This is a genomic window from Gemmatimonas sp., assembly GCF_031426495.1.
In the GTDB taxonomy this organism is placed as follows: domain Bacteria; phylum Gemmatimonadota; class Gemmatimonadetes; order Gemmatimonadales; family Gemmatimonadaceae; genus Gemmatimonas.
In genome coordinates, this window is record NZ_JANPLK010000084.1 from 1 (window position 1) to 57,671 (window position 57,671).

Here is a 57,671-nt window from a genome sequence, read left to right on the forward strand (position 1 = left end):
AACGACGCTCCCGCCCGATACTGCACCCACACCACGTTCTTCTCCGCCCTCGATAGCCCCGGTCGACCTCGCTCCACCATCTCGTTGCTCCAGTGAGTGTGTGCAACTACGCCCTGTTGCACTCACTGGTTGAATCCGCCGTTCACTAAGTTCGTTATCGTGGTCCCGTCGGTCGCGATCAAGGAGGGCGTCTACAAGTCGCTGCAGATCACCGAGGCGCACTTCAAGGGACTCTATGCGGGAGTCCCGTTCGACTACTTCTTGTATGACTCTTCGAAGCTGGGCCAGGTGCGCAATTTCGCAACGAGCGCGACCGTCCAGATCATGGTCGTCACCGTGGGAGCAATAAACAAGAAGGACGTCAACAATCTCTACAAGGACAGCGAGAAGACGGGCGGAGAGAAGCCTATCGACTTGATCAAGGCGACGCGGCCCATCGTAATCGTGGACGAGCCCCAAAGCGTGGACGGCGGCTTGCAAGGGAGCGGCAAGCAGGCTCTCGATGCGATGACGCCTCTGTGCACGCTGCGTTACTCGGCGACCCACGTCGACAAACACCACATGGTGTACCAGCTCAACGCGGTTGATGCTCACGCTAAGCGGTTGGTCAAGCAGATTGAGGTAGCGGCGGCGACTCTGGAAGACGCGCACAACAAGCCATTTGTGCGAGTGGTTTCGGTGAGCAACAAGAGAGGCACGATCTCAGCGCGCGTCGAGCTGGACGTACAGACCGCTACGGGGGTGAAGCGGCGCGAGGAGACGGTGCAGGACGGGGACGACTTGCAGCAGACGACCAAGCGCGCTGTCTATGCAGACTGCCGAGTTGGAGAAATTCGCGTCGAACGCGGCAACGAGTACGTGGAGCTGCGAGTGCCGGGCGGGGAACAGTCGTTGAGCCCGGGTCAGGCGTGGGGCGACGTAGACGCCCTCGCCGTTCAGCGTGAGATGATTCGGCGCACGATCCGCGAGCACCTCGACAAGGAGCGGCGCCTTCGACCGCAGGGCATCAAGGTGCTCTCCCTGTTCTTCATCGACGAAGTATCGAAATACCGGCAGTACGATATGGATGGGCGAGCGGTGAAGGGCGAGTACGCGCGCATCTTCGAGGAAGAGTATCGTCGCGCGGCCAAGCTCCCAGCGTACAACACACTGTTCGCCGACGTGGACCATAGTCGCGCCGCCGAAGATGTGCACGACGGATATTTCTCCATCGACAAGAAGGGTGAGCGTTGGAGCGATACCGCCGAGAGCAATCAGACCGGCCGCGACAGCGCGGAGCGGGCGTACAACCTAATCATGAAGGACAAGGAACGGCTGCTCTCGTTTGAAACCCCCCTTAAGTTCATCTTCTCGCACTCTGCACTGAAGGAAGGCTGGGACAACCCCAACGTCTTCCAGATTTGCACGTTGCGCGACATACAGAGCGAGCGTGAGCGTCGACAAACCATTGGCCGTGGGCTCCGCCTTTGTGTGAATCAGGACGGTTCGCGGGTTCGTGGGTTCGAGGTGAATACGCTCACCGTAATTGCCATGGAGAGCTACGAGTCCTTTGCGGAGAACCTGCAAAAGGAGATCGAGCAGGAAACCGGCATCCGCTTCGGCATCGTGGAGCCCCACCAGTTTGCGGCCGTGTCCGTGCGGGGCCCTGATGGTGTGAGCACACCGTTGGGGTTCGAACCATCAAAGGCGCTTTGGGATCACCTCAAGGCTGCCGGGCATATCGACCACAAGGGCAAAGTGCAGGATTCTCTCAAGGTTGCCCTCCTCGATGGCACTCTCGTATTACCTCTGGAGTTCGAAGCACAGCGCGGCCAGATCGCCGAGGTATTGCGAAAGGTGTCCGGACGCCTAGAGATCAAGAACGCCGACGAACGCCGACAGATTCCGCTCCGCAAGGATACGGGCGGCAAGGCGATCTATCTCAGTGAAGAGTTCAAGGCGTTGTGGGATCGAATCAAGCACCAGACGACGTACCGTGTGCAGTTCGACAACGCCAAGCTGGTCGCGGACTGTGTCGAGGCTTTGCAGCGCGCGGAGCCGATCAAGAAGGCGCGGTTGCAGTGGCGCAAGGCGGACGTCTCCATCGGCAAGGCCGGGGTCGAGGCCACGGAGAAGGCGGGTACCTCGACGGTGGTGCTCGATGAGTTGGACGTCGAGCTGCCGGATATCCTGACCGACATGCAGGACCGTACGCAGCTCACGCGCAGATCCATCACCGCGATCCTGATCGGGAGCGGTCGTCTCGACGACTTCAAGCGTAACCCGCAGCAGTTTATCGAGATCGCGTCGGAGACGATCAATCGTTGCAAGCGCATGGCGCTCGTCGATGGCATCAAGTACCAGCGGCTTGGCGAGACCCAGTTCTACGCTCAGGAGCTGTTTCAGCAGGAGGAGCTGACTGGGTACCTGAAGAACATGCTGTCCGGGGCCACCAAGTCCATCTACGAGTCTGTCGTTTGTGACTCCGAGACCGAGCGTTCCTTCGCGGACCAGTTAGAGAAAAACGACGCGATCAAACTGTACGCGAAGCTGCCAGGTTGGTTCAAAGTTCCGACCCCCCTTGGCAGCTACAATCCCGATTGGGCGATTCTCGTGGAGATCGACGGGGAGCAACGGCTGTACTTCGCTGTGGAAACAAAGAGCAGTCTCTTCACGGACGATCTGAGAGACAAGGAGAGCGCGAAGATCGCGTGCGGGCGAGCCCACTTCCGTGCGTTGGCGGTAGGGGAATCACCCGCACGGTACATAGTGGCGCGCAATGTCGATGACGTGTTGGTGGAGGCGGCAGGCTGACGGTATTGCGGGGATAGCTCGGCAAGTAGCACGGAGAGGGGGCAACGCAGCATTGCCTCTTCTCTAGCGAGCGCCCGCTCGAGGCAGGTCGTTTGGGGCGAGCGGGTCTTGGTATTCGCCATCTCGTGGAAAGCGCCGTTCGATTCAGGTGAAGGTGGCGCGGTCGGGCGGGTTCTCCTTATCTCCGCTCGGCCGACTCCCGATCTTGCCTCGCGTGCTGATCCGGTGTTGATCCGGAGCAAGGATCATCTAGAACGAATCAAGCCCCGATACGACCCAAGTCGTTGCAGGGGTTGGCTTTCGTTCAATCGGGGCGACAGGATTTGAACCTACGACCTCCTGCTCCCGAAGCAGTCGCGCCCGTCTGTTTATCCGGGATCACGCCGCCGAATCAAACACCGCGTGGCCGGTCTACCTACTGAAATCGCGTGTGGCGGGAACCTGCGCTACCAGATGATTCCCCCTCCGCCGGAGGCGATGGTTTCTTCAGTGGTAGCAAAGGCATATCCCCCGTTGGCGTATGTGTCTGTGAGTCTGGTGATCGTCTCCACTCCGACGATGTTCAGTACGCAGAAGCTTACCTCAACGCCCTCCGCAGTTTGAGTTACCTCTGGACGCCAGCTTCGAGGAGGCGGGCCACACAACGTCAACTTTGACTGCAATTCGTGTGTGTCGGTGAACTGCACTATGGTGTGCTGTTCGACCTCTGGTGGCCTCCTGCCGATGATCTTCGCCACCCCCCAGCTGATGCCGTGCCAGCTTGCGCCAAACTCACCGATTTCCCGAGCGAGTAGCGACGCGCTCATGTACGAGAACGGCGAACCATCGCTGACGATGGCTTGCATCACGTTGTCGAGCGCTGCGGCTGGCTTTGGTGGACTTAAGAACTCATCGAGTCTTGGACAAGCTTCCGGCAATGGCTGCGCTTCGTCGATCGGCATGGCATAGACGACGCCGTTGCCGTTGAGTCCTTCGCGGAATACGTAGGCGCGCAACGCCAATCCGGATTTCATCCCCAGCGTGTCGAAGGCCGCAAGAAGTTGCATCGGGTCCACCGGGCTGATGGACCAGCCATCTGGACCCGAAGTGTGTGGAACAGCAGCTTGGGCGCGACGGCGAAGTCGGTTGATTTCACCGACAGGAATCGTGGTCGTATTCATCGCCGAGTTGGATTCGTTGCTCTATACACGTCGTAGACGCCTTGCGGAGTTTGTGTCGTTCTCGCTGTCGGGACCAACGAGTGCGCTTGGGAGAGCGCTCAGTGCGTCGCCGATCGCGCCTGCTACGCTGTCTGCCATCGCCTTTCGGGCGTCGTCAGCCAAGTGTGCATAGCGAGCGGTACTCCGAAGATCTTTATGTCCGAGCAGTTTGCCGATGAGGAAGAGCGAATGGCCCTGCGCTGCAGCCGTAGAGGCCACGCTATGGCGAAGATCGTGAAGGCGTACGTCGTCAAGCCTTGCTGCGTGTCGAACTGCGTACCACAGGCGCTGGATCTCTTGCAGAGGCTTTCCCGAGATCTTGCCGGGGAACACGAACGCTGAGCCTTCGAGCCGAGGCTGGGCGGTGATTAGCTCCAGCGCTGCAGCAGAAAGGGAGCGAACACTTCGACCGGCCTTCGTGTCTTCGAGAGTCGCCGTGCTGGTTTCGAAGTTGACCGCATCCCACCGAAGCGTGAGTGCTTCCTTCTCGCGCCAGCCGGAAAGGATCAGAAGGCGCAGTGCGGACACAGCGGACGGGTTTGCGGGTCGTCGTGACTCGGCGGCGAACATTCCCGCGTTGTGGACGCGCTTGCCACTGGTCGGCTTCCGATGCTGTGGCGCCGGTTCGAGGCCCTCGGTTTCTGCCGTGCGGAGGGCTTCGCCGAGTCTGGCTGTTTCCTGCACCGTCAGGAAGCGCTCTCGCACCTTTTCGGGATACCGCTCCGTCCTTCTGGCAGGGTTCTCCCCCCGGAAGACCTCTTGGCGTTCAAGCCAATAGAAAAATGCCTTGAGAAGTTGGACGACTCGATTGGCGTTGGTCGGATTCGCCCGCATCGAGCGATGAAGATCCGTCACATCCTTGCTGGTAACCCGTGCCACTGGGAGATGTCCCAGCGCTGGCAGGATGTGGAGTCGACCGAGAATCTCGTAGTTCGCGAGCGTTCCCGGACGGCGAAGGTCTATCCCGTCTTGCAGATAGGCGGGGAATAGCACGGCCACAGTCTCATCGCGGATGGCCCGCCGATCGTCCGCTGCCATCATCGCTGGGTCTTCGCCATCGGCGATGCGCGCCAAGAGCTCCAGAGCCTTCTTCCGCGCCTCATCGACCGTGAGAGGGCCGAATACCCCGATCGTCAGCCGTCGCCGCGTCTGGTGGAGTCCTGGCGCGTAGTAGGACAGCACGAACGAGCGGGCACCGCTCGGCTTGACCCGCAAGCCGAAGCCCTTCGCCTCGGTGTCCCAGAGGTACTCGTCCTTGGCCGGGTTGGGCTTCAGGGCGTCCACCTTCCGCTTCGTGATCTTGTCGCGCATCCGCGTTGTCCAGTGGAGGGTGTACTGGCTACCCGGACAGGTCAGGTAACCACGGGGTAACCACTCCGGAGGAATCTAGTGGACACGATCGGAACGCGCAGGAATGGTTTCTTCTATGAAACAGCAGGGAAGTGGAATGCCGAGGAATCTGCAGGATACCGTGGCGTCAAGCTTCCCAAGCTGGACGTCGCCGGTTCGAGTCCGGTCGCCCGCTCTGGTATGATGCAAACGGTGGTCTCCCTGTGGAGGCCGCCGTTTTGTGCTTCGGGTGGGATCCGTTCGAGGTCCATCGCTCGACACGTCACTGGTTTAGGTGTGGCACTTTATCACATAAAGGGATCGAGATCTGGCGCGTCGGGGGACATATCCCGTGTATGAGCCGCCCACTGACCCGGCCTGACGCTCTGGCGACGGAACTGAGGAACGCGCGACGCCCGCGAGGCCTTTCCATCGCGACGCTGGCCGTCGAGGCGGGCGTGAGTCCCCGGCTCATCAGCGAGTTCGAGCAGGGCAAGCGGAGCAATGTATCTCTCGAGACGGCGCTGCGGCTGCTTTCGCTCGTGGGGGTGTCACTACGCCTTTCCGATGCGGCTGGGCGAGCCGCCGATCCGCATCGACCGGCTCTCCGGACTTTCGGGCGTCACCTTCGACGAGGCGCGAGAGGGGGCACTGCAGGTGCCACTCGGTGACGTGCTGCCCGTGATCGGTCTCCGCGCGCTGCGCGCGAACAAGCAGGCCAGCGGCCGCCGCCAGGATCGCCATGATCTCGAGCAACTCGGCGGTGTGCTGGATGCCTGGGCGAGTAAGTCCCCGCGTAAAAGGCGTCGATAACCAGCGCGGCGCGGCGGCTGGCTTCTTCGTTTGGTCATACGCGTGTCATCCACATGACTCTCGCGTTGCGCCGGGGAGTCGCACCATTGCTCCGATCCTTCCTGGAGCGATGGCTTAGGCGTTGGCCGGTTTATGTGGGTCGGACACACGACGCCACACCCCCGCCGAACGGTCTGTCGGGATCCTCGCGCACGCGCGACTCGCGTTCTATAATCACGCTGCTCGTCCCACCCTCCCTTCCTCCAGAGGAAAGCCTATGATGCGACCGATCCTCAAACGGTTGCTCCTCGCGGCGTCCATGTCCGTGCTCTCGTCCGCGTTCGCTTCCACGGCCGTGCTGGCGCAGAACACCATCACCCTCGAAGGCGCCGTGCGCGCCGACGGCGCGCCGGTGGTCGGTGCGCAGGTCACGGTGCGCAATGTGGCCACCGCCGAGGTCACCCGCGTGGCCACCAGAGCGTCCGGTGAGTTCCGGGTGCTGGGGCTGTACTCCGGGCAGTACACCGTGAACGTGAAGGCGCTCGGCTTCCGGCAGCGCACGGATACGGTCAGTCTCACGCTCGGTCAGCGCGCGCGGCTCGAATTCACCATGGAGAAGGGCGCCGCGGAACTCGATGCCCAGACCGTGACCGCGGAACGGGTGAAGCAGGTCGAAGTGCAGCGCATGTCGGTGAGCGCGCCGGTCACGAAGGAAGAAATCGAGAACCTGCCGTTCAACGCCCGCGGCATCATGAACCTGGCCGGCATCGCGCCGGGTATCAAAACGTATTCCGCCCAATCGGGACGCTCGCTGCCTTCAGGCGGCGCCGCACCGGACCTTCGTTTTTTCAACGTCTACATGGACGGCGTGGAAATGAAGAGTCTCTTCAACGGCAACATCGTCGGACTCGGTCAGACCGGTTCGCCACTGCCTCAGGAGGGCCTCGACAACTTCCGCGTGTACCTGAATCCGTACGACGCGGAATTCACGCGGGCCGGTTCCTACGTGATCAGCGCCGAAAGCAAGCGCGGCACGAACCAGTGGAAAGGCTCGGCGTTCGGATTCCTGCAGAACAAGTCGATGCTGGCCAAGAATGCGTTTCAGGCCGCGGTGCCGAACTTCGGACGCGATCAGCTGGGCTTCAACATTGCTGGTCCGATCAAGAAGGACAAACTGTTCCTCGCCACGAGCTACGAGCGGACGAACACGGACTTCTATCTCGACGTGAACCCCACCACGGCCGCTGCGAACACCACATTTCCTGCCGCCAAGGGTTCCTTCGCGGCACCCAACACGAATCACACGCTGTTCACACGCCTCACGTACGTGCAAAGCCCGCGTCTCACGTACGACTTCATGGGCTCGTCACGGTTCCTGCGCGGTGAAGGCAACTTCGGCGGCCGCGCGTCACAGGATGCTGGCATCTCGCAGAAGTACGAGATCTATACCGCGCAACTCCGGCAACGATACATCTCCGCCAGCGGCAACCTGGTGAACGAAGCCTCGCTGCAGTTGGTGAACTGGAACCACAACGAAGCGCCGCTCAAGCCGGGCCCGCAGTTCAACTATCCGGGCGTGCAATTCGGAACCTCGGGGTTCCCGCTCATCCTCAAGGAAACCCATTTCCGCTTCGTGAACCGGGCGACATACAACTTGGAGAAGGCCGGCTCGCACATCATCAAGGCGGGTGTGGAGCTCAGTACGGTGGCGGCGCAGCAGAATCAACCGAACAACACGAACGGCACCTTCACGTTCGCGTCGGACGATCCGAATGCGTTACCCACGGCCGCTTCGATCGCCGTAGGTTTCACCGATCCGAACGGCACCTCGGATGCCATTGCCGACGCTACCGCGTATACCACCGGCATTTACATCAATGACGAGTGGCGCCTCAAGCCGAACTTCACGCTGTCGCTGGGACTGCGACACGACGTGGAGTTCAACACGATGAACAACAAATACACCGTCCCATGGGCAAATGACCCGGTGCTCCAGAACATCCCGGAGCTGAAGAATTATCTGAACCGTGGCAATCGCAAGAATCAGCTCGGCAATTTCTCGCCGCGCGTGTCGTTTTCCTGGGATCCGTTCAAGGACAACCGCACCTTCGTGCGCGGTGGCTTCGGCATTATCTACGACCGCGTCACCAGCTTCATGGGGTTCCAGGAGCGGCGTAACTCGACGTGGCGCACCTACACGTTCGCCAACCCCGGTACGCGTGATCCCGCCGTACTGCGTCAGCGCGTCATCGCCGGTGCCTCGGCCGCGGTCGCGCCGATCCTGATGGATGTCGAAATGAAGACGCCCAACTCCAAGCAGATGTCGCTCGGCGTCGGGCACCAGCTCACGCCGACGTTCGGGATCAACGTCGACTACGTGCGCCAGCACATGGACAACCTCTATGTGCAGCGCAACCCGAACTATCTCGATCGCACCGTCACGCCGGCCCGTCGCAAGTTGACGCCAGCGTACGGCGACATCCTGATCTGGGATGACATCGGACAGTCGGATTATTCGTCGGTGCTGCTGCAGGCCACCTACCAGCGCGGCAAGGCGCGCGTGAACCTGGGCTACACGCTGGGCTGGTACCAGGGCGACTTCGACACGGCGGGACTGCCCAACTTCGCCTACAGCTTCCTCTTCAATCGCCAGCGCACCACCGGCGACGAACGGCATCGTGTAGCGCTGTCGCACATCCTGCCGTTGCCGTTCGGCTTCACCTTCTCCGGCGTGACCACGATTGCGAGTCCGCGTCCGTTTGGCTCTACCGACGGACGGGACATCAATCTGGACAACATCCTCACCGACGATTTCATCGGTGGTACGGTGTCCTCCACCGGCAATCGCACCACGCTGCCAGCGAACGACTGGAAGAACTGGTATCGCACCGTCGACATCCGTCTTGCCCGCCCCATTCTGAACTGGAACGGCAAGAAGGTCAGCGTGTCGGCCGAGGCGTTCAATCTGTTCAACTGGAAGAACAACCTGTCGTACGGCGGCATCCGCTATACGGCGGCCGGTGTGGAGCAGACGACGTTCGGTGTTCCGACGGCGGCATTCGCCGCACGGATGGCACAGGTGGGCATGCGGCTCGACTGGTAACGCGGTCGGTTGATTGACCTGCGCGTGATACGGCAGGGCGTGGCGTCGGGAACTTCGACGTCACGCCCTGCTGCTGTTTGGAGGAGCGTTTCGCGCCGTGAGGCGATGTGGGGCCTCAGCGGTACAGGAGGTACGGTTTGGCCAGCGTGGCAAACTTCGCGGCGTCGGCGTTCCACTGGGCAATGAGCGCGTCAACGGTGCCGGCTTCCACGGCTTTCGTGAGTTGATCGGTGCCCGCGAGGCGATCGATCCCCTTGATGCGGCCGGCGGCGTTCACCGTGGGCTCACGCCACATGAACTGGTTCGGGTGTGCAGCGTAAAACGCGCGCAACATGCGGATGCCCAACTCCACCGGCTTCACCGCGTTGCGATCGGTCACGGTCACCTTGATCATGGGAATGGTCTTCCCCCCGAACTTGTAGCCCGGCTCGATGGTGCGCGTGGCCGTGTCGAATCGCACGCCCGGCAGCTTGAGCGTGTTGAGGGTGCGCGCGATCGCCACGTGGTCGGTGAGGTAATCGGCTCCCATCAACGTGAACGGCGCCTCGGTACCACGTCCCTCGGTGGCATTGGTGCCCTCGAAGAACACCGTGCCTGGATACAGCAACTCGGCGTCGAGCGTGCGCAGGTTCGGCGAGGGATTCACTCGCGGAATACCCGTTTCGTCGAACCACATCGCGCGCGTGTAGTTCTTCATGGGAATGACCGTGACCTGCGCGTTGAGCGCCTTGGTGCCCACGAGATAGCGCATCAGTTCGCCCGTGGTCAGGCCATACCGCAGCGCCACGGCGTGCTGGCCCACGAGCGACCGGAATTTCAGATCGAGAATATTCCCTTCGAACCGGTCGGCGCGAATCGGGTTCGGGCGGTCGAGCACGATGATCGGCTTGCCGGCGCTCGCGGCCGTCAGGGCGAGTGTCCACTGATAGGTGTACACGCGCGCGCCCACGTCCTGAATGTCGTACAGCAGGACGTCGATGTCCTTCAGCATGTCGGGCGTGGGCGTTTCCACGGCGCCGTACAACGAGTGCACCGTGACGCCGGTTTTCGCATCCACGCCGCTGCTGATCTTCTCGCCGGCCTTGGCCTCGCCTCGGATGCCATGCTCGGGGCCATACAGCGCGGTGAGCTTCACGCCGGGAGCATTGAATAGCAGGTCAATGGTGCTCGTGCCCTTCCGGTCACGCCCCGAGTGGTTGGTGAGCAGACCGACGCGCTTCCCCTTGATCAGGTGCAGCGAATCGGTGAGTAACACCTCGATGCCGGGAATCACATTGCCCGTGCGGGGCTGCGCGGGGCGGGATTGCGCCCGGAGTGGCGCGAGCGGCAGGAGGGCGAGGGTGAGCGCGCACATCGCGGTGGCGACCATCGCGGCCGGCTGCCGGAGGGTGGAGCGAGTCATGGCAGGTAGGGAGGAAGATGAGGGGCGCGCCGAGTCGCCTCATGGCGGCACTCGACGCACCGGTCCGTCAATGCCTAAAGTATCTCCACGCGGACCTCGCTGCTCGTGCGATGCGCGTCACACGCTGGACGTCGCCGAGTGTAGCTGTCGAGAATTGGCGATTCACTTCCACGCGAACAGTGGATCGCTCACGAATGCTGACCGAAAGGCGGACAGTGACGACGCACTCGACTCCACACGCCAGTCAGTCTCTTTGTTCACGTTGAACCATATGAACGCCCGCAGCTGCGGATACGATGTTGCCATGCTCGAGGCGGCCGCGGTGATCCAAGTGGCCTTTGATCCACCCAGCTCGGATGAGGCGAATTCGCCGATCATGAATGGCTTGCTCGGCGCGAGTGCGGTGAGTCGAGCATAGATCGGCGCAAAGACTTCATCGAACGTCCTCCAACTGCTCCACGTCTGACTCGTGCCCCAGTTGTAGCCGTCGGCGCAGATCCAGTCCACATACGCATCGCCCGGATAGTACTTCTCGGGTTGATTCCAACTCACGTTGGGCACCGACTCGTGGTTCACGCACCACGCCCAACTCACGTTCGTCACGTTCTTGCTTTGGAACCGGCCGCGCACATAGCGCCACATGGCAATGAACTGCTGCGGTGACTGTTCGCTGCTGCCGTTTTGTGCACCGCCCCAACCGTACCAGTCGCCGTTCATCTCATGACCGAGTCGCACCACGATCGGTCGGCCGTCCGCCTTCGCGTCGGTGGCCCAGCTGTCGATGTACGTATTGTACTTGCCCGAGAGGATGTCGGCGTAGGTGATCTGCCCTCGGCGATTCTTCATCTCCCACGTGATCACTGGCGCCGAGGCGCGTTCGTACGCGCTGGTCACCGCGAAGCCTTGGAAATTGCTCGACCAATCAGCGTACCACATCACGTACGCCGAACGACCACCCACCTTGGTGGTCCACGTGTCCCATGCCTTGAGGCCGGGCTTGCCGAGTGGAGAGCTCTCGATAAACACGCCACTTCCGACACTCCCCGTCGCGGCGCTACTTGTGATCGCCGATCGCGGCCGGACATCAGGCGCGGCGATGCGCGCCGGGGACTCGCAGGCGGACAGGCACACGGTGGCAGCAAATGCGAGCAGCGCAGGACGCATGAGTTCCTCGAAAGGCCTTGGGGGAGTCGAAGCGCGAGCGTGAACAGCGCCCGAAATCCGCCGGGTGACGATCGCACCCCCGGCGCTGGAACTCCAGCGTCAGGCACCCGGAGGGAGGCGTCTCTGCCGGAATGTCACATACTGGCGTGACGAGACAGGCCACGAGCGTGACGCGCTGACGATACCGTCGTCGCACGAGTAGGTCCGCCTCCGTCGCCTACTCCCGAGTATATGTCGTCTCCCAATCTTCGCCGCACCGCCCGTCGCGCCAGCGCGACCGATGCCCGCGCCCGCCGTTCGCCTTGGCGTGATCTACTGTCGCCACCGGGAACGGGACCGACGCGCTACTGGCGTATCGGGGCGGTGCTCACAATTCTGATGTTGGCGAGTTCAATCGGCTGGTATCTGACCACCAGTGGTACGGTGCTCCCGCCGATCGTCGGGTACTCCGACGTCGCCCGTGCGATCGCCAACGGCGCCGTGACATCGCTCGACGTCAGCGAGAGTGGACGCCGGCTTACGGTGACGCTGTCCCCCGGTGCCGTGCTCGCGAACGCGCCCGGTGCGACGCAGGTGATGACGCTGGTGCCGACGTCGGTCGCACTCGCGGACTTCGAGCGGTGGAGCAGTGCGGGGATCGCGGTGTCGGTCGGTCCGACCGACGCGCTCTCGTCACCGCAACGATGGAACGTGCTCGTACCCATCGGCATCGTGCTCGTTGCGGCGGGCATCCTGGTTGGGTGGCAGCGCCGCCTGCGCGGCGGCAAGTTCATGGTCGCACCGCCAGCCCGACACCTGACGATGGCGGATGTGGGGGGAGCGCGCGAAGCCCGTGCCGACTTGCAGGACGTGATCGCATTTCTCCGGTCGCCGGAAAAGTTCGAGGCCATGGGTGCGCGCTGTCCGAAGGGCGTCCTGCTCGTCGGCCCGCCGGGAACCGGCAAGACGCTGCTCGCGCGCGTGGTCGCCGGCGAGGCCGGTGTCCCGGTGATCATAGCGGGCGGAGCCGACTTCACGGAGATGTATGTGGGCGTGGGCGCCAGTCGGGTGCGAGCACTCGCCCGTCGTGCCCGCGAGTCCGCGCCGTGCATCATCTTCATCGACGAGTTCGAAGCGCTCGGTGGACGGCGCGGCCGACCGAATCGCAGCGGCGAGGAAGAGAACACGTTGAACGCGCTGCTCGTCGAGATGGATGGCATGGCCGGAAACGAGGGCGTGGTGTGGATGGCCGCCACCAACCGCGAGGACATGCTCGATCCGGCGGTGCGCCGTCCTGGCCGCTTCGATCGGGTCGTCGAGGTCCCCCTCCCGACGCTGGCCGACCGGCTCGAGATTCTGCGTATTCATGCCGAGCGCGCACCACTCAGCCCGAACGTCGACCTGAACGTGATCGCCCGCCTCACGCCCGGGTATTCGGGCGCGGAGTTGGCCAACCTGCTGAACGAGGCGGCGTTGGTGGCCGTCCACGCGGGAGCGTCGATGATCACCGACGCCGACATTGAGCAGGCGCGCGACAAGATCCTGCTAGGTCGGATTCGCGCCGGGGTGGTGATCACGCCCGGTGAGCGGCGCCTGATTGCCCTGCACGAAGCGGGGCATGCGGTAGTAGGCCTGATTGCCTGCCCAGAGGATCGACTACACAAGGTGACCATTCAAGCCCGTGGACGCTCACTTGGCGCCGCGCACTTCTCCCCCGAAGCCGACAAGCATCTCTACTCGCGCCGCTTCCTCGAAGGGGTCATCGCCAAGGCGCTCGGCGGTCGCGCCGCCGAGTTGATCTTCCTCGGTGCGGACGGCGTGACGTCTGGAGCTGCGAGTGACCTGATCCAGGCCACGAGCGTCGCCCGACGTATGGTGGGTGAGATGGGCATGAGCGACCGCGTCGGACTCGTGAGCGCGGATCCCGCGGCGCATGGTGGCGGTGCGCCAAGCGCACAGCTGCAGTCGCGAATCGATGACGCGGTGGCCGATCTCGTGAAGGTGCAGGCCGATCGTGCGGAAGCGCTGGTCCGGAACCATCGGGGTGCGGTGGAGGCGATTGCCGCGGCGTTGCTGGAGCACGAGGTGCTCGATGCCGAGGACGTGATCGCGATCGCGCGTCGGCATGGCGCGCTCGGCGAACGGGCGCTTGTCGCCGCCTGAGTGCTCGGGCACCAGCCCTGCACGCGGAACGGCCCCGAATCTCAGGATTCGGGGCCGTTCGTGTACCACATCACCGGAGTGGTCGCTGCTCAGTTCCCACCCGGGGGCGCGCCAGCCTTCTTGATGCGGTATTCCTTGTGGCCTTCACGCTGCATGCCCTTCATCTCGTCGTAGACGGCCACGGCCTCGGCGTTCTTGCCCGCCTTGATGGCCACCTGGATCTTCTGCACGGTCGCAATGAAATCCTTCATGCCTTTCTGATAACCCGCCTGAAACTTGGCCTGTTCGGCCGCCGGGATCTTGGACTGCTTCTCCGGCTCAAGCGTCAGCGCTCCCTTGGCGTTCGTCTCGATGATGGCGAGCTGCTCGAGGGTGTTCGCATTCTTCGCGGGGTCGTCGATCTGACGGCCGACCGCTTTGAAGGCCGCGTTCATCGCGCTCATCTTCTTGCCGAGAGGCGTCTTTTCTTCGTCCCGTTGGGCGTGGGCCACGCTGGAAATGGCGAAGGCCAGAACGCAGGCGGCACCAAACTGCCGAAGTCGCAGATGCATGTGAGATGGATTACGAAGAGGAGTAAAAAGGCGCAACCGGGGACGCGTGGAAGCGCTTCGATGGAAAGATTACGCGTGGAGCCGACCCTTCGCTGACGTACCGCGAAGGGCGTGTGTTGTTCCCGTGCTCAGGTCCGGGTCCGTCAGCAAACGGATGGTCCATTGCGTACACTTACCACATGGAGTCTGCTGTGCGGGGCGGCACGAGCGCCCCGGTCTGCTCCACCCGCCTTTTCACTGCCGACATGCCCGAGTCCACGCCCGCGCCCGACCGGCGCAACTTCGTCGCCAAGGCCGCCTCGATTATCGTGGGCGGCCTCATTTCCGTGGTAGCGCCCGTCGCCGGGCTGTTCACCCTGTTCGATCCGCTCCGGCGCAAAACCGATGCGCGCGGCCTCGTCCGCGTGGCGTCGCTCGCGTCGCTGGAGACCAACGGCCAGCCGCGCAAGTTCCCCGTGCTCGACACCTTGGTCGATGCGTGGAACAAGACCGAGAACGTGCCCGTGGGGTCGGTCTACCTGCAGCGCACCGGGGACGCCACCGTGCGCGTCCTGAACTCGGTGTGCCCGCATCTCGGATGCTCGGTCGGCTACAACGCCAGCACGCGTGGCTACTTCTGCCCGTGTCACCGCAGCAGCTTCACGCTGGACGGAGCGATTGCCGATCCAAAGAGCCCGAGCCCGCGCGGCATGGATGAACTGGAGGCGGTGGTTCGTGACGGAGAGGTCTGGGTACGGTTTCAGAACTTCCGCAAAGGCTCCCCCGACAAGATCGCCGTCTGATGGCCGAGCAGCCGAATAACGAACGCCCGCGTCTTAGTTCCTGGCTCGACTCGCGCACCGGTTACAAGGGGTTGTTGCACGAAGCGCTCTTCGAGAACGTCCCTGGCGGTGCGCGCTGGCGCTACGTGTGGGGCAGCACGCTGTCGTTTTTCTTCGTGGTGCAGGTCATCACGGGCGTGTTCCTGTGGATGTCCTATAGTCCGAGTTCGCAGACGGCGTGGGAGAGCGTGTACTACATCCAGCACCAGATGCTGGGCGGCTGGTTCCTGCGTGGCTTGCACCACTTTGTTGCGCAGGCGATGACGGTGTTGCTGGTGCTGCACCTCATGCAGGTCATCATCGATGGCGCGTACAAGGCGCCGCGCGAGATGAACTACTGGTTCGGTGTGGTGCTGCTGATTCTGGTGCTGGCGCTGTCGCTCACGGGATACCTGTTGCCGTGGGATCAGAACGGCTACTGGTCGACGGCGGTGTCCACCAACATCGTGGGCATGAGTCCGGGCATCGGCCAGTCGCTGCAAACAGTGGTGGTAGGCGGCGTAACCTACGGACACCTCACGCTCACGCGCTTCTTCGCGCTGCACGCCGGCGTGATCCCGGGGCTCATCATCGTGCTGATCGTGGGGCACGTGTATCTGTTCCGGAAACACGGGCTCACGCCCAAGCAGCCGCTCAAGGGTCCCGATCAGGGCTTCTGGCCCGAGCAGGTGCTGCGTGACGCGGTGGCCTGCCTCGCTGTCCTCGTCGTCGTGCTCTTCTTCGTGGTGCGCGAGCAGGGTGCCCCGCTCGGTGCACCGGCCGATCCGGCCGAGCAATTTTCGGCGGCGCGCCCCGAATGGTACTTCCTGTTCCTGTACCAGTTTCTCAAGTACTTCCCAGGCAACACGGAAATCATCGGCGCCATTGTGCTGCCCACGCTGGCGCTCGTGGTGCTCATGGCGATGCCCTTGCTCGGACGCTGGAAGCTCGGCCACCGCTTCAACGTCGGGTTGATGTTCGCGATGTTGGCCGGTGCGGCGTTGCTCACCTGGCAGTCGATGGCGGCCGATGGGAAGGACGCCGAGTATCAGGTGGCGCAGTCCGTCTCCAAGCGGGATGCCGCACGCGCGGTGGAGTTGGCGAACGCCGGCGTGCCGATCACGGGTGCGCTCACGCTGATGCGCAATGACCCGTACACGCAGGGACCACGCATCTTCTCGCGCAACTGCGCGTCGTGTCATCGCTACGACGGGCACGATGGCATGGGGAACGCGCTGCCGAAGGATTCGATTTCGGCCTCCGACCTGAAGGGGTACGGCTCCCGCGCGTGGGCGCAGGGGTTCCTCAACGCGGACACGATTCTCACGATGCGCTACTGGGGCGGCACGATCCACACCGAAGGCGACATGTCGGGGTGGCTGTCGGATCACATCCCGGAAACGGACGAGGAGATCGCGATGCGCCGCAACGTGGTGCTGGCCCTCTCCGCGCAAGCAGCGCTGCCGTCGCAGGCGGTTCTAGACCGGAAGGACAGCGCACAGATTGCCATCGGTACGGCGTTCATGCGGAACACCAAGAATGGGTGCGCCGAGTGTCACAAGTTTCAGGGTGTCGGCACGGACAGTCCGGAGCTCGATGGATGGGGTTCACGCGAGTGGATGGTCGCGTTCGTGAACGACCCGACGCATCCGCGCTTCTTCGGCCGCGACAACGATCGTATGCCGTCCTACGGCACCGAGAAGAGCCTCAGTCAGCGTGAGATCGAGATGGTGGTGGACTGGATCAGGCGGGAGTGGTACACGCCGAAGACGGCGGTGGCGCGGCGGTAGCGGGCGCGCGTGGTACGCATTCGTTGCTTGGCGCACCGCCGCTGTCCACCCAATCGGCGGTAGGACCACAGGCGACAGCGCACCACCGGCCGAGGCCACGCCGACGGTCGAGGTGGTGCAGCGCGGTCTCGATTCAACACTCGCCGCCGGTCGAACGGCGACGAGGGCCGCTACGAGCTCGGCACTTGCTGCGGCGTACGCGCGCATAGGCGGCGCGTTGGAGATGATCTGACGCACACCGGAGGCGCTGCCGCTGCTGGAAGCGGTACTGGCTGCCGGCGAGAAGCAAGGCAGATTGCGCGGACTGCCCAGTCCGCAACTGTACCTCGGCGAGGCCTACGCGGCTCACGGCGATGCTGCGGGAACTATTCGTACACTTCAATGGGAAGGGACACGCGCGCGAGGCCGCACTGACCAAGGCCAACCAGAACCTCTCCGCAGTAAACGAAGCGCTGCGCACTGCGAGCTGTGGCAGGCGGAGTGGGACGAGTCACACTGATTTGCGGCGTCGTGCCGTACGTCTACGGACCACGTGGGATCTCCATGCGCCGTTGCTTCGCCGTCTGTCCGTTGTCGGTGAGCTTCTTGCCTCCCACCTCTTCGTGAAAGGGCTGCAGTGCGCCTCGGTAGCCAAACACGGCGCATTGCCTGTAGTCCTTGGCCCAAAGGTGCCGGGAAACTTCCGTGGCGAAATTCGGATCGCCCTCGCCGCTATGGCAATTGTAGCACTTGATCTTTCCGCTAAAGGTCGGTCGCAGGCCCGATTCGATCAGTCGATTCACGACCTCCTTGGCCTTCAGCGAGAACTTGACGTCAGGGACGCCAATCAACGCCTTGAGCTTCTTGTTCATTTTCGCAGGATGTAGTGGCTCTCCCGATTCATCGAGGTTGGCGTGATCGAACACCCCCGCGAATCCGGTCAAGCTGTGGCCCCGGATGTACACTTGGCCCGCATCGTTCAGGCCGGCGAGCACAGGGCTGATGAACCCCGGCTTGTAAAAGAGTGAGTGCACTGAGTGCGGTCCCACGTAGCGTTCCTTCCACGCGCGATTCTTGTCGGCGTAGTCGTGCCCGGGCGCATTCGACGACTCGCTTTGCAGGTTGAACGGCACGAACAAGACGCGGATGGACATGGACGCTTTTGCTGTATGGTGAGTGTCGCGGCTGGATAAGTCTGCAGCTGCTGTGGGTTCCGCGCGAGGGGCTGCAGAATGGGCTCAGCTCAGGTGCAAACGACGGGATGCCACCCGTCGCGTTCCGCGGGCGTTCTCCCGGCGATAGGTTCTACCATTCCCCTTTCTGGAGCTGCCACATGTGCCGTTCGCTTTGCCGCGCCGTTGGTCGCTATTCGACGGCCATCGTCGTCGCGATGGTCTCCGCCGCGACCGCATCGCCCGGGCAATCGACTTCAGCGGCGGGCGCTTCGGACACGGTGCTCTCCATCGAAAAGCCGCGCAATCCTTTGCCGGCCGAAGCCGCCAGTGCGAAGGTGTCGCGCTTCTCGTTCATCGCCTATGGCGATACGCGTGGTCGGCGCGACGGCGTGAATGAGCAGTACGAACATGGGCTGGTCGTCGAGTCGATGCTGCGAACCATCAAGAGCATGGAGTCCGGTCCCGAACCGGTTCGCTTCGTCTTGCAGAGCGGTGACGCGGTCGTGAACGGTCGCGATCCGAAGCAATGGAACGTCAGCTTCATCGGTCTGATCAATCGACTTACCACCACCGGCGGCGTGCCCTACTACCTGGCGCCTGGAAATCACGACGTGACATCGGCGGCCGAGCTGAGCGCGCCGGGGCGGCTGGTGGGGCTGCAGAACTATCTGCGGGCCATGGGTCAGCTCATCCCTGCCGACGGTGCGACACGACGCCTCACCGGGTATCCGACCTACGCCTTCGGCTACGGCAATACGTTCGTGATCGCCTTCGACTCCAACATTGCCGAGGATTCGACACAGCTGGCGTGGGTGCGCGCTCAGCTCGAAGGACTTGATCGCAAGCGCTATACGCACGTCGTCGCGTTCTTTCACCACCCTGCGTACTCATCCGGTCCGCATGGTGGGTCGACGATCGAGCGTCCAACGATGGCGGTCCGTGCGCACTACATGCCGCTGTTTCGCAAGCACCATGTGCAATTGTTGTTCACCGGACACGAGCACTTCTTCGAGCATTTCGTCGAGCGGTATCGCGACGTCGCGGGAGTGCCGCGTCGCATCGATCACATCGTGAGCGGCGGTGGTGGCGCCCCGTTGTACACGTATCAGGGTGAACCAGACCTCGGCGCGTATATGCGATCATCCGGTGTGGATTCCGCGCGCGTGACGCACCTGGTGCGGCCGGGTAGCAAGGCGGGGGACAATCCCTATCACTTCACCGTCGTGCACGTGGACGGTGAGCGCGTGTGGTTGGAGGTTGTCGGCGTGGACTGGGGGGCCGGGTACGCGCCGTATCAAGGCAACCGGAGCATCCTGGGGGATACCCTGGGGCGGCGGGACTGAGAAAGGGTCCGAGAAAGAAGGAGGCAGGGGTCACGTTCAAGGGGTCCACGTTCAAGGGGTCAGAGTCGTTGAACGCCAGCGTTCAACGACTCTGACCCCTTGAACGGACCGGCCGACACAGGTCGTGCATGAGTGTGCCATATTGCCCGTCATGCCTGCCGCCTCAGTCGTCGCGCCCGTGAGTGCCACCCCATGAACGACACGCTCGCGCGCCTCTCGGCGGCGCTCGCCGACCGCTACCGCCTCGACCGCGAGCTCGGCGCCGGCGGGATGGCCACCGTGTATCTCGCGCACGACATCAAACACGATCGTGATGTCGCGATCAAAGTGCTGCATCCCGACTTGGGCGCAGCCCTCGGCGCCGACCGGTTCCTGAGCGAGATCCGTACCACGGCGCGCCTGCAGCATCCGCACATTCTCCCGCTGCTCGATAGCGGTGAGGCCGACGGGTTGCTGTACTACGTCATGCCGCTCGTGACCGGCGAAACGTTGCGCGCGCGGTTGGAACGCGAGAAGCAACTACCCATCGCCGACGCCGTGCGCATCGCTCGCGAAGTGGCGAGCGCGCTGGATTACGCGCACCGGCAAAGCGTTATCCATCGTGACATCAAGCCGGAGAACATTCTCCTGCACGATGGCAGCGCACTCGTGGCGGATTTTGGTATCGCACTCGCTGTGCAGACGGCTGGCGGCCAGCGCATGACGCAGACCGGGCTCTCGCTCGGCACGCCGCACTACATGAGTCCCGAGCAAGCGATGGGCGAACGCGCCATCGATGCGCGCAGCGATGTGTACGCGCTGGGCGCGGTGACGTATGAAATGCTGTCGGGTGAGCCACCGTTCACGGGCCCCACCGTCCAAGCCATCGTGGCGAAAGTGATGAGTACGGAGCCGGTGTCCATCGTCTCCCTGCGCAAAGCCGTTCCCGCCCATGTGGCTGGGGCGGTACACGCGGCATTGGAAAAGTTGCCGGCCGATCGCTGTGAAAGTGCAAAGTCGTTCAGTGACATGCTCGCGGATTCCCGCGGAGCTTTCACGGGCCCCACCGCCTTCACCGGCGCCGAGCCCATCTCGCCGCCGCGAGCATCCCGCGTGGCGCTCACCGCAGCCGTGATGGTCGCCGTGGCCAGCCTTGGCCTTGCCGGGTACGCCTGGCAGCGCGCCGGATCGCGGGCCTCTGAGCCCGTGGTACCTCTTTCGCTCGACGTGCCCAATGCGCGGCCCGATCTCGCCCGCTTCGCTGTCTCCGGCGATGGGACCCGATTCGCATTCAGTACCGACGAAGGCCTCGCCTACCGTGGTCCAGGACAGCGCGAATATCGGGTGCTCATCGGTACCGATGCGGGCGAGTCGCCGTCCTTTTCGCCCGACGGCGACTGGATCGTCTACAGCGCCAACGGATTGCTGCGCAAAGTCGCGGTTGCTGGCGGGGCACCGGTGGCGCTGGTCGCCAATGATTCCCTGCGCACCGGTCGCGTGAATTGGGGCGACGATGGCAGCATCGTGTTCGAGACGAACGCGATGCTCGCGGTGCTCCCAGCGAGTGGCACACTGCGCCTGCTACCCAAGGCGACGGACGCCGAGCAACCGCGGCTCACGCCCGATGGGCAGGGCATTCTCTACGTTGACAATCGGCAGCGCGCGAAACTGATGTACTATGACCTCGCGATTGATTCAGCCTTTGTCGTCATGGAGGGTGCCGCCGAAGCACAACTGTTGCCAACGGGACACCTGATTTACGGCTCGACCGTCAGTGGCCTTTACACGGTGCGATTCAACGCCGCGCGTCATGCGATCGACGGAACACCCTCGCCGGTCGTGCTCGACATGCAGGCCAACGGCGGCGTTGCGCCATACGTCGTGACGCGAAGCGGCACGCTGGTCTATCGCGCCGGCGTGGATGCAGAGTCGCGACTGTTGATCCGTCAGCCAACGGGAAGAACGGACACGCTTCCCCTTGCGCCCAAGGTGCTGAGCTATGCGCGGTTCTCGCCTGATGGACGATCGTTGGCGCTCACCATCGGTGCGGCGCGCGGGATAAACCGCCACACGGCGATTTATGACTTCAACGTCGGTACGCTCACCCGTATCACGCAGCAAGGCGGCGCGCACGCACCGATCTGGTCGCCGGACGGCACGCGCATTGCGTTCACCGCGGAGAGCCCGATCACCGACGCCGAGGATCTCTTCGTGCAGCCGGTCGACCAGAGTGCACCGCCGGTCGCCGTGGTGCGCCTGCCGAACGACCAACACGCCAGCGAGTGGCCGGTCGACTCGATGCTTGTCTTCTCGAACAACACCGGTGTGCGAACGCTGGGCGCCGCCCTCAGCGGCGGCAGTGCGGACATCGTCAATCCCAACCGGAAGTCGGCCGCGAAACCGTTTCTCCGCGCGGCGTGGGGTGAGTACGATGCCGCGATTTCTCCCGACGGCAAGTGGGCCGCGTTCACCTCGAGCGAGTCGGGGACGCCTGAGATTCACGTGCGCCCGTTTCCCTCGTCATCAGCAGGAGGGAACTGGAAAATATCGTCGGGCGGCGGACAACGGGCACGATGGTCGGCGGACGGCCGCACGATCTTCTACCAAAGCACCGATGCGACGTCCATCCGCGTCAGCGCCGCCGCGACGTCCATTCGCGCGACCAGGATCAGCGTCGGTCCGTCGATCAGTGTGGGTACGACCGAGACGGTGATGCAGGGGAGAGCGTTCGGCACCGCATGGGATCTGGACCGCGCCACGGGCCGGATCGTCGTCACGGAAACAGTACTCAACGCCGGTGCGCGCATTGTTGTCATGCAGCACTGGCTGGACCAGTTCCGTCGCCAGCAGGCGCGCACGCCGTGAACACTGCCGACACCCTCGCGCGCCTCTCGGCGGCGCTCGCCGACCGCTACCGCGTCGATCGCGAACTCGGCCAAGGCGGTATGGCGACCGTGTATCTCGCGCACGACATCAAACACGATCGTGATGTCGCGATCAAAGTGCTGCATCCCGACTTGGGCGCGGCACTCGGCGGCGACCGGTTCCTTAGCGAGATCCGTACCACGGCGCGCTTGCAGCACCCGCACATTCTGCCACTGCTCGATAGCGGTGACGCCGATGGGCTGCTGTACTACGTGATGCCGCTCGTAACGGGCGAAACGCTGCGCTCGCGATTGGAACGTGAACGCCAGCTCCCGATCAATGATGCCGTGCGCATCGCCCGCGAAGTCGCGAGTGCACTCGACTATGCGCACCGCCAAGGCGTGATCCACCGTGACATCAAGCCGGAGAACATTCTCCTGCACGATGGCAGTGCGCTCGTGGCCGATTTCGGCATCGCCCTCGCGGTGCAATCCGCCGCCGGCCAGCGCATGACGCAGACCGGCTTGAGCCTCGGCACGCCGCAGTACATGAGTCCCGAGCAGGCGATGGGGGAACGCACCATCGATGCGCGCAGCGACATCTACGCGCTTGGTGCCATGACGTACGAAATGCTAGCCGGCGACGCGCCGTTCACCGGCAGTAGCGTGCAAGCAATCGTCGCCAAGGTGCTGAGTGAGAAGCCGACATCATTGCGCACGCTGCGAGACACCGTGCCACACCACGTGGAGCAGGCGGTGTTCACCGCCTTGGCGAAGTTGCCCGCTGACCGCTTCGAGAGCGCCAAGTCCTTCGCTGACGCGCTGCTCACCACCGGAGGTCAGCCGCCGGCAGGCGGTGCCGCTGACCGCGCGCCAGCAACGCGTGCGGCCGGCAGCACCGGTTGGAAGGCCGTGGCGGCGGTGTTGGCCGTGATCGCGGTGGGCGCTTCCGGCTTCGCCGCGTGGACCCTCTCCCGGGCGAGCGCCGAGGTGCGAGATGTGGGCTTGCCACCCACATCGCCGCTGCGCATGGAAGACACGTACCGCAACTTCGCGGTCGCGCACGACGGCACGTTTCTCGTGTACGAGGCAAAGATCGGCGAGTCGTCGCAGCTCTGGTATCGGAGTCTCGCCGGCAACGATGCGCACGTGATCGTCGACACCGACGGTGCGCTGGGCACACCACGCATTGCGCCCGACGACCAGAGCGTCGCGTTCCTGTCGGGTGGCACGATGAAGGTCGTCAACCTCGCCAGCGGTCAGGTCACCGCGGCCGGGAGCGCCACCGATCCGCATGGCGGCAGCTGGCTGGCGAACGGCCGCGTATTCTTTTCGTCAGACGATGGTCGCACCTTGCGCTTCCTCGATCCCGGCACCGGGTCGACGCGCACGGTCCCGATGTCGTACTGCGTCATGCCGGAATTGCTGAACGAATCGGAGGTGCTGTGCGGCGGCGGCGCAAACAAGTTTGCGACCGTGGTTGGACTCTCGCCACCGAACCCGAAGCGTTTCATTCGACGTGCCGGTACCGCGGCAGGCCCCTCCCTCCTCCTTGGCGCGGACTTCCGCATCGTCGACGACCAGTACGTCGTGTATATGGGCCTCGATGGCTCCATCTCCGCCACCAAGTTCACCAACCGTGACTCGCTGATCGTCGGTCGATCCGTCTCGCTCGTTGCACAGGTCCGCCGCACCGCGTACACGGGCGGTGGACAGTTCGATCTCGCGCGCAACGGTGCGTTGGTCTACGTGCCTGGTGTCAACGCCGAGGTGGGCCGCGTCGTGCGTCGACCGCTCGGCAGGTCCGCCGCACCGTTCGCGATGGACCCTGCGGCCTTTCTGCGTTTCACGCCAAGCCCCGACGGGCAACGGATGGCAGCCGTGGTGCAGGGTGTGCAATCACAAGAGCTCAGGCTCTACGACCTGCGCAAGGGCACCCACGAAACGCTCGATCAGGCCCTGTATCTCAGTAGTGCATCCTGGAGTCCGGATGGTCGTCGACTGGTCTATCGCAAGTACGACTTCGATGACCCCGACACTGAATCACTGATGCTGCGTCGCGTGGACTCGCCCGAAGCGCCGCGCGTGCTGCTCACGAGTAAGATCCCGATCGGCATGGTGCCGTCGTCGTATCTCGACGACAAGTTCCTGCTCATTGGTGTCGGAATGACCGGAGGCACCGGCATGATCATTGATCCGACCACTGACCCGGCGCGTGTCGATACGCTGTCACTCCTCTCCAACTTTGTTTCCATCTCACCTGATCGGAAATGGATCGCGTACACGCCGCAGGGAGCGACCGGAGTCAGCGTGCAGCCGTGGCCGGCCATGGACCGCAAGTACACCGTAGACCTGATGGGTCGCGAGCCACTATGGCACGGCGCGAACGAGCTGGTCTACTTCTCGTATGTCGACGACAAGGGCGTGCCGAGCCAGACGTTCAATCGCGTGCGCGTGGATGGTCCTGCCGATTCACCCGTTGGTTCCCGCGAGGTGCTGTTCACCGATCCGCGTTTCGTGGACACGCCGGGGTGGTCGCATGCCCTGATGCCTGGTGGCGATGTCGTCTATTTGCAAGCGACGGCGGAGAATCTGGGCTACTACGTGCGTGTGATTCCCGGCTGGGTCGCGACGATGAAGCGCGCAGTCGATGCGGCCAACAAGTAGGTAGCACCGTCGGCGATTGCGGGTTTCTCTGCCGAAGAGTCGGCGGCAGTCAACGCGCTACGCAGCTTTCGGAGCGCGGACCGAGCTCTCGTTTTCACAGTGCCGAGCGGTAGACCAAGCTGTCCTGCCACGCTTGCATGCGAGGCGCCGCTGAGAAACGACAGTTCGATGACCTCACGCTGCTCAGGTGGCAGTAGTCGCAGCGCACCGTTGAGTCGCGCTTGCAGCTCTTCGTGCAGCATGGTGTCGATCACCGATGCGCCACAGCTATGTGCGGCATCGCCATCGGCCCGTTCGAACGAGGACGCGGTGCTGGCGCGCTCGTGTGCCATGAGGCGACGGGTGCGGCTCCGGATGCAATCCAGCGCGCGACTCCGTGTGATCGTTAACAGCCAGGTTCGAACGGACCCGCGACCGGCGTCGAATGTACCCGCGCTCCGCCAAGCCTGAGTGAAGGCGTCGAGGACGACCTCCTCGGCGTCGGTCTGCTCCCCAACCAGCGTCAGCGCGAGCCCGAAGAGTCGCGGACTGTATTCGTCGTAGAGTCGCGAAATGGCCCGTTCGTCACCGTCCGCCATCCGCCGGACCAGCGCGGCGTCCTCGCACATTGCTGATTCGTACTCCACGCTATTCCTCCTTCCGGCAAGTGCAGGGCTGACACGGGCGTTTCACCGTGTGAGCGGTGCGCCGGGCGCGCTCGTTCCTCACGCCTGACCGGACTGTGGGCTAGTTTTGTCCTGCGGTACATAGTGACTCTCGCTACCTCATTTCCCCGGCATTTTGGCGCGAATCGCACTGCAGCCTGAGCTCGAGAGTCTTCGGAAGGCCGACGAGATCTACGCCGGCGTGGTGCACCTGTCAGGACGTCGCTTCCAGCACGATACCATCCCAGATATGGACGGCTTCGTGCGGGAGGCGGAACTCCTGATGCGTGGGGTGAACAGTGCCGACGTGGTTCTGGGCATCTTCGACCACAGCCGCTACAACCCGGTGCTCGAAGTCGGCGATCGTCACTTCTGGGGTCCACTGCCGGAGGTGAGCCAAGAGGAGCGGATGCGTCTGCTGCTGGCCCTGCTGGACGCGGACTTCGGCGCGTTCCCGTCCGATTCGGTGAAATGGTTTTCGCGGACGCTGGGAGAGCTCACATTCGACGAGCGGCAGAACTTCGAGATTTTCCACTGCGGCATCGCCTACACGCGCAGCGACGGACGACCGATCCGACTCTTCTCGAAGAGCGTGCCGATTCACTACACCGCGGAGCGGCAGTTCACGTTTTCGTTCAACTACGCGCAGAACGTGCACCACCTGCTGAAACCGAGTTTTCGCGACTATTGGATTCGCGTGGCCTACGGCGCGCGCGGCGATATGGTGCAATCCATGCACTCCGCCGAGTCGAAGGATGCCGGTCCGCGCGATCTCCTGTCGTCGCGGGAGAAGCAGATTCTGGTGCAGATTGCCGCCGGCATGGAAACCAAGGACATAGCCGACAAGCTCGGGATCAGCGTCAACACGGTCGGGAATCACCGCAGCAACATGGTACAGCGACTGGGCGCGCGCGACACGACGGCCTTGGTGCAGCTGGCGAAGATGGCCGGCTTGATTTAGGCCGGGCGCCGCCGCCGAGCGAATCGGTGTGCCATGTTGCGCGGTGTTGTCTCCGGCCACGCCGTTCGCGCGAGCGTATCCACTCACGCCCGATCCTCAATGCACGCGACTCTCCTCCTCGGTCCCTACGACCCCGCGTGGCCTTTGCGGTTCGCTGCGGAGGCAGCTCGCCTGCACCCGGCGCTCGGGGCGGCGGCACGGGCCATCGAACATGTGGGCAGCACCGCCGTGCCGGGCCTCGACGGCAAGCCGGTGCTCGATATCGCGATTGCCGTGGCCAACTATGCGGACGCCGATGCTTGTATTGCTCCGATGCAGGCGCTCGGCTACGAGTATCGCGGCCCATATGGGGACGATCCCCGTCGTCGCTACTACGTGCGCGACGATGACGCTGGCGTACGCGTTGTACACGTGCATTTGTACGTGCTACCGGCGACGGCGTGGCAGCAGAAGCTGGCGTTTCGCGACGCGCTGCGGGCCGATCCGGCCCTGGCGGCGGCGTACGCGGCGGAGAAGTACCGCGTGGCCGAGTCGGTTGGTTGGGGCAAAGCTGCGTACTCACTCGCCAAGGGGCCGTTCGTGCAGCGGGTGCTGGCGACGCTGTTCCTGCCGGAGCGCTAGTCCATCGCGCGCTCAGGTCGCGTGAGCCTGTAGCAGCGCATCTTCCCACGCGTAGTCGCGCGCGACACGTGGTTGCTGGGCGTACCACGCGTACGTCTCACGCATGCCGTCCTCGAGCGGGGTGAGTGTGAGACCGAGCTGTTCAGTCACGCGCGTGGAGTTGGCGGTGATGGCCGGGATGTCGAGATACACGCCGAAGTAGTTCGGCGGTTGCATCAGGCTGCCGCCGAGCTGCTGAATGCGCGCGCGAGGTACGTGCACGACCTGCGCCTCAGTTCCAGCCGCGCGCGCGAGGAGGTGCACGAAATCGAGCTGCGTGATGGGCGGAAAGTTGCCCAGATTGTACGCCTGCCCGATGGCCGCATCGTGCGTAGCGGCGAGAATGGCGGTGCGCGCGACGTCGTGGGCGGAGACCCACTGCATCGTGGCTTGTCCGTCGTCGGGGATGATGATGGGACGACCATCGCGCACTCGATCCCAGAAGAACGCTTCCCGGTCGAAGGCGTTGTGCGGACCGTAGATGAACGCCGGGCGCAGCGTCGACACCGGCAGCCCGTCGCTCGATCCCAGCGCGAACAACGCGCGCTCGCTGTTCGCCTTCTGCGCGCCGTACACGTCGGGGTGATCTTCCGGCACCAGCGGTGAGCGTTCGGTGTACGGACCACCGGTGGGATACACAGCCACGCTGGAGGTGAATACGTAGCGGGAGAGGCCTGAAGCCGTGGCGCGCGCCGCCGCGACGACCTGTTCGGGCGTGGTGCCACGCTGCCAGTCGTAGACGTTGTCGTACACGACATCGAACCGCTCACCGGCCAACGCCGACTGCACGGCCACGGCGTCGTTGCGGTCGCACTGGATCGCCGTCACCCGATCGCCGAACGGCGTGGTGGTGCCTCGGTGCATGAGCACCACCGTGTCGCCGCGCGCCAGGAGTTGCTCAACGAGGGCGCGCCCGATGAGCTGGGTTCCGCCGATGACGAGTACGCGTGCCATGGTTGCTCCGCTGTATCTAAAAGTGGTCGGTTATCTGCCGCTGCTTCGCACGGGGGCGCTACTTCGGCACTACTGGAGGTTCGCCCGTCACGCGCCGCGTGTCTTCCTGATGGGTCTCGCTCCGCTCGTCGGCTGGCAGGATCCCGGCATCGTTGAGCATCAATCCAACGGCATCGGGGATCATTGCCGGCCAGAGAACGGTGCCGATGGGACGCACGAACGGGCGCGGCGAGCGGCCCGTGCCGACGTAGCGACGTCGGGCCCACGACTCGTAGACGATCGTAAGCAATCCCCCCGCCACCGCGAACAGCATCCACGTCGCGAGCGCCTCGCGCCACGGCACGTCGATCAGCATCCATACCAGGACGCCGTAGCTCAGGACCATGCCCATGATCCCCATGCCGCGGCGCAGCGCCGCGTTGAGGGCCACGCAGGCCGTCGTCCAGAGCAGGACACCGAAGAGGACGATCGCCCACATCAGGTTCACGTAAAAGAACGTCACCTTGGACAGTGCAGCATATTCGACCGATGCGCAAATACGCCCACCACCTGTTGGGGGAGTCGCTCACATGACCGATCAGATTCACTTCGATGATGGCGCCTCGTACGAGCGATACATGGGCGTGTGGAGTCAACGGGTTGGTGTCGAGTTTCTCCGCTGGCTGGCGCCGGTCCCGGGTCGGCGCTGGCTCGATGTGGGGTGCGGCAATGGCGCCTTCACCGAGCTGCTCGTTTCGCAGTGCGCGCCCTCCGCGTTGCACGGCATCGATCCGTCCGTTGCACAACTCGACTTCGCGCGCGCACGGCCGGCGTTACGTGACGCCGACCTGCGTGAGGGAGATGCGATGGCGCTGCCATACCCGCACAACAGCGTCGATGCCGCGGTGATGCCGTTGGTGATCTTCTTTGTGCCGGACCCGGCTGCGGGTGTTGCCGAGATGGCGCGGGTGGTGGCGCCGGGTGGGCTCGTTGCCGCGTATGCGTGGGACATGTACGGCGGTGGGCTTCCCTACCATGTGCTGCAGCGGGAGATGCGTGCGCTTGGCGTCGTCGTGCCGTCACCGCCCAGTCCCGAGGCCTCGCGACGCGAGATCATGCACGATCTGTGGCGCGGGGCGGCTTTAGTCGAGGTCGAGACGCGCGAGCTCACGGTGGAGCGCCGCTTCGCCTCGTTCGACGAGTATTGGGACATCCTGGCGGGATGGGCCACCTTCGGTCGGATGTTGGACGCGATGGCGCCCGAGACCATTGCGCGACTGCAGGATCGTCTGCGCGAATGCCTCCCCGCCGACGCCGACGGGAGCATCACCTATGCGGCGAGGGCCAACGCCGTGAAGGGCCGGGTGTCGCCGCGCGACGCGTTCACGAGTTGAGCGTGCGACTGACGCCGGCGACACTGCGCGATGCGGTGCGCGACCTCTGTGCCCGTGACGACGCGCTGGCGCGTCTCGTGCTGCAGTACGGGGAGCCGCCGCTGTGGGAGCGCGCCGAGGGATTCGTCACGCTGGTTCGGGTCATTCTCGAGCAGCAGGTGTCACTCGAGTCGGCGGCCACGCTCTTCGCGCGGCTCGATGCGTCGGTGCCCGGCGGCATGCACCCCGAGCCGATCCTGACGCAAGGCGTGGACGGACTCCGTGCGCTCGGCGTGACGCGACAGAAGGCCGCGTACCTCGTGGCGCTCGCGACGCACGTGACCGACGGCCGGCTCGATCTCCAGACGCTCCCGACGCTGCCCGATGACGAAGTGCTCGTCGCGCTCGAGCGCGTGCCGGGGATCGGACCGTGGACGGCCCGGGTGTACCTATTGTTCTCGCTAGGCCGTCCCGACGCCTGGCCGCCGGGGGACTTGGCGTTGCACAAGGCGCTGCAACACGCGTACGATCTCGAGCGTGCACCGTCGAGTCGTGAGGCGTCCGCGTTGGCCGCGATCTGGTCGCCATGGCGCGCGGTGGCCGCGCGCATTCTGTGGCACGCCTATCTCACGCAGCGCGGCCGTTCGGTGCCCTGACACGGCTACGCCGTTTGCGGCGTATGGCGCTACACGCGGCGCAGCTCGGCCATCTGCGCGGCGTGACGGGCATCGTGGTGCGCCGTGAGCTCCACCCACGACCGCAGCGTGAGCGGGCCGAGGAACGGATGTGGAAAGGCCACGCCGTCGAGCACGGCGTCGTCAGCGGCGGTGAAGGCGGCCAGCAACGCCTCGCGGGTGGCCTGCAATTGCGCGATGGCGGCGTCGGCGTCGAGCGCGCCGGTAGGGTGTACGCGCTCAGGGGCTTCCACTTTGGTGGTGCGCTCACGGACCCACCCGATCGTGCGCTCGGTCAGCAATGCGGCCTGCAGTTCCTCGGGCGTGGCGGTGCGCGGCATCTCACCGCCCTTGGCGATCATGCGCGCCACGTTCCCTTCCACGCGGGCGCAGTGTTCGATGATCTGTGCGGCCGACCAGCCGCCTTCACCTTCGCCGGCGGACGTGGCGCGGAGCTCTGGCGGGATCGATTCGAACTGGGCAAACAGGTTGGCGCGCTCGTGGTGCAGGAGCGCCAGCAGGGCGGCGGCGGAGTCGGTGGGCTGAGTCATAGCGCTAACGTATCGCGGGGCGCGCGGGTCCGCACGGGGCGCTCGCGTTCATCTTGCCGAGACCCGTACCGCGCGACAACGTTGAAGCGTTCCCAGTGAGTGTCCCCTTGAATCGGTCTCCCTATGCGATTGTTACTGGTCCCTATTCTGCTGGTCTGTGTCTCTTCGTCGCTGCAGGCGCAGGACAAGAAGCGATGCGCTGACACCCCCGTCGACTCGACGAATCCGGCATCGCCGGTCTATCAGGAATGCCACGTGAAGCGCAAAGCTTCGCTTCGGGGCACACCGCCACGGCCGGATTTTTCGCCAAATCCGGGCGGATCGACGGCCTGCTATCGCGCTGACTTTGCATTCGTGGTCGATACGAGCGGAGCTCCCGAGCTGTCGACCGTGCGCCGGGTGTCGAGCACTGATCCGTCCTTCGCCGAGGCCGTGGAAGCTACGATTCCGCGATTGCGCTACGCACCGGCGCGCCTCGACTCCACATTGGTGCGGCAGGTCGTAAACTTTACCAGTAGCGTGTCGCTGCTTCGTGTCGTCATGGTGTCGTCGTCGCGCGGTGGTTCATTGTCGCCACCGTCAGGCTCGCGCATGCCACGGGCGCCGAAGTGCTGATGACGTACTGAGCTGTCTCCCTCTTTTCACGAGCGTTCCGTTTGCTCCGTACGCCCAAACGCTCGACGACGCACGGCCTGCTGCTCCTGACGGGTACCGTCGCGCTGGGGTTGGCCTCACGACGCTATCCCGCCGTGCTGCCGGAATTTGTGTCGACGTACGCGGGCGACGTGCTGTGGGCGTCGATGGTGTTCTGGCTGCTCACGCTGGTGCGGCCGACTGGCGAGGGGCGGCATCTGGCGGCAATCGCCTTCGCCATCGCGGTCGCGGTGGAAGTCAGCCAGCGCTATCACGCGCCATGGATCGATGCCGTGCGCGCGCTGCCGCTTGGCGCGCTGGCACTGGGGCAGGGCTTTCTCTGGAGCGATGTCGCCTGCTACCTCGTTGGGGTGATTCTGGCGGCGTGGATTGATTGGTCGCTCCGAACCCGACGGCAGAAGCGCGTCCCGATCTCAAGAGAGACGGGACGGTGATTCACTACTGGTTCACGATCGTCAAGATTCTGGCGCTCCGCCACGTGCAACCGAAGGTGGCGCCCGATGCGACTATCCGGCGCACCTTCCGCGTGCGCCTGTTCGATTGCGACGGATTTCGCGTGATGACGGCGTCACGGTACGCGGCGTACATGGACTTCATCCGGTGGGAGATGATCGCCCGCTCACCGATGTATCACGCCATCGTGACACGCGGACTGGCCCCTACGCTCGGCTCGCAGAAGCTGATCTATCGGAAGCCACTCAAGCGGTGGACGCGATTCGAGGTCGAGTTGGAGCTTGCCGGATGGGATGACAAGTGGATCTACCATATCCATCGGTTCGCGCAGCACGGGGAGATCAAGGCCGTTGGTATCACCCGGGCGTTGATCTGGAAGCGCGACGTACCAAGCATGCTCGCCGATGTCCTGCGCGATTCCGGCGTGACGCGACCGGCCATGAATCCGCCCGACTGGGTCTTCGAGCTTTTCGCACAGGACAAGGAGATCATCGATCGGCAACGTGTAGCGGCGAGCGCATAATGATGCACGATGAGGAGTCGAAGCGACTCGCGGCGGCGCGCGATGGCACGCGCCCGTGGAAGCGCTGGGGCCCGTATCTCAGCGAACGGCAGTGGGGCACGGTGCGAGAAGATGCGAGCGCGGGCGGTGACGCGTGGACTCACTTCACGCACGATCAGTCGCGTTCGCGGGCGTATCGCTGGGGCGAGGACGGACTTGGCGGCATCAGCGACGACAAGCAGCAGCTGTGTTTCGCGCTGGCGCTGTGGAATGGCGCCGATCCCATTCTCAAGGAGCGCGCCTTCGGACTGGACAACAGCGAAGGCAATCACGGCGAGGATGTGAAGGAGTACTACTTTTACCTCGATTCCACGCCGACGCACTCGTACATGAAGTATCTGTACAAGTATCCGCAGGCGGCGTACCCGTATCTCGATCTGATCGCCACCAACGCGCGGCGCAGCCGAGAGGAGCCGGAGTACGAACTGCTGGATACCGGCGTGTTCGATGGACAGCGCTACTTCGATGTGTTCGTGGAGTACGCCAAGGGCGATGCCGACGATATCCTGATCGCGATCACCGCCTGCAATCGCGGACCCGACGCGGCGCGCCTGCGGCTCTTGCCCACGCTCTGGTTCCGCAACATCTGGACAGGTGACGCCAGCGCCGCAAAGCCCATGATGCACGCGATGCGAGCAGTGGCCTCACACGGCGGCGCGACCGTACAGGCGACACATCCGGGCTTCGTCGCGCGCGCCATGCCGGAGGCGTACTACCTGTACTGCGACGCCGACGTGCCGCTGCTGTTCACCGAGAACGAGACCAACACGGCGCGACTGTCCGGCCAGCCGAACGCGAGCGCTTGGGTGAAGGACGGCATCAACGACTACGTCGTGCTAGGCAACCGGGATGCCGTACATCCGGCGCAGCGTGGCACGAAAGTATCCGCGCTCTACGAGCTCGACCTCGCGGCCGGCGCCCAGACGACGGTGCGGTTGCGCCTCACGGCGCAGGCTCCGGAGGAATCGCACGCACCATTCGCCGATTTTGACGCGGTGTTTTCGGCGCGCATGCGCGAGGCCGATGCGTTTTACGATGCGATCACGCCGATTGGCGTGCGCATGGACGTCGAGCGCAGCAATGTGATGCGGCAGGCGCTGGCGGGCATGCTGTGGTCGAAGCAATACTACCACTGCGACCTGGAACAGCATCGCACCGGTCATCATGCGAAGAAAAACAGCGCATGGTCGCACATGTACTGCGACGATATCATCTCGATGCCGGACACATGGGAATATCCGTGGTACGCTGCCTGGGATCTGGCCTTTCACGCCATCCCGCTGGCGATCGTCGATATGGATTTCGCGAAGGAGCAGCTCGATCTGCTGCTGCGCAACGACTATCTGCATCCGAACGGCCAGCTGCCAGCGTGCGAGTGGAATTTCAGTGACGTGAATCCGCCGGTGCACGCATGGGCCACGATGCAGCTGTATCTGCTGGAGAAGGAACGCCGCGGTGGCCAGGGTGAGCTGGAGTTCCTGAAGCAATCGTTCGAAAAACTGCTGGTGAACTTCACCTGGTGGATCAACCGGAAGGATCGCGCTGGCGCGAACATCTTCGAAGGTGGCTTCCTCGGCCTCGACAACATCGGTGTGTTCGACCGCTCGTCGCCGTTGCCCACCGGCGGGTACATCGATCAGGCCGACGGCACCGCGTGGATGGTGTTCTACAGTCAGCAAATGCTGCGCATTGCCGTGGAACTGGCGCTGCACGAACCGCGCTATCAGGACTTCGTGGAGAAGTTCTATCAGCACACGCTACGTATCGCGGGCGCGATGGATCGCGTGGGTGAGCATCAGGACGAAATGTGGGACGAGGCCGACGGCTTCTTCTACGACGTGCTGCGCTTGCCCGACGGAGCGGCGATGCGCCTCAAGGTGCGCTCCATCGTGGGGCTCTTGCCGCTGGCGGCGGTGGCGGTGTTCGAGGCCGATTTGTTCGATCGGCTCCCGCGCTTTCGGGAGCAGAGCGCGGCGTTCGCGCGGCGACATCCGCGGCTCATTGCGAACCTGCATCTGCCCGACCGACCCGGGGTGGCCGACCGTCGCATGCTGTCGATCGTCGATGAAACGAAACTGCGTCGCATTCTATCGCGCATGCTCGACGAGCAGGAGTTCTTCTCGCCACACGGCATCAGGGCCCTGTCACGCCATCACCACGAGCATCCGTACACCTTTACGCACGACGGCAAGGAACATCGCGTCGCCTACGTGCCGGGCGACTCCGACAGTGGCATGTTCGGTGGCAATTCCAACTGGCGCGGACCGGTGTGGATGCCGATCAACTATCTGTTATACGGCGCCCTGTTGCGGCTGTACGCGTACTACGGTGACGACTTCACCGTGGAGTGCCCCACCGGGTCAGGCCACCAGATGACGCTGTTGGAGGTGGCGATGGAGCTGGGCGATCGCTTGTGCAGCATCTTCCAGCCCGATGCCGCTGGGGCACGACCCGTGAATGGACGCGATACGGTGTTTCGCGACGATCCGTACTGGCGCGACCTCGTGCAATTCTCCGAGTACTTCCACGGCGACACCGGCGCCGGCGTGGGCGCCAGCCATCAGACTGGATGGACGGGCTGCATCGCACAGATCATTCAAACCAACGGTATGCTGGCGAAGGAACTGCTGCACACCGCAGGAGGTATGACGGCCGCCATCCGCATTCTGCAGACGAGCACCCGCATGCCCCGGCCGTAATTGCGGCGCCGGGCGGATGCGCGTTACGGACGCTTGGCGATCGGACGTCCAGTGCGGATGATCGCTGACGCTTGGTCGGCGGTGCCGGACAGGAGCAGACCGAGGTAGCCCTTCTCGATCCGGTCCCTGATCGTACCGGCGGCGGCCGTCATCATGCTCGGCATTCCCGCCTTCGCTCCAAGGTCACGCGTGCGCTGACACGCCGCCTCGGCGCCCGGCGCATCACCGCCCATGTCGCGGGTGAGACTGCCGATGCCGCACGACAGCAGGCTGTAGCCCTTCACGGCCGCGATGTCGGCAACCTCGGCGATGGCGCCTTTGTCTTCCACCATCAGCATCGCGATCACGGTGCCCTTGGGATTCGCGGGTGACCACACGTTGGCGCCGGCCTCGGTGAAGAACGCGGCGGCGGTGCGTGCCTCAGCCGTGCTGCGCACATGCGGAATTACCACGCCGTCCGCGCCAAGCGCGAGCACTTCCTTCACGCGGGCGCGGGTCAGTTCGACGCCGGCGTCTTCGATGGTAGGAATACGAACGAGCAAGGTGGGACGCGTGGCCGCGCTGCTCAGCTTGATGCCGTTCACCATCGCCCGCACCGCGTTCGCATCGTAGGCCCCTTCGAGATTCAGGAAGAGGTAGTCGAGCAGCGGATTCTCGGCGAGCGCCTTGGCACCGGCTTCGGTATACAGCGGCGGGAGACGGGTGGCGCCGGCGGCTGGTGGGGCCGGTGGCCGCTCACTGGGAACGAACATGCCGAACGCGGCCGCGCCCGACTTCCACAGCGGCAATGCTGCGCCAGCGGCGACAGAGGGCGAGGACTTCGATGCGCTCGCGCAGCCGCCGAGGATCGTGGCCGCGAATGGTAGTGCAACGAGCCAGCCCGTACGACGCATGTGCCGTTCTCCTGAGAGTGAGCGCCGAGGCTGCGGCGCGACAGTCGTGCGAAGCCGTATCATATCGCGCGGACGGTGGACGCGCTCGCCGTCGAGCCACAGTTTCTGTGCCATGGCACACGATCTTCTTCGGCATCTCGCGTCGCTTCGCGCGCACGGGGAGTGGGCGGATACCAAACTCGTTGTCGCCGCTCAGCAGGTGACCGGAGACGCGACGGCGGTGCGGCGTGAACTTTCTCACGTGCGCGGGGCTCAGGAGGTCTGGCTCTCGCGCATCGAGGGGCGAGCGGCGACGATACCGGTGTGGCCGGCGTATTCCGCGGTGGAGATCGAGCGGGCGGGTGCGGTGATCGACGAGCGCATGCGCCGCCTGTTCGACACGCTCACGCCCGAATCGTTGGCGCAGGAGATCGCGTACAGCAACTTGCAGGGCTTGCCATTTCGCACTGAGCTTGGTGAGATCCTGCTACACCTGCTCATGCACGGGCAGTATCATCGCGGCAAAGCGAATGTGGCGCTGCGCGATGTGGGCGCGGCCACGGTCGGGGTGGACTACATCGCGTGGCACCGCGAGTTCGGATCGTCCTTGCGCGAGGTGTAGCGACCCGCATGCAAAACGCGCCGGGCATGACGCCCGGCGCGTTTCCGTGTCGTCCACGGAGGTTCGTAACGACCTGAGGTCGTGATGGCACCTGCAGCCATCTGATTCCGTGTCGGCACCCGATTGACCGGGTATCAATTCCCAGCCAACGGTCCGTCCCACTCTGAGGTGGGATACATGCAGCGGGTCGATGCGCGCGGTGCCATCTCGCTTCGCCTCTGTCACCCCGAGAAATCGGGATCGATCCCCGACCCGCCGAGGCATCGTGGAGGCATCGCCCTCACTCTGCGAGCGTATAGTGCCACCGTTTCGCACGGTGCACTATCGGGCAAAACCTTACGCGAAGCCGCCCCGACCACGGCTGCCAGGGCCATCCTTGAATCAAGCCGACGCGCGCGCCGTACGGAGCGCGCAGGCGCGCGGCTCCGCGCGGGCGACTCACGCATCCCACCAACATGCCGACCGCGTCACTCACAACGTCGATTTCCGACGCTCAGCTCGAAATGCGTCTTGCCTACTTTGGCGGTGCCCCCGGGATGCTGACGTCGGCACTGGTGTGGATGACGGCGGGCTTCGTGGCGCTACGTCAAACACCGGAGCGCGCGGTCTGGGCCCTGTTCATCGGGGGGATGCTGATCCATCCGCTGTCGGTTGTGCTCACAAAGGCATTGGGCCGGAGCGGTACCCACGGCCCGCACAATCCGCTCGGCACGCTGGCGCTGGCGACCACGTTCTGGATGATCCTGTGCCTGCCGCTGGCGTACGGCGTGTCCTTGCATCGCATCGAGTGGTTCTTTCCCGCCATGCTGCTGGTGATCGGAGGGCGATATCTGACGTTCTCCACCGTATTCGGCACGCGGATCTATTGGCTCTGCGGCGGTACGCTGGCGCTCGCCGGCTATGCGGCTGCCGCGGCCAAGGCGTCTCCGGTGATCGGCGCGTTCGCCGGTGCGGCCATCGAGGCGGCCTTTGCTCTGGTGATCTTCGTGCGCGCCCGACGTGCGCCGGGAGTCGCTAAACTGCATGCGTGATCCGGTTCACCTCGCCACCTGACGCTAGCGATCTCCCCGCGCGATTCCCGAGTCCCTTCGATCGGGCGGCCGTCCATCCGCTCGCACGCCGCGCGGCGATGGAGACCATGGACCTGCTCCAGTTGCCCGCAATGGCCCCCTGGCGGCTCGATCAGCCCGGCAACGGCAAAATGTTCGGGGTGCTGGTGGTGGCGGCTTCTGATGGCACGGTGGGCTATTTGCGCGGCTTCTCCGGCATGGTCGCCGGCATGTGGACGATCGAGGGCTGGGCCCCGCCGACGTACGACGAGGCGGCGCGTGATGCGGTCTGGATTCCCGGTGAGGCCGAGCTGTACGACCTGGGTACCGACGACGACGCGCGCACCGCGCGCTCGCGCGAACTGTTGCCCGCGATCCAGGAGACGTATCGATTCACCAACGCGTGGGGTGAGGTGCGCGCGCTGCGCGATCTGTTCGCGCCCAAGGAGCCACCGGGCGGGGCGGGTGATTGTGCGGCGCCAAAGCTGCTGGCACAGGCCTACGCGCAGGGGCTGCGGCCATTGGCGCTGGCCGAGTTCTGGTGGGGCGCACCACCGCGCACCGGCGATCGTCGGGCCGGGTCGTTCTATCCGGCCTGTCAGGGGAAGTGTCCGCCGATTCTGGCGCATATGTTGCGCGGCGTACCGGCCGATCCGCCGCCGCTGTTCGGTGCGGCTGCCATCGCCGAACGCGAGCCCGCCGTCGTGTACGAGGACGAGCATCTCGTCGTCGTGAACAAGCCGTGTGGACTGCTTTCGGTGCCAGGACGCAGCGGATTATTGCGGGACTCAGTGTCCACCCGATTGCGCGCGCGTTATCCCGATGCCACGGGACAGTTGGTGGTGCATCGACTCGATCTCGACACGTCGGGACTGCTGCTGGCTGCGAAGGACACCACCACCTTCTCGGCGTTGCAGCGACTGTTCTCGCTGCGCGAGATCGCGAAGCGGTATGTGGCATGGCTCGACGGCCATGTGCAGGACGACGAGGGCGTGATCGACTTCCCGATGCGCATGGATATCGACGACCGTCCGCGACAAATCCACGACCCGGTACATGGCAAAGCGGCCGTGACCACGTGGCAGGTGCTTACCCGCGCCGACGGGCGAACCAAGGTGGCGTTCACGCCGCACACGGGTCGAACGCATCAGTTGCGTGTGCACGCGTCGAATCCGATTGGGCTCGATGCGCCGATCGTCGGCGACCGCCTCTACGGACGCGTGGCGCCGGAGTATGGCGAGCGGCTCCTGTTGCACGCCGAATCACTCGCGTTCACCCATCCCGTGACGGGTGTTGAAGTCCGTGTGACAAGCTCGGTACCGTTCTGAGCGGTACTGCGATGTTGCCCCACATATCCCCGCGCAGTACAATCTCCCGATGTCGCATCTCACCACTAAGGGAGTCGTTAACGCATGAGTGACAAGAAGATCATCGCGGTGTTCGGCGCCACCGGCGCGCAGGGCGGCGGACTCGCCCGCGCGATTGCTGCCGACTCGAGCGGCGGGTTTGTGGCCCGTGCCATCACGCGCCATCCGCACTCGGACAAGGCCGAGGCGCTCGCCGCCGAGGGAATCCAAGTCGTGGCCGGTGACATCGATGACGCGTCGACGCTTGGCGCGGCGCTCGAGGGCGCATACGGCGCGTTTTGCGTCACGAATTTCTGGGAGCACTTCTCCGCCGAGCGCGAAGGCGTGCAGGCCACGAACATGGCGCGCGCCACGAAGGCCGCCGGGGTGCAGCATGTGATCTGGTCCACGCTCGAAGACACGCGTAAGTGGATCCCGCTGGACGATACCCGCATGCCGACGTTGCACGGCCACTTCAAGTGCCCGCACTTCGACTCAAAGGGCGCGGTCGATGCCGTGTTCGCGAATGAAGGCGCGCCGACCACGTACATGATGGTTGCGTTCTACTGGGACAATCTCATCCACTTCGGCATGGGGCCGCGCGCCAACGAACAGGGCGAGTTGGTGATGGCGCTACCGTTGGGCGGCGCGAAGCTGCCCGGTATCGGCGCCGAAGATATCGGCCGCTGCGCGTACGGCATTTTCAAGGAGGGCCCCAGCACGATCGGTCAGCGCATCGGCATCGCCGGCGAATCGCTGAGCGGCGAAGACATGGCGGCCAAGCTCGGCAAGGCGATCGGTCGCCCGGTGCACTTCTTCGACGTGCCGTTCGACACGTACCGCGGACTCGGTTTCCCGGGCGCCGAAGACCTCGGCAACATGTTCCAGTTCCAGCAGATTCTGGGCGAAGAGTTCCAGCGCTACCGCGATGCGGCGCGTTCGCGTCAGCTGTATTCCGGCTTGCTCGATTTCGATGCCTGGCTGGCGAAGCACGCGGCGACGATTCCGATTGGGTGACGCTTGAACGGCTAACCGAAACTGCAAACTCCCTAGTAGGCAGGGAGGAGGGAATCAGGGTGGAGGAGGCAGGTGAAAAGCGCGCGCCGTTGCTCCTTCCTGCCCCCTGATACCCTCCTCCCTGCTCACTAGGGAGTTAAGAGTTGGGAGTCGCCCGTTACCTCGGCAACGCCTGCTCTATATCCGCCGCGATGTAGGCCATCACCGCCATGACCGCCACGCAGCGTTGCACTTCGGCCCGATCGAGTTTGTCCGGGGTGTCGGCATCTGTGTGATGGAACCAGAAGTAGCGCGAGCCGTCCACATTCAGTCCCATGCCCGGCACGCCGGTGGCCATGATCGGACCGATGTCCGCGCCGCCGCCGGACGCTTCGATCTTGCCGGCGTTGATGGGATTCAGCAACGAACCGATCGCGGTCACGATCGCGCGGGCCGCCGGCGAGCCGGTGAAGCCGAAACCGAGCGGAGAGAATACGCCACCATCGGATTCAATCGCCAACTGGTGCGTCTCGCTCTGGTGGGCATCGCGATACGCGTTGCCGCCGCGCATGCCGTTTTCCTCGTTCGTCCAACCAACGGCGCGAATCGTACGACGTGGCGTGAGGCCGAGCTTCTTGAGCAGGCGGATCGCTTCCCACGCGATCACGACACCGCCGGCATCATCCATGGCGCCCTGGCCCACGTCCCACGAATCGATGTGACCGCCCATCACGACGATCTCATTGGGCTTTTCGCGACCGCGCAGTTCACCCATCACGTTGTGGCTCTGCGCGTCGGGTAACATCTTGGCGCTCATCTTGAGCGTCACGCGGACCTTGTCGCCGCGGTTGATCATCCTGCGCATCATCATCGCGTCTTCGGAGGTGACACTCGCGTGGGGAATCTTCTTCACGGTCGAGTCGTAGCTCATGCTGCCGGTGTGCGGTGTGCGCATGCTGTACGGACCGGCCGCCCGTGCCAACGAGGCAACCGCACCGACTTTGGCGGCGGCGATGGCACCGAGACGACGGAACGACCCGTTGTAGCCGTAGTCGCGCCACTCGGCGTCGTACAGCACGATCTTGCCTTTGGCTTCAGCGGCGCGCTGGGTGAGTTCTTCGAAGCTCGCGACCACCATCACTTCGGCGGTGATGCCGGCGGCCGGCGTGGCGATGCTGCCGCCGAGGCCGAGCATCGGCAGCAGCTGGCGACGCGGCGCGACCAGCTCCAGCGACTCGGCGCCGCGAACCCAGTGCGGCACCATGACCTTCTCGCGCTTCACGTTGGTCAGGCCGTCCTTCTCCATCGTGGCGGCGGTCCAGACAATCGCGTCTTCGAGCGCCTTGGAGCCCGACAAACGGTGGCCGAACCGATCGGCAAGCTCGGCAATGCGGTTCCATGCGCCCGCCGAGTCGGCCTGGGCCGCCGCGATGATCCGGTTGGCGACCTCGGCGTACTTGGCGGGAATCGCTTCGGGGGCCTGCGCGGAAAGCGGAGCCGTAACCGGTGCGGCGATCGCGGCCAGCGCGAAGGCAGCGAACAAGGAAGAGCGAACCATCGGCATGTCCACGTTCGGGGGGAGGGGAGGGAATCCTTGCAATCTTGGGCCTGCGCCCCGTCCCGTCCAATCCCCGTGGCATATTGAGCGAACCTCTCTCTCATCCAACATGCTGACTGATACGATCATCGCGAAGCGCACGAGTGGCCGTGTCACGTGCGCCCTGGTGCCGCAGCCCCAATGGGCGAAATCACGCGTCCTCGCCGATCAGGCGGTGGAAAGCCTCGGTCTTCGCGCGCTCGGCGAGGGTTGGCTCGAGGTGAGCGAGAGTGACGCGCTCCGCATCGCCGCTGGCGTGCTCGGTCGGGATCTCGCCAGCAACGCCGTGATCATTCCCGCCGTCGAGGCGGATGCCTTGGTGAACGATCTGCTCGCCATGGTGCCGGAGCCGTTCACCTGTTTCACGAACGGCGACTGGGCCGACGTGTTCGGCGAGGAGTCACCGCACACGAACGGTTTCAGCTTCGATCCGCTCACGGAATCGGCGCTCGATGCCGGCATCGTGTGCGTGGGTGACGGCGTGACGGCGGTGCTCTGGGTGGAAGACGAGGACTGACGATGACGACACATCGCGGCAACTGGGTGGAGCGGAACGATCCGATCGAGCCCGAAGTCGCTCGTGTGCTCGCCCATCCGCTTGGCCTGCCGCACGACGATGTGCGACTTCTCGAGCATGCGCTCGCGGTACGCGGCATGGTGGAGGCCGGCGGCAGTGAGGTGGATGTCACGAAGTACGTACGTCGGCTTTTCGAGCCGTTCGGGCTGCCGCAACCCGATGCCGTGGTGGCCCGCCTTCTAGGTCTCGCGCTGTGGCACGTGACCAAGGCCGGGCTGGTGCGCAACAACGCGCAGCGTCGCGTGGAAGAACTCGTACGGCAGCTGCCCCCGGAGGCTCCGCTGTCGGAGCGCTTGGCGGCGGCGATCGAGCGGGCGCCGTAGTCGCGGGTGGGTGGGCAGGGCGGTGGCTCGACGGACGGTGTCGTGCCGAGGCGGGATCAGTGGTTCACGCGAAGGTCGCGAAGGGCCGCGAAGTTTCGCGAAGAACAGCACATGGATTTTCTTCGCGTGCCTTCGCGACCTTCGCGTGAACCTACGGGCTATGAGCACAAGCGAGAGTCATGGCATGAGTGTGCGAACCACCCGGATACTGCTAGCGATCGGCCTGACCGCAATGGCCGCCTGCTCGGCCGAGCCGCGCGCACCGACCGCCAAGTCCGCGCCACGCGTGATTCCCGGACCCGCGGCTACACCGATGCGCAGCCCCGACGTGTATCGTGTACGCTTCGAGACCAGTAAGGGGCCGTTCGCCATCGAGGTCACGCGCGCGCTCTCCCCGCGCGGTGCCGACCGGTTCTACGAGCTGGTCACGATCGGTTATTATGCAGGCAACCGCTTTTTTCGCATGGTGCCGGGGTTCGTGGTGCAGTTCGGCATTCACGGGGATCCGGCGGTGAACGCGAAGTGGGCGCAAGCGGCGATGGCCGATGAACCCATGCGCCAAAGCAACACGCGCGGCACGGTGGCCTTCACCACCGTCGACGCGAACAGCCGTACCGTGCAGCTGTTCGTCAACATGGCCGACAACGCCGCCAAGCTCGATCGGCAGCGCGTCTTTGCGCCGATCGGTGTGGTGATAGAAGGCATGGACGTGCTCGAACGGCTCAACGTCGAGTATGGTGAAGATCCCGTGCAGTCACGCATCATGTCGCGCGGCAACAAGTATCTCGACCGGTGGTTTCCGGCCCTCGACTCGATCGTGTCGGCCACCGTCGTACCTACGCCTTCCGTACCCGCACAGTGAAGTTTGCATGAAGCCCTTCGAACGCCTCGGTAACGCCCGCACGCCGGATGGCTCGCTGCTCGAGCTGTACCGGCATGACGGGTCGTATCTCATTCGCGCCAACGGCATCGAGCTGATGTCGCAGCGTCGTCACTTGTCCGAAGACCGCCTGGCCGAAGTGGCGTGTGTAGGCCTCAAAGACCGGCCGGTCGCGCGCGTGCTGATCGGCGGGCTTGGACTTGGCTTTACGCTGCGCGCGGCGCTCAAGGAGGTAGCCGACGACGCCGAGGTGGTAGTGGCGGAGTTTCTGGCCGAGGTGATCGAGTGGAATACCAATCCTGAGTACGGGATTTCGGTGGAGACGCTCAAGGATCCGCGGGTGCGCGTGGTGCACGACGATATCGTGAATGTGCTGCGCGATCACGCCGGCCAGTTCGATGCGATCATGCTGGACACCGACAACGGACCCGACGGCATGATCATGTCGGAGAACGCGCGGCTGTATGCACAGCGCGGCATCGCGACCACGGTGGCGGCGCTACGCCCGCCGGGGATCATCGCGTACTGGTCGGTGGGCGACGATCCGGCGTTCGCGCACGCGCTGCGCGGCAGCGGTCTCCTGCTGGAAACGCTGCGCGTGCGGGCCCATGACACCAAGGGGCCGATGCACACGCTGTACGTCGCGAAGCCGCGGCCGCCTCGCCGCGATGCGTCAGCGCCGCGGGCGCTCTGACCACACCGAGATCGCCCCGCCGCCGATGGTGGCGGCGAGCGTCGTGTCGCGCTGCCAGTCGGCGTACACTTTCGCCATGAGTTCGGGGCGCGACTGTTCGATCACATGTTCGAGCGTCGTGATCAGGTGAACACGGCGTATGCCGCGCGCGGCCATGGCCGAATCCAGCGTAGTGACCTCGCCGATCTCCACGTAATTGCGATCCAGCGGCAGCTGTTGCTTCTCGGCGTAGTAGTGCACGCCCAGCCACGTGGGCCGGATGGCAAACACCAGATCGTCGGCGCCGCGTACACGCTCCACGTACTGCAGCGTGGCGCTGAACGGCTGCTTGGGAACGCGGTAGTAGCGCACGAGCGAGAGCGCGGAGAGGGCGGCGACCGCGGCGACGACCACGGACGAAGCAAGCTGACGCCGCGCCGGCTGCGCGCGCCAGAGTCGCGCGGCGATGGCATCGATGGTGACGACGGCGGTGAGTACGGCCAGCGGCAACCAGAGCAGAAAGTAGCGCGGCGAGAAGGTCATGCCTCGCCACGCCAGCAACAGTGCGGTGAGCACGCCAGGGAGCAGCAGCAGCGCGGTCATCGCCCACTGTCGACGCCAGAGCACTACAAAGCCAGCCGTCGCCAACGCCAGGAACGGGATGGCCGCCGCCGCGACGCCGGGGCCGAAGCCTTCCAACACGCCGCGCACCACCATCTGCAGCAGATCGTTCGACGTCGCCGAGGCTCCGGTCTGACCAAGGGTATAGGCCGAGGTGATGTACAGGTACGCATCGGGCAACGCCACCGCATACACGCCGATGCAACAGAGCCCGGTGATGGTGTAGACGCCGCCCAGTCGCCACATGAGCGGCGCGATGTGTCCGGTCTCACGCCAGCGTTGCCAGGCGACCACGATCACCACCAGCAGCTGCGCGGCGATCACGAACGCCGCGTTCAGCAGTGCCATCATGCCAAGCACGGTCGCCACGCCGTACTGCACCCAATCGAACAAGCGGTCGTCGCGCAGCGCGTCGATGAGCGCGCGGGTAGCGAGCAGTGCGAAGCACACGTACGCCACGTAGCCGCGCGCATTCTGGGAGAAGAACACGTGGTGGTACGACACCGCCAGCAACAATGACGCGCCGAGGCTCGCGCGTCGGCTCATGGCCAGACGCGCGACCCGATACAGTGCCGGGATGGATGCGATACCGAACGCCGCCGTGCTCATTCGTATGGACCATTCGTGCACGCCAAACACCATGACCGACGCCTTGATAAGCAGCGACATCAGCAGATGATTGTTTGACGACTGGTAGCTGCCGATGATCTCGCCGAATGACATCGGCATCGTCTGATCGATGGTCATCAACTCGTCAGTCCAGAGATCGGCGCCGATCCCGGCCACGCGTAGTACCAGCGCGACAAGGGTGATGATGAGCAGCCAGCGACGAGCCGAACGCTCGCTGACGTCGTGCGGCTCGCTGCGCGGTACGAAGCTGGTGGCACGCAGCGCCGTCGGCAGCGGTGCCCATCGCCAGCCACGCAGCGCCAATATCCCAATCATGACTGCCTGTAGCGCCAGGATGATGCGCAGCAGCGTGGTCCCGCGGATCGGTCGTGCGGGCAGGTCGGGCGTGCGCGGCAGTGTGTCGTACCATGCCGTGGGCATGAACAGCGCCAACAGCACGAGCGCGACCGCGACACCGACGCCAAGACCTTGGCGCAGTCGTGACGTGATCAAGCGGGCGCGGTGGCGGATGCTGGTCGCCGCAGCGGCATCCGTACATACGGCAGCGGGTGTCCTGTCATCGTGTCCGGGATCGGTACATCGAGCATTGTCAGGAAGGTCGGGGCCAGATCGCGGAGATCGACCGTGTGCATGGTCGTGTCGTGCGGAATCCACGGGCCGGCAGCGGCCACGAAACCGGTGGGGCGGTGAAAGCTCGAGCGATGATAATGCTCCGGCTCCTGGACCAGCTTCGCTCGCGGGTGCAGCACCTCGTCCATGAAATGCGGCGCCCATACCCATTCGACGAAGAGGTCGGGCAACACGTGATCGATGCCCACCTGAAACGCGTCGGCGCTCCGGAACACGCGGGCGACCGCGGGGCGTCCCGTTTTCGGATCGACGAGCAGCTTCAAGTCGGTTTCGATGCGATCCAGCAGCGCGGTGTACTCGGCCCCCGGCTCGACGATGCCCTGTGGCTCGCGTCCCCGCACATTCAGGCGGATCTGCCCGTTGTAGAGATTCGGGATGCCGAAGGCGACCGATCGGCTCCAGTCGGTGTTCGCGGCGAAGTCGCTGGCGATGAGCCGCTCCTGGACGTTGGCCGGCAGGAACTGACTCACCCACTTTCGGACCGGCTGCGGAATGGTGCGACGCAACAGTGTGAGCGGATCGAAACGATTGCCGGTGATCAGCTGCTCGGTGCGTAGCGGCACCTGATAGTCCAGCTGATGCAGAAACGCGTCCATCAGCCCCGTCGTGGGATACATGCCGGCCATGCCGTAGGCCGACACGATGAACACGTTTGCATCGGCCGGCAGCTCGGCCAGCGTGCGCGCAAGTTCGCCGTCGATCGCCTCGTAGAGATCGCGCAGCCCATTCGACAGGCGGTTGGGCGGCGCGAACTCCGGCTGATATGACCACAGGCGATGCCCGATGGTGTGGGCCTCGAAGAACGTGGCCACGACCACGTCGAAGTCGTCGCGGCCAATCACGTCACGGCAGACGAGCCCTTTGGTGGCAATGCGGGCGAGGGCGCGCTGGTAATCGGCGAAATCCTCCTCCTCGGTGCCGCGATGCGCGAAGGTCGCGAGCTTCTCTCCCGACCCGAACTTGGCGCGGACTTCGGGCAGTACATGCTCGGGGAGTGAGCGGGCCATCTCCCAGAGTCGCTCGGATTCGTGCGCTGCCCAATTGGTGAGCTGCACGCCCGGCACGTCGGGAATGACATCGAGCTCCGGCGGATCGACGATGGCGGCCTTCTTCGTCCCACCACGCAGGAAGCGCCAGAACGGCGGGGCATTCTTGGCGACGGCGGCGTTGGTCTGCACCAGCGTGTAGGTGCCCGGTACCAGTTGCCGTACGCTGTAGAAGCCATGGGTTGTTTTCGCGACCCCGCTGTGCAGCGAGATCCAGCTCCCCATCTCGTTCACGAGGTCGGCGCCGTCGATCTTCAGGAAGCAGCCGGCCTGCATGATGCCGGCCAGCGTCGGCATGTGCCCGGACTCGGTCCATCGTGTCACCAATTCGATGTCGGCCGAATCGATGGCGAGAATGACGAGCGGTGGTGTGGCGCGTGCAGGCGACATGGACGACAGATGCGTTTGGGGCTGATGACGGCGTCCGCGGGAGCGCGTTTCGGAAACTAGGGCGAACGGCTCCGGAGTGTGAGGGAAACGGGTGTCTCCCACATCCGCCGTCGCGTCTTGCCGGCAGGCCAGTCGCCTCGTTTCTTCCCAATGGAACGGTTCGCCTTGCTTCGGACGACTTTCTACTCAACGGGTACCAGCGACTCGTGCAGTTCCCGCTCACACGCCCTGCGCATCTGAACCGACTGGGCTTCGGGCTGACGCTGGCTGTCAGTGCGGTGCTCGGTGCGCCCGTGGCCAGCGCACAGACCGGTGTCGGTCTCGATGACGCGGCGTATACGGCGTTCGGCCGACGCGACGGACTACCCGACGCACCGCTGCTGTCGCTGCAGCCCGCGCGAGACGGTGGGCTGATTGTCGCCACCTCGAATGGTGTGCGTCGATTTACTGGGCGCAGCTGGGTAGCGGAGTCATTGCCGCCCATGGTACCGCGTCGCGAGTACCGGGCGGTGCTCGACGGCGCCGACAGCGTGCGCTACTTCGTGCACAGTTTCGGCGTGGTGCTCCAGCGCCATGGCGTGTGGATCGCCAATGTGAGTCTCGACGAAGGGCTCGCCCCCATCTACTCGGCCGTGGAGTGGCGACGTCCTGACGGCCGACACGAACTGGTCGTCGGCGCCGCCTCCGGTGTTTACCGATTGGTAAATCGGGCGCGTTTCGACCGCGTGGCGATTCCTGAGCCGATGCCGCGCCTCGATGCCATGGTGGCCGGGGGGCAGGGTGGTGACGCGGACGCGCTCTGGATCGGCACGCGCGGGGGCGGTGTGGCGCGTCTCCGCGGCGGTACCTGGACACGATGGGCAGAGCCGGAGGGGCTCACCGATCTCCGGATCGAGCATCTCGCCATCGCCGGTGTGGGGGACAGTGCGAAGGCGGCAGTCGCCACGGAGAACGGGGCCTTCGTGCTGTTCGGTGATCGCTGGCGTCCGGTGGGGCCGAGGGTACACATGGCGCGCGTGCTGCGGGTGCGCATCGGCGACCGATACGAGACGTGGCTCGGCGCACTGAGCGGGGAGTTGTTCCGAGTCGCGGACGGTGGGGTTCCCCAGCTGGTGGATATCAGCACGCGTACGCGCGGCTCCCGGGCGCAGGTGCTCACCGCGATCGATCATGGCACGGGCGTGCCGACGATCTATGCGGGATTCCGGAGCGGCACCTTGCTGCGCTTCCGCGTTGGCGTGGCCGGGCGGCTCCTGTTGCCGCCGACCATGGTCGGTCATCCGGTGTCGGCCATGGCGGGTGCCACGGACGCCGGCGGCGTGTGGGCCTGGATGCTCGGTGTGGGCGCCATTCGCTTGCCGGATCTCACGCGATTCCCCACGGCGAATGCCATGCTGGGTGGCGGTGACGGACGGGTGCGCCTGCTCTCGGTCCGCGTGCGTGGTGCGTCGCAGGTGCTGCTCTCCGTCGACCGGAGACTCTATCTCTCGTCGACGTCGGGATGGCGGCAGCTCCTCGAGCTCCCCGTCGGCGAGTCGGTGTACGATCTGCTCGAGGGCCCTGGACCAGACGCTGTGCGTCGACCGATCATCGCGACGCTGCGCGGCGGGTATGTGCTGAGCGACGACGGCGTGCTCACGCCGTGGACCGAGTTTCCGGGCAGCGTGCGGGCTGCCACCGCGGAGACGTCGATCACGGTCGCTTCGCTGGTGGCGCTGCGCAGTGATGGCGCGGTACTGCGTTCATCGGGTACCCCGTGGCGCATCGAGCCCGGGGGGGCAGTGCCGATCCGTGCCACGATGAACGCGATCGTGCCGTGGCGCTTCGCGTCGGGGGAGTGCGCCGTGATCGTCGGCACCAGTGAAGGGATGGCGATGCTTCGTACTTGCGGCGGCGCGCCCAGCTGGCGTCTCATCACTGATGCGACGTTGCCCGGTCTGATGGGCAACGAAATCACGGCGCTGGCGGTCCTTCCCGAGCAACGGCTCGCCGTGGGGTCGAGCCGCGGACTCGTCGTGATGCAGCTGGGCGAGCGTTTCGACGCCGTTGATACGGAGGTCACCTCGATCACCGATGCCGACGGCCTGCCGCATCCGTTTATCAATGCCATCGGTCCGATCGATGCGGAGGGGCGTCTGTGGGTCGGCACACCGCTGGGCGCGGGGTTCGTGCGTCTGGCGAGTTTGCGTCGCCCCCCGCCGCCGGTGCTGCTAGCCTTCGAGATTCGCGATGGCAACGGCGACGGCGTGTTCGACGGACGTCGCATACCGGCCAAGGCGTCGCGCATCGACCTCGAGGTGATGGCGGCCACGTATCATCGCGAGGACGATACGCGCTACCGTTTCGAACTCGATGGCGCGACGATCCACGCGACGCCGTGGACCGATCGACCCACGGCCACGCAGCTGGCACTCCCTGCCGGCGAGCACGTGGTGCGCGTGCGCGCCATGGATTTCAGCGGCCGCGAATCGGCGGTGATCGAGCGCCGGTTCACGGTGCTTCGACCACCGTGGCGGTCGCCGCTGGCGCTCGTGGTCTACGCCTTCGGGATCGCCGCGCTGTTCGTCACCGTCGACCGGTGGCGCACGCGCACGGCGCGTCAGCGCGCGGCCGACGCTGAAGCGAATGAACAACGGCTGGCCAAGAGCGAGGAGCGATTTCGCCGCCTGTTTCTCGACGGGGTGAACCCGCAGCTGCTGATTCTCGATGGCAAGGTCTGGCAGGCCAACGCGGCGGCGGATGCGCTGCTGCGCGCCGACGGTGCGCCGATCGTGTCACGTCCAATCAATGCGCTGATCCCCGAGATCGGCGATGGCCTCTCGGCCTCGTCCCCCGTGACCTGGCGACGGGAACTCGAGGGCGTGGGCCCCGACGGGACACGGATTCCACTCGAGGTCAGTCATACGCGTATTCCCCTCGATGACTCCACGCTCGACCATCTCGAGCTGCTCGATCTGCGCACGCGCAAGCGGCTCGAGTTGGAGCGTCGTGAGCTGGAGTCGCATGTGCGCAACACGCAGCGGCTCGAAGCGGTGGGGACACTGGCCGGTGGCGTGGCGCACGACTTCAACAATCTGCTCACGGTCATCCACGCCAACGCGGAGCTGGCGATTGCGGACGTGGCGTCCAGCACGCCTGCGGCCGCAGCGCTGCAGCAGCTGTTGATCGCCAGTCGTCGGGCGCGTGAAGTGGTGCGGCAGATTCTCACCTTCAGTCGCCAGACGCCATCCCGGCACGTCGACATTCGCATGGCCGCGTTGCTCGACGAAACGCAGTCGCTGTTCCGCTCCATCCTGCCGTCCACCGTGACACTGGTGCTCGACAATCAGGCGCCGGGTGCAACGGTGCATGGGGATGCCACCCAGCTGCAGCAGTTGCTGCTCAATCTCTGCTCAAACGCCGAGCATGCGATGCGGGAGACCAAAGGCGGCGTGCTCTCCGTGTCACTGCGCTGGGCTGACGCCGCCGACCGATTGAAGCACGCGCCTACGCTGGTGCTGCGTGTCTCGGATACGGGAGGTGGCATGAGTGACGAGGTGAGAACACGCGCCTTCGAGCCGTTCTTCACGACGAAACCCGTAGGGGAAGGCACTGGGCTTGGGCTGAGCGTGCTGCATGGCATCGTCGGGGCGCACGGTGGTTCCGTGCTGCTGCACTCGACGTTGGGTCGTGGGACGTCCGTCGACATACTGTTGCCGGCGCATGCCAATGGGCGCGTCGATGAGCCGGCAGTGACGCCGGTGTTGCAGCCGTCGCTGGCGCGCGCGCAACGCCTGCTCGTCGTCGATGACGAGCAGGCGATTTCTACCGTGATGGCAGCGCTGCTGCGTCGAAAGGGTTACGAGGTCGAGGTTGCCGGCGACGGCATGGAGGGGTTTCAGCGCCTGCAGCGCGAACCGCTGATCGATGTGGTCATCACCGACCAGACGATGCCTGTCATGACGGGTAGCGAATTGATCGAGCAGCTGCGCGCGCGCGGCATGCAGACACCGATCATCCTCATGTCCGGCTACGGGGCGACCATCGACGAGGAGCGCATGGCGCAACTGGGTGCCGTGTACCGGCTCGACAAGCCGTTCGTGATCGACGATCTGCTGCGTCTCGTGGCGTCGTGCGCGGCACCGTCGCGTGACTGACGCGGGACGACAGCGACGACGCCAAGTCACCTTGTTCGTGCCGCCCGATGCAGGGCAGGCGATCGAGGCGGTTCGCGCACGAGTGGACCCGCTGCAGCATCGCCTGATTGCGGCCCATGTCACCCTGTGCCGTGAAGACGAGCTCGCAGGGCAGGCCGAGGATGCCTGGCGCGACCGACTCATCGCCGCAACCGTCGCGCCGGTCACGCTTACCTTCGGCGCACCGGTGTCGTTCTCCGGGCACGGTGTCATGTTGCCATGCATTGCCGGCGAGCCCGCGTTCCATGCGCTTCGCGTCCAGCTGCTTGGGGACACCGCGCGTCGGCGGCACGAGCCTCACTTGACGCTTGCCCACCCGCGCAATCCTCGTGCGCCGCACAACGTCCCCGCGACGTATGCCGACCTGATCACACCGATCAGTCTCACGTTCACTACGACCTGTCTGATCGAGCAATCAGGCGACGACGCGTGGCAGGTGCTCGACACGCAGGCGTTGCGCGGATAGCGGGTGGTGGTGTTCGCCTACAAACGAATCCCCGCGCGGCGTACCTACGCGCTGCGCGGGGATTGGTGTATTCCTAGAACTGGAAAATCAGTCGCCGAAGACCGCGGCGTCCTTGTCGGCCTTCTCGCTGCCGTAGCTGACCGAGCCCGGAGGCGCGTCCGCGCCAAGGCGCGTGGCCATCGCGAACCCACCGAAGGTCAGGAAGCACACCGCGATCGTCAGAATGGCGCGGTTGATAATCTTCATCGCGTGCGCCTCGTGGGCGTCATCGCAGAGGTCGTTCCACATAGGTCAGGTGCCGGGTGAAGCGTAAGGAGAATAGGGGATAACTCCTGTCCATTATCGGCAGGTGCGCGGTCAAACGGGAGTGTCGCCGCGGGCACTCGCTGTGACAAACGGCTCGCCCCGTTCGGGAAGCGGCATGTCCGCCGACGTGTCCCGTAGTGCGACGCGGTGGTGGCGACGTAGACTTCCGCAGATGCCCCATCGCCTGCTCGCCCCGATCATCCTGCTGGCGCTGACCGGTTTTTCCGTCGGCGCCTGCCGCCGTGACCGTCCGCAGCCGGTCGTGCTGACCATAGCGCGCGGCACCGAGCCGTTCTGGGCACTCGAAGTGCGCAGCGACCGCGTGCAGTTCAGCCGGATGGGCATCGACAGCACGGTCTATCCCTACGCGCCGCCGGACTTCGATGCCGATGGCCGGGCCGTCTATCGCACCAAGCGATTCAGCGCCGATCCGCTGCTGACGCTGGTGATCGAGCGCGGCGACTGCAGCGACGGAATGTCGGATCAGCACTATCCCGGCAGCGCCATACTCACGCGCGGCGATTCCACGTGGCGCGGCTGTGCGACGATCGTGCCGGACACGCTGGGCCCGAAATAGGGTGGCGTCGTCGGACCACGCGACTCTTGCCGTCACTCCGCGCGACCTCTAGCGTGGTGCGATGACCCTTACCGCCCCTCTGGATGCCGGACAGGCTGCGCTCGCGCGCGGCGCCTGGTCCGACGCATTTCAGGCGTTCGAGGCGGCGCTGGTCGAGCAGCCGGATCAGCCCGAAGCGCTCGAAGGGCGGGGCCTTGCCGCGTGGTGGCTCGATCTGGCCGACGTCGTGTTTGCCTCCCGCGAACGGGCGTACCGCGCCTATCGCACACGCGGGGACGAGGTGTCGGCGGCCCGCGTGGCGGTGTGGCTGGCCTGGGATCATGACGCGTTCCGCGGGGAGTACGCGATCACCAGCGGCTGGCTGCACCGGGCGCGCGAGCTCCTCGAGGGACATCACGACACGGCGGCCTATGCCTGGCTGTCGGTGCGCGAGTCGGCGTTCGCGCTGCTCGATCACGGCAATCCCGAAGAAGCGCTCAAGCACGCCGAGCAGGCCATCGAGGCCGGGCGCGCGTCGGGGTCGGTCGACTTCGAAATGGTGGGGCGCGCGCTGCGCGGCTTTTCGCTCGCCACGTCGGGGCGCATCCCGGAAGGCATGCAGGAACTCGATGGCGTGAACGCTGCCGTGCTCGCCGGTGAGATGCAGGATCGCGTGGCGATCGGTCTCGCCTGCTGCTACCTCATTTCGGCGTGCGACCGCGTGCGCGACTACGATCGTGCCGTGCAGTGGTGCGCGCGTTTGCGTGCCTTTTGCGAACGGTGGGAGTTCCGCGTGTTGTTCGCGGTATGCCGCACGCAGTACGCGGCGGTCTGCATGTGGCGTGGCGCGTGGGGCGAAGCGGAACGCGAACTCGAAGCGGCCAGCAGCGAACTCGCGGCCGTTCGACCAGGCATGGTCTCTGAAGCGCTGGTGCGCCTCGGCGAACTCCGTCGGCGTCAGGGACGGCTCGACGAGGCCACGAGTCTGTTCGATCGTTCCGGCGCGCATCCACTCGCTGCCGTCGGGCATGCGGCGGTGGCGCTCGATCGCGGCGATTGGGAGTCGGCCGGTGATCTGGCCGAGCGTCACTTGCGCAGCCTGCCGGCGCACAATCGCACCGAGCGCGTGGCCGCCCTCGAGTTGCTGGTGCGTGCGCGCGTGGCTCGCGGCGATCAGTCGCGCGCGTTGGCGGCGTTGATCGAACTGCAGGGCATCGCCGAGCAGGCGTTCACGTCGCCGCTCCGCGGTTCAGCCAGTCTCGCGAACGGTGTGCTGGCCTTCGGTGCAAAAGACTATGAGGCGGCGAGGCGACACTTCGAGGATGCGGTGGATCTGTTCCACAAGAGTGGCGCCTCCTTCGAACGGGGACGGGCCGGTCTCGAACTCGCCGCGACGCTGCAGGCGCTGGGACGGCACGAAGCGGCAGTTCGCGAAGTGGAGCGCGCGGTGGCCGTGCTCGCGCCACTGGACGCGACGGTCGAACTCGACCGCGCCAGCGTGCTGCGCGCCCGACTGCTGCCGCCTGCGCCAACGGCTGCTGGAGCGGACGTCGACGCCACGGCGAGCCCGCCACACTCCCCGCCATCAACCGCCCTGACACGTCGCGAAGTGCAGGTGCTTGGATGCATCGCTGAGGGCTTGGGAAATCAGGCGATTGCCGACCGTCTCACGATCAGTGAGCACACGGTTCATCGGCATGTCGCCAACATCCTCACCAAGCTTGGTGTCCCATCGCGCTCAGCGGCGGTTGCCCACGCGGCGAGGCTGGGCTTGCTGTAGCCGGCGCGCATGGCCTGTTCGGGCCAGCGCCACGACGTTCGAAAGATGGCCTGATCAGGGGAAGCGGGCTTTGGGGCGCAATCGGTATTCTCGTCCTTGTCGCGATCAGCGCGCCCCATCTCCCTTCGCACAGGTCCATCGCCATGTCTCAAGACAGCGCACTTGCAACCCCTTCGGCACCAGCCGCCACCGATCTCGTCGCGCTCAAGGCTCGCCAGCAGATCGCCTGGTCCACGGGCAATTATGCAGTCGTTGGCACCACGCTCCAGATCGTCGGTGAGCAATTGTGCGAGTCGATGGATATCCGCTCGGGCTCGACGGTGCTGGATGTGGCTGCTGGTAACGGCAATGCCTCGCTCGCCGCGGCCCGTCGATGGTGCGATGTCACGTCGACCGACTACGTGCCGTCCCTCCTCGACGCCGGACGCGCGCGCGCTCAAGCCGACGGGATGTCGCTCACGTTTCAGGAGGCCGACGCCGAGAACCTGCCCTTTGGCGATGGTTCGTTCGACTACGTGATGTCGACGTTCGGTGTGATGTTCACGCCGAACCAGCCGCAAGCGGCGGCCGAGATGGCGCGCGTATGCAAGTCGGGCGGGCGCATCGGCCTCGCCAGCTGGACGCCGGAGAGCTTTATCGGCCAGCTGTTCAAGACAATCGGCAAGTACATCCCGCCGGCACCGGGCGTGACCTCGCCGAGCGCGTGGGGCACCCGCGAGCGTATCGAAACGCTGTTCGCCGACTCGGCCCGGGAAATCACCTTCACCAGCCGCGAGTTCGTGTTCCGCTACCACTCGCCGGTGCACTGGATCGAGGTCTTCCGCATGTACTACGGTCCCATGAACAAGACCTTCGCCGCGCTCGACGCCGATCGACAGGCTGAGTTCACCGAGGATCTGCTGCGGCTCATGGAGAAGGGGAATCGCTCCGGGGACCAGACGCTGGTGCTGCCGAGCGCGTACCTGGAGGTCGTGATCGACCGACGGTAACATCGACCAGCGAGAGTATCTTTCGGGGAGGGCGGGTCCTGATATCCGCTCCTCACCGGAGGATCTCGCATGACTCAGGACGAACGACTGCGGCCGCATTCACACGAGCGGTTGGCGGTGAATGTGCAGCGATTTGATTTTGCCGCGGCAGCAGCGCAGCTCCGCGCCGAAGCGCACGCGTCGGTGTCCGGTCATCGTCAGGTCGCTTTGATTCGACGTGGCCCGCTCACGGTGATCTTGTTCGCATTCGAGGCGGACGGGTTCATCAAGGAGCACAGCACCGACGGCGAAGTGACGATTCAGGTGCTGGGCGGGCGTCTCGATGTCACGGTCAGTGGTGAGGTGATGTCGCTTGGACGCGGGGAACTCGTGGCGCTGGCACCGCGTGAGGTTCATGCCGTGCGCGCGGCCGAGGCCAGTGAGATGCTGCTCACGGTGTGTCGCCTGCCCGCCGCGCCCAAAGCCGACTGATTTCGCGCGGGCGCCGCGGTCGCGGTCGCGGCCGCTTTGCGACCTCGATAAACTTCGGGATGGTGATCCAGTGACCCCTCCCGACGATACGCGCCGCGAACCCGGTAGCAACACCGATTCGTTCCTGGAGGACCTCCGCGCCGCATCCTCACTCCTCGAACGGGTGGTGGCCGATCGTTCGTTGCTGGTGCACGTGTCGGCCGAAGAACGGCAGCGCTTTCTCGAGGCCGTTGGGCAGGTGTTTCACCCCGACGCGCGCGCCCGGCGCTCGATGGTGAAGGCGACCAGCAAGCAGCGCAAGCTCGACGCGGCCAAGCGTGACGACAGTGTGCTGCAGGAAACCGGCATCCGGGAGCTGCGTCGCAAGCCGGTGTTCACGACACCCAACGTGTATCTGCTCGGTGACGGGGCCAAAGGCACCTCGACCGATGCGCTTCGCGACGACGACGCGCCCGAAGCGATCGTGCCGCAGCATTGCTACATCTGCAAGCAGAAATTTACCACGATCCATCACTTCTACGACCAGATGTGCCTGCCGTGCGGTGATTTCAACTTCGCCAAGCGCACGGAACTGGTGGACCTGAGCGGGCGTACGGCGCTGTTGTCGGGCGGCCGCGTGAAGATCGGCTACCAGGCAGGACTCAAGCTGCTGCGCTGCGGCGCGCGGTTATTGGTTACCACACGCTTTCCCCGCGACTCGGCCATGCGCTACGCCGCAGAGCCCGATTTCGACGCGTGGAGCGATCGCCTGGAGATCTTCGGGCTCGATTTGCGGCACACGCCGAGCGTGGAGGCGTTCTGTCGCGAACTCACGCACACGGAAGCGCGGCTCGATTTCATCATCAACAATGCCTGCCAAACCGTGCGCCGGCCGCCCGCGTTTTATACGCACATGATGGACGGTGAGATGGCGGCCGCCAGCACGCTGACGAAGGCTGCGCGCAAGATCCTCGGCACCTACGAAGGGCTTCGCGGTGCGCAGCTACTTCCCGATCCCGACGCGGGCAGCAGTGCCGCCGTCGTGCAGAGCGGCACCGCGCTGCATCGCGTGGGGCTCACGCACGCCGCTGAGCTGTCGCAGGTGCCGCTGGTGCCTGACGATATGCTGGTGGCGCATCAGCTCTTTCCGGCGGGAAAGCTCGATCAGGATTTGCAGCAGATCGATCTGCGCGAACGGAATTCCTGGCGGCTGCTGCTGGATGAAGTGCCGAGTGTCGAGCTGCTGGAGGTGCAACTAGTGAACGCGATTGCGCCGTTCCTGATCAACGCGCGACTGAAGCCGCTCATGCGGCGCACGGAAAATCGCGACAAGCACATCGTGAACGTGTCCGCGATGGAAGGCCAGTTCTACCGCAACAACAAGACGACGCGGCATCCGCACACCAACATGGCCAAGGCCGCGCTCAACATGATGACGCGCACGTCCGCCGCCGACTATCA

The 57,671-nt window shown here is 64.8% G+C and carries 48 protein-coding genes (1 of these 48 running past the window's edge); 33 read left to right on the forward strand and 15 right to left on the reverse strand.

Translation table 11 applies throughout. The features are described from left to right. Positions 1-129 precede the first annotated feature (129 nt). Positions 130-2,793 carry a hypothetical protein gene (locus RMP10_RS22055; RefSeq protein ID WP_310572230.1) on the forward strand — a complete coding sequence of 888 codons (2,664 nt, stop codon included), beginning with the start codon at positions 130-132 and terminating at the stop codon, positions 2,791-2,793. A gap of 446 nt (positions 2,794-3,239) precedes the next feature. Here the strand turns inward: RMP10_RS22055 and RMP10_RS22060 are convergent, their stop codons facing one another. Together RMP10_RS22060 and RMP10_RS22065 are read right to left on the reverse strand one after the other, a co-directional pair. Next, entirely contained in the window at positions 3,240-3,953 is a 714-nt protein-coding gene (locus tag RMP10_RS22060) for a hypothetical protein (protein WP_310572231.1), read from the reverse strand. A gap of 21 nt (positions 3,954-3,974) precedes the next feature. Continuing rightward, complete coding sequence (locus RMP10_RS22065) at positions 3,975-5,303, reverse strand: tyrosine-type recombinase/integrase (protein ID WP_310572232.1); 1,329 nt, start codon at positions 5,301-5,303, stop codon at positions 3,975-3,977. A 374-nt stretch (positions 5,304-5,677) separates the two neighbouring features. Between RMP10_RS22065 and RMP10_RS23485 the strand changes: the two genes are divergently transcribed. The 3 genes from RMP10_RS23485 to RMP10_RS22075 all read left to right on the forward strand — a co-directional run bounded on the left by RMP10_RS23485 (position 5,678) and on the right by RMP10_RS22075 (position 9,216). After that, positions 5,678-5,992 (forward strand): helix-turn-helix domain-containing protein, encoded by a 315-nt coding sequence (locus RMP10_RS23485; RefSeq protein WP_345785840.1) that lies wholly within the window; start codon positions 5,678-5,680, stop codon positions 5,990-5,992. After that, positions 5,889-6,134 carry a hypothetical protein gene (locus RMP10_RS22070; protein WP_310572233.1) on the forward strand — a complete coding sequence of 82 codons (246 nt, stop codon included), beginning with the start codon at positions 5,889-5,891 and terminating at the stop codon, positions 6,132-6,134. The genes RMP10_RS23485 and RMP10_RS22070 overlap by 104 nt, the downstream gene beginning before the upstream one ends. A gap of 256 nt (positions 6,135-6,390) precedes the next feature. Then, positions 6,391-9,216, forward strand: coding sequence for a carboxypeptidase regulatory-like domain-containing protein (locus RMP10_RS22075; RefSeq protein WP_310572234.1), 2,826 nt, complete (start codon positions 6,391-6,393; stop codon positions 9,214-9,216). Between the two features lie 115 nt (positions 9,217-9,331). On the opposite strand, the gene RMP10_RS22080 is transcribed toward RMP10_RS22075, so the two are convergent. Together RMP10_RS22080 and RMP10_RS22085 are read right to left on the reverse strand one after the other, a co-directional pair. Further along, complete coding sequence (locus tag RMP10_RS22080) at positions 9,332-10,618, reverse strand: DUF1343 domain-containing protein (RefSeq protein WP_310572235.1); 1,287 nt, start codon at positions 10,616-10,618, stop codon at positions 9,332-9,334. Positions 10,619-10,780: 162 nt separating this feature from the next. Beyond that, positions 10,781-11,782, reverse strand: a complete 1,002-nt coding sequence (locus RMP10_RS22085) for a glycosyl hydrolase (RefSeq protein WP_310572236.1) — start codon at positions 11,780-11,782, stop codon at positions 10,781-10,783. 231 nt (positions 11,783-12,013) lie between these two features. On the opposite strand from RMP10_RS22085, the gene RMP10_RS22090 reads away from it, so the two are divergent. Further along, entirely contained in the window at positions 12,014-13,924 is a 1,911-nt protein-coding gene (locus tag RMP10_RS22090) for an AAA family ATPase (protein ID WP_310572237.1), read from the forward strand. A gap of 89 nt (positions 13,925-14,013) precedes the next feature. On the opposite strand, the gene RMP10_RS22095 is transcribed toward RMP10_RS22090, so the two are convergent. Further along, the gene (locus RMP10_RS22095; RefSeq protein ID WP_310572238.1) at positions 14,014-14,475 is read right to left on the reverse strand and encodes a cytochrome b562; all 462 of its coding nucleotides are present in this window, start codon (positions 14,473-14,475) and stop codon (positions 14,014-14,016) included. 179 nt (positions 14,476-14,654) lie between these two features. Between RMP10_RS22095 and RMP10_RS22100 the strand changes: the two genes are divergently transcribed. Then, a complete protein-coding gene (locus RMP10_RS22100; protein WP_310572239.1) occupies positions 14,655-15,257 on the forward strand; it encodes a Rieske (2Fe-2S) protein in 603 nt (200 codons plus the stop codon). Further along, positions 15,257-17,065, forward strand: a complete 1,809-nt coding sequence (locus tag RMP10_RS22105; protein ID WP_310572240.1) for a cytochrome b N-terminal domain-containing protein — start codon at positions 15,257-15,259, stop codon at positions 17,063-17,065. Before RMP10_RS22100 ends, RMP10_RS22105 begins: the two co-directional genes overlap by 1 nt. 521 nt (positions 17,066-17,586) lie before the next feature. On the opposite strand, the gene RMP10_RS22110 is transcribed toward RMP10_RS22105, so the two are convergent. After that, positions 17,587-18,198 (reverse strand): hypothetical protein, encoded by a 612-nt coding sequence (locus RMP10_RS22110; RefSeq protein WP_309672705.1) that lies wholly within the window; start codon positions 18,196-18,198, stop codon positions 17,587-17,589. A gap of 179 nt (positions 18,199-18,377) precedes the next feature. Here RMP10_RS22110 and RMP10_RS22115 point away from each other — a divergent pair, with 179 nt between their 5' ends. The 3 genes from RMP10_RS22115 to RMP10_RS22125 all read left to right on the forward strand — a co-directional run bounded on the left by RMP10_RS22115 (position 18,378) and on the right by RMP10_RS22125 (position 25,072). Next, entirely contained in the window at positions 18,378-19,562 is a 1,185-nt protein-coding gene (locus RMP10_RS22115) for a metallophosphoesterase (RefSeq protein ID WP_310572241.1), read from the forward strand. Positions 19,563-19,754: 192 nt separating this feature from the next. After that, positions 19,755-22,406, forward strand: a complete 2,652-nt coding sequence (locus RMP10_RS22120) for a protein kinase (protein WP_310572242.1) — start codon at positions 19,755-19,757, stop codon at positions 22,404-22,406. Further along, positions 22,403-25,072, forward strand: a complete 2,670-nt coding sequence (locus RMP10_RS22125) for a protein kinase (protein WP_310572243.1) — start codon at positions 22,403-22,405, stop codon at positions 25,070-25,072. The genes RMP10_RS22120 and RMP10_RS22125 overlap by 4 nt, the downstream gene beginning before the upstream one ends. Here RMP10_RS22125 and RMP10_RS22130 read toward each other — a convergent pair. Next, positions 25,006-25,698, reverse strand: coding sequence for a sigma-70 family RNA polymerase sigma factor (locus RMP10_RS22130; protein WP_310572244.1), 693 nt, complete (start codon positions 25,696-25,698; stop codon positions 25,006-25,008). The two genes, RMP10_RS22125 and RMP10_RS22130, sit on opposite strands and share 67 nt — an antisense overlap. 154 nt (positions 25,699-25,852) lie before the next feature. Between RMP10_RS22130 and RMP10_RS22135 the strand changes: the two genes are divergently transcribed. Then, positions 25,853-26,677, forward strand: coding sequence for a helix-turn-helix transcriptional regulator (locus tag RMP10_RS22135; RefSeq protein WP_310572245.1), 825 nt, complete (start codon positions 25,853-25,855; stop codon positions 26,675-26,677). A 99-nt stretch (positions 26,678-26,776) separates the two neighbouring features. After that, entirely contained in the window at positions 26,777-27,298 is a 522-nt protein-coding gene (locus RMP10_RS22140) for a GrpB family protein (RefSeq protein WP_310572246.1), read from the forward strand. A gap of 12 nt (positions 27,299-27,310) precedes the next feature. Here the strand turns inward: RMP10_RS22140 and RMP10_RS22145 are convergent, their stop codons facing one another. Both RMP10_RS22145 and RMP10_RS22150 read right to left on the reverse strand, forming a co-directional pair. Next, complete coding sequence (locus tag RMP10_RS22145; RefSeq protein WP_310572247.1) at positions 27,311-28,291, reverse strand: NAD-dependent epimerase/dehydratase family protein; 981 nt, start codon at positions 28,289-28,291, stop codon at positions 27,311-27,313. Between the two features lie 58 nt (positions 28,292-28,349). Then, positions 28,350-28,793 (reverse strand): hypothetical protein, encoded by a 444-nt coding sequence (locus tag RMP10_RS22150; protein ID WP_310572248.1) that lies wholly within the window; start codon positions 28,791-28,793, stop codon positions 28,350-28,352. A gap of 67 nt (positions 28,794-28,860) precedes the next feature. On the opposite strand from RMP10_RS22150, the gene RMP10_RS22155 reads away from it, so the two are divergent. Together RMP10_RS22155 and RMP10_RS22160 are read left to right on the forward strand one after the other, a co-directional pair. After that, complete coding sequence (locus RMP10_RS22155) at positions 28,861-29,664, forward strand: methyltransferase domain-containing protein (protein WP_310572249.1); 804 nt, start codon at positions 28,861-28,863, stop codon at positions 29,662-29,664. A gap of 2 nt (positions 29,665-29,666) precedes the next feature. Further along, positions 29,667-30,299, forward strand: coding sequence for a hypothetical protein (locus RMP10_RS22160; protein ID WP_310572250.1), 633 nt, complete (start codon positions 29,667-29,669; stop codon positions 30,297-30,299). Positions 30,300-30,328: 29 nt separating this feature from the next. On the opposite strand, the gene RMP10_RS22165 is transcribed toward RMP10_RS22160, so the two are convergent. Then, on the reverse strand, positions 30,329-30,868 hold the full coding sequence (locus RMP10_RS22165) for a DinB family protein (protein ID WP_310572251.1): 540 nt from the start codon (positions 30,866-30,868) through the stop codon (positions 30,329-30,331). A 123-nt stretch (positions 30,869-30,991) separates the two neighbouring features. Between RMP10_RS22165 and RMP10_RS22170 the strand changes: the two genes are divergently transcribed. From RMP10_RS22170 to RMP10_RS22185, 4 genes are read left to right on the forward strand one after another with little or no spacing between them, the layout of a single operon-like run. Continuing rightward, entirely contained in the window at positions 30,992-31,483 is a 492-nt protein-coding gene (locus tag RMP10_RS22170; protein WP_310572252.1) for a hypothetical protein, read from the forward strand. 41 nt (positions 31,484-31,524) lie between these two features. Continuing rightward, a complete protein-coding gene (locus RMP10_RS22175) occupies positions 31,525-31,956 on the forward strand; it encodes a DUF2809 domain-containing protein (protein ID WP_310572253.1) in 432 nt (143 codons plus the stop codon). Next, a complete protein-coding gene (locus RMP10_RS22180; protein ID WP_310572254.1) occupies positions 31,953-32,498 on the forward strand; it encodes an acyl-CoA thioesterase in 546 nt (181 codons plus the stop codon). The genes RMP10_RS22175 and RMP10_RS22180 overlap by 4 nt, the downstream gene beginning before the upstream one ends. Before the next feature lie 2 nt (positions 32,499-32,500). Next, entirely contained in the window at positions 32,501-35,236 is a 2,736-nt protein-coding gene (locus RMP10_RS22185; protein ID WP_345785841.1) for a glucosidase, read from the forward strand. Between the two features lie 23 nt (positions 35,237-35,259). Here the strand turns inward: RMP10_RS22185 and RMP10_RS22190 are convergent, their stop codons facing one another. After that, positions 35,260-36,129 (reverse strand): aldolase/citrate lyase family protein, encoded by an 870-nt coding sequence (locus RMP10_RS22190; protein ID WP_310572256.1) that lies wholly within the window; start codon positions 36,127-36,129, stop codon positions 35,260-35,262. Between the two features lie 112 nt (positions 36,130-36,241). Between RMP10_RS22190 and RMP10_RS22195 the strand changes: the two genes are divergently transcribed. From RMP10_RS22195 to RMP10_RS22210, 4 genes are all read left to right on the forward strand, one after another. After that, positions 36,242-36,730: a DinB family protein gene (locus tag RMP10_RS22195; protein WP_310572257.1), complete on the forward strand. Its 489-nt coding sequence runs from the start codon at positions 36,242-36,244 to the stop codon at positions 36,728-36,730. Positions 36,731-37,185: 455 nt separating this feature from the next. Continuing rightward, positions 37,186-37,761 carry a hypothetical protein gene (locus RMP10_RS22200; protein ID WP_310572258.1) on the forward strand — a complete coding sequence of 192 codons (576 nt, stop codon included), beginning with the start codon at positions 37,186-37,188 and terminating at the stop codon, positions 37,759-37,761. Continuing rightward, entirely contained in the window at positions 37,758-39,107 is a 1,350-nt protein-coding gene (locus RMP10_RS22205) for an RluA family pseudouridine synthase (RefSeq protein ID WP_310572259.1), read from the forward strand. The genes RMP10_RS22200 and RMP10_RS22205 overlap by 4 nt, the downstream gene beginning before the upstream one ends. A gap of 84 nt (positions 39,108-39,191) precedes the next feature. After that, positions 39,192-40,142 (forward strand): NmrA/HSCARG family protein, encoded by a 951-nt coding sequence (locus RMP10_RS22210; protein WP_310572260.1) that lies wholly within the window; start codon positions 39,192-39,194, stop codon positions 40,140-40,142. Positions 40,143-40,299: 157 nt separating this feature from the next. Here the strand turns inward: RMP10_RS22210 and RMP10_RS22215 are convergent, their stop codons facing one another. Beyond that, positions 40,300-41,679 (reverse strand): M28 family metallopeptidase, encoded by a 1,380-nt coding sequence (locus tag RMP10_RS22215; protein WP_310572261.1) that lies wholly within the window; start codon positions 41,677-41,679, stop codon positions 40,300-40,302. 109 nt (positions 41,680-41,788) lie between these two features. On the opposite strand from RMP10_RS22215, the gene RMP10_RS22220 reads away from it, so the two are divergent. The 4 genes from RMP10_RS22220 to RMP10_RS22235 all read left to right on the forward strand — a co-directional run bounded on the left by RMP10_RS22220 (position 41,789) and on the right by RMP10_RS22235 (position 44,192). Further along, a complete protein-coding gene (locus RMP10_RS22220) occupies positions 41,789-42,235 on the forward strand; it encodes a hypothetical protein (protein WP_310572262.1) in 447 nt (148 codons plus the stop codon). A 2-nt stretch (positions 42,236-42,237) separates the two neighbouring features. Further along, positions 42,238-42,618 carry a hypothetical protein gene (locus tag RMP10_RS22225; protein WP_310572263.1) on the forward strand — a complete coding sequence of 127 codons (381 nt, stop codon included), beginning with the start codon at positions 42,238-42,240 and terminating at the stop codon, positions 42,616-42,618. A gap of 184 nt (positions 42,619-42,802) precedes the next feature. Then, the gene (locus tag RMP10_RS22230) at positions 42,803-43,480 is read left to right on the forward strand and encodes a peptidylprolyl isomerase (protein WP_310572264.1); all 678 of its coding nucleotides are present in this window, start codon (positions 42,803-42,805) and stop codon (positions 43,478-43,480) included. A gap of 7 nt (positions 43,481-43,487) precedes the next feature. Beyond that, positions 43,488-44,192, forward strand: coding sequence for a hypothetical protein (locus tag RMP10_RS22235; protein ID WP_310572265.1), 705 nt, complete (start codon positions 43,488-43,490; stop codon positions 44,190-44,192). On the opposite strand, the gene RMP10_RS22240 is transcribed toward RMP10_RS22235, so the two are convergent. Both RMP10_RS22240 and RMP10_RS22245 read right to left on the reverse strand, forming a co-directional pair. After that, complete coding sequence (locus tag RMP10_RS22240; RefSeq protein WP_310572266.1) at positions 44,172-45,914, reverse strand: glycosyltransferase family 39 protein; 1,743 nt, start codon at positions 45,912-45,914, stop codon at positions 44,172-44,174. The genes RMP10_RS22235 and RMP10_RS22240 overlap by 21 nt on opposite strands. After that, a complete protein-coding gene (locus RMP10_RS22245; protein WP_310572267.1) occupies positions 45,911-47,488 on the reverse strand; it encodes an alkaline phosphatase family protein in 1,578 nt (525 codons plus the stop codon). Before RMP10_RS22245 ends, RMP10_RS22240 begins: the two co-directional genes overlap by 4 nt. A 206-nt stretch (positions 47,489-47,694) precedes the next feature. On the opposite strand from RMP10_RS22245, the gene RMP10_RS22250 reads away from it, so the two are divergent. Beyond that, positions 47,695-51,624: a response regulator gene (locus RMP10_RS22250; RefSeq protein WP_310572268.1), complete on the forward strand. Its 3,930-nt coding sequence runs from the start codon at positions 47,695-47,697 to the stop codon at positions 51,622-51,624. Further along, a complete protein-coding gene (locus RMP10_RS22255) occupies positions 51,617-52,129 on the forward strand; it encodes a 2'-5' RNA ligase family protein (protein ID WP_310572269.1) in 513 nt (170 codons plus the stop codon). Before RMP10_RS22250 ends, RMP10_RS22255 begins: the two co-directional genes overlap by 8 nt. A gap of 87 nt (positions 52,130-52,216) precedes the next feature. Here the strand turns inward: RMP10_RS22255 and RMP10_RS22260 are convergent, their stop codons facing one another. Beyond that, entirely contained in the window at positions 52,217-52,375 is a 159-nt protein-coding gene (locus tag RMP10_RS22260; protein WP_310572270.1) for a hypothetical protein, read from the reverse strand. Positions 52,376-52,607: 232 nt separating this feature from the next. Between RMP10_RS22260 and RMP10_RS22265 the strand changes: the two genes are divergently transcribed. The 5 genes from RMP10_RS22265 to RMP10_RS22285 all read left to right on the forward strand — a co-directional run. After that, positions 52,608-53,012: a hypothetical protein gene (locus tag RMP10_RS22265; protein WP_310572271.1), complete on the forward strand. Its 405-nt coding sequence runs from the start codon at positions 52,608-52,610 to the stop codon at positions 53,010-53,012. Between the two features lie 61 nt (positions 53,013-53,073). Continuing rightward, positions 53,074-54,771 carry a LuxR C-terminal-related transcriptional regulator gene (locus RMP10_RS22270; RefSeq protein ID WP_310572272.1) on the forward strand — a complete coding sequence of 566 codons (1,698 nt, stop codon included), beginning with the start codon at positions 53,074-53,076 and terminating at the stop codon, positions 54,769-54,771. Positions 54,772-54,914: 143 nt separating this feature from the next. Next, positions 54,915-55,760, forward strand: coding sequence for a class I SAM-dependent methyltransferase (locus tag RMP10_RS22275; protein ID WP_310572273.1), 846 nt, complete (start codon positions 54,915-54,917; stop codon positions 55,758-55,760). 69 nt (positions 55,761-55,829) lie between these two features. Continuing rightward, entirely contained in the window at positions 55,830-56,231 is a 402-nt protein-coding gene (locus tag RMP10_RS22280) for a cupin domain-containing protein (RefSeq protein WP_309671569.1), read from the forward strand. A gap of 70 nt (positions 56,232-56,301) precedes the next feature. Then, positions 56,302-57,671, forward strand: partial view of an SDR family NAD(P)-dependent oxidoreductase gene (locus RMP10_RS22285; protein ID WP_310572274.1) — the 5' portion only. The gene runs 220 nt beyond the window's last position; only the first 1,370 of its 1,590 coding nucleotides appear in the window; its start codon is at positions 56,302-56,304; its stop codon lies off the right edge, out of view.

Bases quoted from the DNA above. Each gene is read 5' to 3' on its own strand.
- RMP10_RS22060 (WP_310572231.1), bottom strand. From the start codon at position 3,953: ATGAATACGACCACGATTCCTGTCGGTGAAATCAACCGACTTCGCCGT.
- RMP10_RS22065 (WP_310572232.1), bottom strand. From the start codon at position 5,303: ATGCGCGACAAGATCACGAAGCGGAAGGTGGACGCCCTGAAGCCCAAC.
- RMP10_RS23485 (WP_345785840.1), top strand. From the start codon at position 5,678: ATGAGCCGCCCACTGACCCGGCCTGACGCTCTGGCGACGGAACTGAGG.
- RMP10_RS22070 (WP_310572233.1), top strand. From the start codon at position 5,889: ATGCGGCTGGGCGAGCCGCCGATCCGCATCGACCGGCTCTCCGGACTT.
- RMP10_RS22075 (WP_310572234.1), top strand. From the start codon at position 6,391: ATGATGCGACCGATCCTCAAACGGTTGCTCCTCGCGGCGTCCATGTCC.
- RMP10_RS22080 (WP_310572235.1), bottom strand. From the start codon at position 10,618: ATGACTCGCTCCACCCTCCGGCAGCCGGCCGCGATGGTCGCCACCGCG.
- RMP10_RS22085 (WP_310572236.1), bottom strand. From the start codon at position 11,782: ATGCGTCCTGCGCTGCTCGCATTTGCTGCCACCGTGTGCCTGTCCGCC.
- RMP10_RS22090 (WP_310572237.1), top strand. From the start codon at position 12,014: ATGTCGTCTCCCAATCTTCGCCGCACCGCCCGTCGCGCCAGCGCGACC.
- RMP10_RS22095 (WP_310572238.1), bottom strand. From the start codon at position 14,475: ATGCATCTGCGACTTCGGCAGTTTGGTGCCGCCTGCGTTCTGGCCTTC.
- RMP10_RS22100 (WP_310572239.1), top strand. From the start codon at position 14,655: ATGGAGTCTGCTGTGCGGGGCGGCACGAGCGCCCCGGTCTGCTCCACC.
- RMP10_RS22105 (WP_310572240.1), top strand. From the start codon at position 15,257: ATGGCCGAGCAGCCGAATAACGAACGCCCGCGTCTTAGTTCCTGGCTC.
- RMP10_RS22110 (WP_309672705.1), bottom strand. From the start codon at position 18,198: ATGTCCATCCGCGTCTTGTTCGTGCCGTTCAACCTGCAAAGCGAGTCG.
- RMP10_RS22115 (WP_310572241.1), top strand. From the start codon at position 18,378: ATGTGCCGTTCGCTTTGCCGCGCCGTTGGTCGCTATTCGACGGCCATC.
- RMP10_RS22120 (WP_310572242.1), top strand. From the start codon at position 19,755: ATGAACGACACGCTCGCGCGCCTCTCGGCGGCGCTCGCCGACCGCTAC.
- RMP10_RS22140 (WP_310572246.1), top strand. From the start codon at position 26,777: ATGCACGCGACTCTCCTCCTCGGTCCCTACGACCCCGCGTGGCCTTTG.
- RMP10_RS22145 (WP_310572247.1), bottom strand. From the start codon at position 28,291: ATGGCACGCGTACTCGTCATCGGCGGAACCCAGCTCATCGGGCGCGCC.
- RMP10_RS22155 (WP_310572249.1), top strand. From the start codon at position 28,861: ATGACCGATCAGATTCACTTCGATGATGGCGCCTCGTACGAGCGATAC.
- RMP10_RS22165 (WP_310572251.1), bottom strand. From the start codon at position 30,868: ATGACTCAGCCCACCGACTCCGCCGCCGCCCTGCTGGCGCTCCTGCAC.
- RMP10_RS22170 (WP_310572252.1), top strand. From the start codon at position 30,992: ATGCGATTGTTACTGGTCCCTATTCTGCTGGTCTGTGTCTCTTCGTCG.
- RMP10_RS22185 (WP_345785841.1), top strand. From the start codon at position 32,501: ATGCACGATGAGGAGTCGAAGCGACTCGCGGCGGCGCGCGATGGCACG.
- RMP10_RS22190 (WP_310572256.1), bottom strand. From the start codon at position 36,129: ATGCGTCGTACGGGCTGGCTCGTTGCACTACCATTCGCGGCCACGATC.
- RMP10_RS22195 (WP_310572257.1), top strand. From the start codon at position 36,242: ATGGCACACGATCTTCTTCGGCATCTCGCGTCGCTTCGCGCGCACGGG.
- RMP10_RS22200 (WP_310572258.1), top strand. From the start codon at position 37,186: ATGCCGACCGCGTCACTCACAACGTCGATTTCCGACGCTCAGCTCGAA.
- RMP10_RS22210 (WP_310572260.1), top strand. From the start codon at position 39,192: ATGAGTGACAAGAAGATCATCGCGGTGTTCGGCGCCACCGGCGCGCAG.
- RMP10_RS22215 (WP_310572261.1), bottom strand. From the start codon at position 41,679: ATGGTTCGCTCTTCCTTGTTCGCTGCCTTCGCGCTGGCCGCGATCGCC.
- RMP10_RS22220 (WP_310572262.1), top strand. From the start codon at position 41,789: ATGCTGACTGATACGATCATCGCGAAGCGCACGAGTGGCCGTGTCACG.
- RMP10_RS22225 (WP_310572263.1), top strand. From the start codon at position 42,238: ATGACGACACATCGCGGCAACTGGGTGGAGCGGAACGATCCGATCGAG.
- RMP10_RS22230 (WP_310572264.1), top strand. From the start codon at position 42,803: ATGAGTGTGCGAACCACCCGGATACTGCTAGCGATCGGCCTGACCGCA.
- RMP10_RS22235 (WP_310572265.1), top strand. From the start codon at position 43,488: ATGAAGCCCTTCGAACGCCTCGGTAACGCCCGCACGCCGGATGGCTCG.
- RMP10_RS22245 (WP_310572267.1), bottom strand. From the start codon at position 47,488: ATGTCGCCTGCACGCGCCACACCACCGCTCGTCATTCTCGCCATCGAT.
- RMP10_RS22260 (WP_310572270.1), bottom strand. From the start codon at position 52,375: ATGAAGATTATCAACCGCGCCATTCTGACGATCGCGGTGTGCTTCCTG.
- RMP10_RS22265 (WP_310572271.1), top strand. From the start codon at position 52,608: ATGCCCCATCGCCTGCTCGCCCCGATCATCCTGCTGGCGCTGACCGGT.
- RMP10_RS22270 (WP_310572272.1), top strand. From the start codon at position 53,074: ATGACCCTTACCGCCCCTCTGGATGCCGGACAGGCTGCGCTCGCGCGC.
- RMP10_RS22275 (WP_310572273.1), top strand. From the start codon at position 54,915: ATGTCTCAAGACAGCGCACTTGCAACCCCTTCGGCACCAGCCGCCACC.
- RMP10_RS22280 (WP_309671569.1), top strand. From the start codon at position 55,830: ATGACTCAGGACGAACGACTGCGGCCGCATTCACACGAGCGGTTGGCG.